Here is a 56,656-nt window from a genome sequence, read left to right on the forward strand (position 1 = left end):
TTCTGGGGAAAGCGAGGGAGACGGGAGAAAAGGGAGAAGAGGGGGGGGGGGTGGAGAGTGGGGGGGGGGCTTCCCCCCCCCCTGCAGGGGGTCTCCCCCCCCTCCGCCGCGTGCTCTTACAACGGCGTGAGGTGCCCGGGGCCGGTCGCCGGCCGGGGCAGCAGCGCCGGTTCGGCCGAGGCCGTCTCCGGCCTCAGGGCCAGCACCGCCGCCACCGGATGGTCCTCGTCGTCCACGGCCACGGGGTGCGGTGCGGCCCGCGACAGCAGTACCACGCCCCGTCCCGCGAGCCCCGCCCCCGCCAGGGCGAGGAGCATGCCGGCGGGCCCGCCCTGGAGCCGTTCGCCCAGGAGCGCGAGGCCGATCGCGGCGGCGGCCACCGGGTTGGCCAGGGTCACCATCGCCAGCGGGGCGCCGAGGCCGCCGCGGTAGGCGGTCTGCGACAGCAGCAGTCCGCCCGTCGCGAAGGCGGCGACCAGCAGCGCCACGCCCACGACCTGCACGCTGAGCAGGGGACCCGAACGGTCCGTCGCGGCCACGGTCACCGTCTGGGTGAGCGCCGAGGCGACTCCCGAGGCGAAACCGGACGCGGTCGCGTGCCGCAGCCCGGGCCGGGCGCCGGGCCGGGCCAGCAGCCCGATCAGCGCCGCCGTCGCCCCGGCGACCGCGACGGCCTCCGGCCCGCTCAGGATGTCCTCGGGGGCCGGCCCCGACGCCGTGACCAGGATCGCGGCCAGGCCGGCCAGGGTGAGGGCAGTACCCCGCCACTCGGCGGCGCTGACCGTGCGACCGGCCACCCGCGCGCCCATCGGCACCGCCGCGACCAGGGTGAGCGCGCCGAGCGGCTGCACCACGGTGAGCGGGCCGTACTTCAGGGCGACGACGTGCAGCAGAGCGGCGGAGGCGTTCAGTCCCACCGACCACCACCAGGCCCCGTTGCCGAGCAGCCGCAGCAGGCCGGTGCCGGGGTGCCGGGAGGCCAGCCGCTCCTGGGCGACGGCGGCCGCGGCGTAGGCGACGGCGGAGAACAGGGACAGGACGACGGCGACCAGGGTGGCGTTCATCGGCCCGCTCCGACCAGGACCGGTGGTTCCCCGGCCGGGACGAGGGCGCCCGCACCGCGTCCCGACGCCGTGGCCGAGCGCCGGGGTGCGGGGATCACCGCGAGTGCGAGGCCGAGCAGGGCTCCCGCCACGATCGCGTCGAGCCAGTAGTGGTTCGCCGTGCCCACGATCACGAGCAGGGTCACCAGCGGATGCAACAGCCACAGCGGACGCCACCGCGACCGGGTGGCGACGATCAGCCCGATCGCGACCATCAGGGCCCAGCCGAAGTGCAGCGAGGGCATCGCCGCGAACTGGTTGGACAGATGGTCCGTCCGCGGCGGGCCGTACACCGAGGGCCCGTACACCCGTGCGGTGTCGACCAGCCCCGTCACCGCCTGCATCCGCGGCGGGGCCAGCGGAAACGCCAGGTGCAGCACCAGGGCGGCGGCGGTCACCGCCGCCAGCACCCGGCGCGCCCAGACGTAGTGCGCCGGGCGCCGCAGGTACAGCCAGACCAGGAATGCCAGCGTGGCGGGGAAGTGCACGGTCGCGTAGTAGGTGTTCGCGACCTCGACCAGACCGTCGCCGTGCAGCAGCAGGGACTGCACCGAACCCTCGTCGGGCAGCCGCAGCCACCGTTCGAGGCGCCACACGTCGTCGGCGTTGCGAAAGGCTTCGCCGGTGTGGCCCGAGGCCAGCTGCCGGCCGAACTTGTAGACGAGGAAGAGCCCTGCGACAAGCAGGAGCTCGCGGACTACGGGCGGCCGCGCCGGTGTGGCCGGCTCCGCTTCTACAGGCTCGGTGCGGGCATTCATCCCCCGGCCCCTTCGCTGACGGTGGTGCGTGTGAGGTGGTGCGACGCGCTCGCGATGAGTGCATGCACCATCGATACGATGTCGTACCGATACGCCAGTGTACCGATACGGCCGCGTACCGGTACACTGTCGTATCGATTGATGTGCGCCACACTGGTCACGAACACGGCGCAGGCGCTGGAGACGGGTCCCGCGTGGGGCCCGGCGCACAAGCCGCAGCGGAAACGAAGGAGAGGGGAAGAGAAGATGACGTCGCAGGCCGCGGACGGACCCGAGTCGGTCGCCGCCACGCGCCGCTCCAAGATCACGCCCGAGCGTGAGCAGGAGTTCTTCGACGCCGTCCTCGACCAGGTCCGTGAGTGCGGCTACGAAGCCGTCACCATGGAGGGCATCGCCGCCAGCACCCGCTGCAGCAAGTCCACCCTCTACCGGCAGTGGAAGACCAAGCCCCAGTTCGTGGTGGCCGCCCTGCGCTCGCGCCGCCGGGCCCGGCTCGCCGGCATCGACACCGGCTCGCTCGCCGAGGACCTGCGCGAGGCGGCGCGGGCCACCGGCCGCTGGTCGACCAACGACACCAAGCTGATGCAGGCGCTCGGCCATGCCGTCACCGGCGACGAGGAACTCGCGAAGGCGCTGCGGGAGGCGCTCATCGACCCCGAGATCGCCGCGCTGCGGGAGATCCTGCGGCGCGGGGTCGAGCGCGGTGAGGTCCGTCGCGACCATCCGGCGCTCGAGTACGTCCCGGCGCAGATGTTCGGTGTGATCAGGGCCCGTCCCGTCGTCGACGGGCAGTACGCCGACCAGGAGTACCTGCTGCGCTTCGTGGAGGCCGCCGTGCTGCCGGCGCTCGGTCTCACCCGGCCGCCGACCTGACTCAGGCCGCCGTCCACGGGATGACCGGACGGCGACCTGTCTCGCGCCGCACCGTGGGGACGGGGGCGGCGCGCACCCCCCGGCCGGGTGGGGTTCCCCTTGAGCGGAGGGGCGCCCCACCCGGCCGCCCGTGTTCCCGGGCCCGGCTCAGACGTCCTGTCCGCTGCCGCCGCCCGTCGACACCTTGATGCCCTTCGTGATCGTGTCGATCACGGACACGCTCTGGTCGGCGTCGATGCCGAAGCGCAGCACCACCAGTCGCTTGGTGTCCGCGGGGGCCGGGAACGCCAGCGACTCGACGTAGCCGTCCGCGCCCTTGCTCGTGACCGCCTTCCAGCGCACCAGATAGCCCTTCTGCCCGGCCACCGTCACCGCCTTCGAGGCGAGCACCTGGTGCGAGGTGATCGCACCGTAGGTCGTGCCGCCGTAGGAGTCCTCGGCGTTGGCCGCGATGTCCGCCTTCGCCACCTCCTCGGCGGTGTCGCCCTTGGTCTTCAGGAGTTCGGCGGGCGCCGAGTACATGCCCCCCTTGGTGCACGTCTTGGAGGTGTCGCCGGGGCATTTGTAGGAGGAGTCGGAGGATATCTGCGCGCCCGCGTTCATCTGCTGGCCGGTCCAGCCGTCCGGGATGGGGATGCTGATCCCGTTGAGCGCGTCGGTCACCGAACCGCTCCTGATCTTCGGCGGCCCGGACTCGCCGGGCGAGGGCGAGGCGCCGTCCGGACCGCCGGACCCGCCGGACCCGCCCGAGCCGCCGAACGGGTCGTCCTTGCCGCCGCTGCCGCCGTCCTGTCCGCCCGCCCCGCCGGGCCCGCCCGGCCCCTGGGCCGTGCCGCCGCCGCCCGAGCCGCCGTCCTGCGCCAGGGCGTACACGCCGAACCCGATGCTGGTCAGGACCGCGACGGCCGCCGCCACGGCTATGCCCGTGCGCAGTCCGCGCCGCCCGCCCGGGCCCGGCGGCGCCGCGGGATATCCGGCGTACCCGGGATGCCCCGGATACGCCGGATACGCACCGGCGGCCGGGGTCTGCGCCGGCGGACCCCATACGGCGGCCGAGCCCGCGGGGCGGGTCTGGTCCGTCCATGCCTTGCCGTCCCACCAGCGCTCGGCGGCGGGACCGTCATTCGTCTGCCCCGGGTCGGGATACCACCCGGGAGGAGTCACCTGCGTCATACCCCCACCGTATGAGGCGTCGGTGAAAGCCGGATGAGAGGGCGGGCGTCGCGTCCGGATCCGGTCGAGGGGGCCCGCCGCCCGTATGGCGTGAATTCGACGTCAATTACGTGCGTGTCACTCGCTGTTGACGCCATGGGGGCACTTCCGCAGGCCCGCCGAGGCATGTCGGGCCCCGCGCGTCACCCGTCGAGGCGGGACCTGCCCGGACCACCCACCACACAGGCCTGCGGAGGGCTACGCTCGACGTCTGTACGTCGTTCGGGCGACTTGGGGAGGTAGCGGGATGACGGAGGTCAGGCCGGCGGCGGCCGCCTCGGCTTCCCTGTGGGAGCGCGACGAGGAACTCGCCGCCATCGCACAGGCGGTGGAGACGCTGTGCGCCGACCGGTCCTCCTCGGGTCACCTGCTGGTGCTCCGGGGCGAGGCGGGATTCGGCAAGACCGCGTTGCTGGCCGAGACGCGTCGCATAGCCGAGACCCGTGGCTGCATGGTGTGGTCGGCCCGCGGCGGCGAGACGCTGCGGTCCGTCCCCTTCAACGTGGTACGGCAGTTGCTGCAGCCCGCGCTGCTGTCCCTGCACCCGGAGGAGGCCCGCGAGTACCTCGGCGACTGGTACGACATCGCCGGCCCCGCCCTCGGCATCGCCGAGCCCGGCGAGGGCCACGCCGACCCGCAGGGCGTGTGCGACGGACTCGTCGCCGCCGTGACCCGGCTGGCCCGCCGGGACTACCCGCTCGTCCTGCTGATCGACGACGCGCACTGGGTCGACCAGGAGAGCCTGCGCTGGCTCGCCGCGTTCGTCGAACGCCTCGACGAGCTCTGCGTCCTGGTCGTCGTGGCCCGCAGGCCCGGCGAGATGAAGGGCGACGCCGCCCGCCTCCTCGACGTCGTCGGCGAGGCCGCCGGCCGCGCCGTCACCAGCCTCAGCGCCCTGACCCCGGCCGCGGTCGCCGGACTCACCCGCGCCACCCTCGGCGCGCACGCCGACGCCGCGTTCTGCCGCGAGGTCTGGGCGGTCACCGACGGCAACCCCTACGAGACCGTCGAACTCCTCGCCAAGGTCCGCGACAGGGAACTCGCGCCCAGCGAGTCCTCCGCCACCGAACTGCGTCCCCTCAACCGCGCGGCCCGCGGCGGCGGACTCGTCGACCGCCTGGAGAAACTGGGCGTCGACGCCACCAAGTTCGCCATGGCGGCCGCGATCCTCGGCGCCGACATCTCCGTCACCCAGGCGGCCCGGCTCGCCGGCCTCGGCCGCGACGAAGCGGTGCGCTGCGCCGAACTGCTGCGCAACGCCCGCATCCTCACCGACCCCGACCCCGGCGCCGTCCCCGCGGACGACGGCGACCTGGAGTTCGTCCACCCGCTCATCGCCACCGCCGTCTACGACTCCATCCCCGGCGGTCTGCGCACCGCGATGCACGGCATCGCCGCCCAGGTCGTCACCGACGCCGGCAAGGGGCTCGCGGCCGCCTCCCGGCATCTGCTCCAGGTGCACGCCGAGGGCGACGAGGAACTCGTCGAGCAGCTGCGCGAAGCCGCCCGCGAACACCTGGCCGTCGGCGCCCCCGACGCGGCCCGCCGCTGCCTGGAACGGGCCCTGCGGGAACCGCCCGTGCCCGACGTCCACGCGCACGTGCTCTACGAACTGGGCTGCGCCACCCTCCTGACCGCGCCCGCCAGGACCATCGACCACCTGCGCACGGCACTGTCCCTGCCGGGCCTCGACGGCGACGAGCGCGTCGACGCCGTCTTCCGCCTCTCCCAGGCACTGCTGCACAACGACCAGCTGGAGGAGGCCGTCCACACGGTCGAGGCGGAGGCCGCCCGGCTCGCCCCGGGACGCGCGCGGCTGCGGCTGCAGGCCGTGCAGTTCATGTGGGAGGGCGTGCACGCCGGCGAGCCGCTCTCGTCGCACGGCTCGGAGAAGCTCGCCTCGCTCGTCGCCGGCTGCACCGGCCGGGACAACGCGGAGCGCGCCCTGCTCATCCTGCGCGGCTTCGACGCCATGACCCACGGCGAGAACGCCGAGGAGGTCGTCGAGTTCTGCGACCGCGCCCTGGTCAACGGCCGTCTCGCCCCCGGGCTCGGCTGGACCGACCAGGAGTGGGGCATCGAACTGCTGATGATGCTGGCCAGCTCCTACGCCTACACCGACCGGCTCGACCGCGCCGACGCCCTCTTCAACGAGGCCCTGCGCTCCTATGTCTCCGCCGGCTGGAGCGGCGGACACCTCGCCCTGGCCCACGCCTACCTCGGACTGGGCCTGCGCCGCCGGGGCCGTCTGAAGGAGGCGGAGGAGTCGCTCAGGGAGTCCCTGCGGCTCGCCGAACGCGTCGGCCGCGGCCTGCCCCTGTACTGGTCGGCGACCTGCAACCTCGTCGACACGCTGCTGGTCCGCGGCCATGTCGCCGAGGCCTGGGAGGTCGCCGAGCAGTACGGCTTCGCCCCGCCCTACCCCTCGACGATCGTGCTGCCCGACCCCCGCACGGTGCGGGGACGGCTGCTGCTGGCCGTCGGCCGCTTCAAGGAGGGCGTCAACGAACTGGAGAAGGCCGAGAAGGCGGCCGCCGTACGCGGCCATCTCAACCCGGTGATGGTCCCCTGGGCCGTCGAGCTCGCCCGGGCCCTGGCCGTCGAGGATCCGGCCCGTGCGGCCCGGCTCGCCACCGAGGCGCGCCGCCAGGCCGAGCGGTTCGGCACCGACACCGCGATCGGGGAGGCCCTGCGCTGCGCCGCCGCCCTGGAGACCGGGCAGCGCGCGGTCCGGCTCGCCCAGCAGGCCGTCACCTATCTGGAGTCCTCGCCCTGCCAGTTCGAACACGCGGCCGCCCGCATCGAGTACGGCATCCTCTCCCGCTCGGTGTCCGAACTCGGCCGGGGCCTGACGCTGGCGCGTTCCTGCGGCGCGGACGGGCTGGCGGACAAGGCGCAGCAGGCGCTGCAGGGCCTGGGCGCGCCCCAGGTCGGCCTGGTGCCCGGGCAGACCCGCAGGTAACGCCCGGCGCCGACGGCGCGCGCTCCGGCGGCGTGGAGCGGTTCCCTCAATCGGCCCCCGGTGAGCCGTGCGGCCGAACGGCCCGCCCCCGGCAGGAGCGGACGTCGGCCGTGCGGCCGGGGCGGGGGTGTGCCGTCGCTTCCGCAATCGAATCGGACGTGGTGATGGCGGGAGCCCCGCCGGTGAAGGTCTCGCCGGGGCGGCCGGGGGGCTTGTGGTGACCGGGCCGGTGGTCTTGCCCGGTGCCCGCAGTACTACCCGGTCGAGACCAACGAGTTCCACGTGGCCCCGGGGGGTTCGCGGCGACCGGGCCGGCGGTCTCGCCCGGGCTGCCGAGGGGCTTCACGGCGACCGAGCCGGTGGTCCTACCCTGGGCGGCCCCCGTTGCTCGCGGTGACCCGGCCGGTGGTCTCGTCGTCGGCCACTCCGAAACGGGTTCCGCTCGCGCACCCGCGGGGGAGTACGTCGCCTCGTGCGTGCGCGCCGGTGCCGTCGGCATAGCGGCGCTTCCGGGCAGCCCGTCCCCCGACGCCTGGTGACCGGCCTGCCGGGAGCGCCGTCGGGGCCGTGAGGCCGTTGCGCCGACCCGCCGTGTGCGTCCCGGCCGTGGTCGTGCGGCCGGACTCCCTCAGTCGCTCCGGTTCTCCTCCGCCAGCACCCGCTGGGCCGTGGCGAACGCGGAGTTGGCGGCCGGTACGCCGCAGTAGACGGCCGTCTGGAGCAGGACGGCGCCGATCTCCTCCGGAGTCAGCCCGTTGCGCCGGGCCGCCCGGACGTGCATGGCCAACTCGTCGTAGTGGCCGCGCGCCACCAGCGCGGTCAGCGTGATCATGCTGCGTTCGCGGCGGCTGAGCGTCGGGTCGGTCCAGATCTCGCCCCAGGCGTAGCGGGAGATGAAGTCCTGGTAGCGCGCGGTGAACGCGTCCTGACGGGCCTGGGCCCGGTCCACGTGCGCGTCGCCCAGCACCTCGCGCCTGACCTCCATGCCCCGCCGCGCCACGCCGTCGAGATGGGCCCGCAGCAGGGTCAGCACGGCCTCGGGGCACTCGGCGGGCGCGAGATGCGAGGCCCCCGGGAGTTCGACCAGCGTGGCGCCCGGAACCTCGTCCGCGATCTCCCGCAGGTGCGCCGGCGGCGTCGCCGGATCCTGCCGTCCGGCGATCAACAGGGTCCGTACGCCGACCTCCGCCAGTCGCTCGCGCAGGTCGAACGCGGCCAGCGCGTCACAGCAGGCGGCGTACGCCCCCGGGTCGGCGTCACGATGGTCGGCGATCAGCCGCGGCACGGTGAACCCGGGCGTGAACCAGCGGGAGTCCGCGCTCTCGGCGAGTCCCGCCAGCCCTTCGCGACGCACCAGCGCGGCCCGCTCCTCCCACGGCTTCGACCCGTTGAAGTGGGCGGACGAGCAGATCATGGCCAGCGACGACACCCGCTGCGGGTGGTGCAGCGCCAGATGCAGCCCCACCGCGCCGCCCAGGGACACGCCCGCGTAGGCGAACCGCTCCAGGCCGAGGGAGTCGGCCAGCGCCAGCACCAGGCCGGCCAGGTCACCGACGGTGGCGCCGGGACCGATCAGGTCGGCGGCCGAGCCTCCGTGCCCCGGCAGGTCCCAGCGGACCACCCGGTGCGTGATGGACAGTTCGGGCGCGACCTTGTCCCACAGGGCGTACGAGGTGCCCAGCGAGGGGCCGAGCAGCAGCGGGGGCGCCGAAGCCGGCCCCTCGGTACGGTGGTTGAGCAGCTTCTCGGTCAACGTCGCTCCAGCGCACGGTCGGTGAGGGCTCCGGCGGAGCCGGTGTAGCGGGCGGGGTCGGTGAGTTCGCCCAGGTCGACGGTCTGCAGAAGGTCCTTCAGAGCGTCGCTCGCGTCAGCTTCCCCGGCGAGGAGCACGGCCAGTGGACGGTCCTCGGCATAGGCGCGCCGGGCCAGCGCCGTGAGCAGTTCCCTGGCCCGGCCCCGGCCGAGCAGGGCCGACAGTTCGGCGGACAGCCGCTCGGAGACGATCAGCCCGTGGGTGAGGCCGAGGTTCGAACGCATCGCGTCCGCGTTCACCCGCAGCCCCTCGGCCAGTTCCGCCGCGTCCCGGGCGGCCCCGCCGACCAGCCGCAGCAGATCCCTGAGCGGCTCCCACTCGGCGTGCCAGGCCCCGGCCGGCCGCTCGTCCTCCGCCGCCAGGGAGCCGTACAGCGTGGCCGCGAGCTGCGGGGCACGCCGCGCGGCCGCCGCGATCAGCGTCGAGCGCACCGGGTTCGCCTTGTGCGGCATGGCGGAGGAGCCGCCCCCGCTGCCCTCCGCCACCTCGGCGATCTCGGTGCGGGCGAGGGTGAGGACGTCCGCCGCGACCTTGCCCAGCGCCCCCGCGGTGAAGGCCAGACACGCGGCGAGGTCGGCGACGGGCGTGCGCAGCGTGTGCCAGGGCAACAGCGGTGCCGCCAGCCCGAGTTCACGGGCGTATGCGGCGGGCAGCGCGGTCGCGTCGGTGGCGCCGTAGGAGGCGAAGGCCGCCAACGTTCCGGCGGCGCCGCCGAGTTGGGCGGGCAGCGAGGCGCGTACCGCCGTCACCCGGTCCCGCGCGTCCAGCACCAGCGACCGCCAGCCGGCCGCCTTCAGGCCGAACGTCGTCGGCACGGCGTGCTGGGTGAGGGTCCGTCCGGGCATCGGCGTGTCCCGGTGTTCGGCGGCGAGCCGGGCCAGCGCCAGCTGGGTGCGGTCGAGGTCGGCCAGCACGGGGACGAGGGTCCGTGCCGCGACCAGCATGGTCGCCGTGTCCATGATGTCCTGGCTGGTCGCGCCCCGGTGGACGTACGGCCCGAACTCGGCGTCGACCGCCTCGGTGAGATCGGCGACCAGCGGGATCACCGGGTTTCCGCCGCCGCGGGCGCGTTCGGCGAGGGACCGCACGTCGAAGTCGCCGCAGGCGGCCGCGGTGACGGCCGCCCCGGCTCCCTCGGGTGCCTGCCCCAGCGCCTCCTGGGCGCGGGTCAACGCGGCCTCCGCGTCCAGCAGAGCCCGCAGGTACGCGCGGTCGCCGGTCGCTTCGGCGGCGGGGGAGCCGGTCCACCCCGGGGAGAGCAGACCGGACTCGGGCTGAGCAGCTGTCACTGGAACTCCAGGAAGACCGTCTCGCCTTCGCCCTGAAGGCGGATGTCGAAACGGTAGGTCCCCGACCGGTCGCGGGTCGCGATCAGCGTGTCGCGCCGCGCGGGGTCCACCCGCTGCAGCAGCGGGTCGGCGGCGAGCGCCGCGTCGTCGCCGGGCAGGTAGATCCGGGTGAACAGGTGCACGAGCAGTCCGCGGGCGAACACGCAGACGCTCAGGTACGGGGCGCTGTGCCCGCGCGCGCCGGGCCGCAGCGTCCGCGCGGACCAGTGCCCGTTCGCGTCGGTCTGGATCCGCCCCCAGCCGGTGAACTCCACGCCGTTGCGGCCCAGGAAGCCGCCGGACGCCGCGTCGCGCCGCATCGAGCCGTCGACCTGCGGCAGGTTGCCCTCGGGGTCCGCGCCCCACAGCTCCAGGAACGCGTCCGGCAGCGGGTTGCCCTCGCCGTCGTACACGTACCCCTGCAGGGCGATCGTGTCCGGGTGTCCGAGCGGGGCGATGTCGCCGCCGCCGGGGAACGGCAGGGCGTGGCCGTAGAAGGGGCCGACCGTGTGCGACGGGGTGGGCAGGACGGTCTCCGGACGGCTGGTGTCGATCTTCGTCATGGCTGCTCAGCGTCCTTCTTCGATCCAGGTGGCCTGCGGCCCGTCGAGCACGATGTCCCAGTGGTAGCCCATGGAGAACTCGGGCACGGACAGGCTGTGGTCGTAGGTCGCGACCAGCCGCTGCCGGGCCGCGTCGTCCGTGACCGACTGGATGATCGGGTCGTACGGGAACAGCGGGTCGCTCGGGAAGTACATCTGGGTCACGAGCCGCTGGGTGAACGCCGTGCCGAACAGCGAGAAGTGGATGTGGGCGGGCCGCCAGGCGTTGAGGTGCTGGCGCCACGGGTAGGGGCCCGGCTGGACGGTGGTGAACCGGTAGAAGCCGCTGTCGTCGGTCAGCGTGCGGCCGACGCCGGTGAAGTTCGGGTCCAGGGGCGCGTCGTGCTGCTCGCGCTGGTGGGCGTAGCGGCCGGCCGAGTTGGCCTGCCAGATCTCGACCAGCTGACCGCGGAGGGGACGCCCGCCGCGGTCCAGCAGCCGGCCGGAGACGGTGATCCGTTCGCCGATCGGCTCGCCGTTGTGCTGCCGGGTGAGGTCGTTGTCGGTCTCGGTGACGTCCCGTTCGCCGAAGGCGGGGGAGGACAGCTCCACCAGCTCGGGGTCCTGGGCGACGTCGATGGCGATCGGCGGCTGCTTCGGGTGGCGCAGGACGGAGGAGCGGTACGGCGCGTAGTCGCGGCGAGGCTGGTGCTCGACGGGTGCGCCGTCGGCGAGCCGCTTGTCGTAGGCGGCGCGTTCGGCCGCGATCTCCTGGTCGATGTCGGCTTGCGTGAGAGTCATGGGGTGTTCCCGGGTTTCCTATCGTTCGAGGACGAGGGCGAGGCCCTGGCCCACGCCGATGCAGAGGGTGGCGACCCCGACGCCGCCGCCCCGGCGGGCGAGCTGGTGGGCGACGGTTCCGGCGAGACGGGCGCCGGAGGCGCCGAGCGGGTGGCCGAGGGCGATCGCGCCGCCCTGCGGGTTGAGGACCGCCGGGTCGAACTCGGGCCATTCGGCGACGCAGCCCAGCACCTGCGCGGCGAAGGCCTCGTTGAGTTCGAGCACCGACAGGTCGTCGAAGCCCCTGTCCGCCTTGGCGAGTGCGCGGTTGACGGCCTCGACCGGGGCGAGCCCGAAGTAGTGCGGGTCGATCGCGGACACCCCGGTCGCGGACACCCGGGCGAGCGGCTCGCGGCCGCTCGCCCGCAGTCCCTCCTCGTCCACGAGCAGCAGGGCCGCGGCTCCGTCGTTCAGCGGCGACGCGTTGCCCGCCGTCACCGTGCCGTCCTGCGTCCGGAAGGACGGCACGAGCTTCGCCATCGCCTCCGGCGAGGCGTCCGGCCGGACGCATTCGTCCGCGTCGAAGACGACCGGGTCGCCCTTGCGGCGCGGCACCGACACGGGCGCGAGCTCGGCGTCGAACAGGCCCGCCCGCTGGGCGGCGGCGGCCTTGCGGTGGCTGTTCAGCGCGAACTCGTCCTGCTGGGCACGGCTGATCCTGTGCTTGTCGGCGATGAGCTCGGCCGACTCGCCCAGCGGAACGGTCCACTGCGGATCCATCCGCGGGTTGACCATCCGCCAGCCCAGCGTGGTCGAGTACAGCTCCGCGTGCCCGGCGGGGAAGGCCCGGTCCGACTTCGGCAGCACGTACGGCGCGCGGGTCATCGACTCCACGCCGCCCGCGACGGCGATGGAGGCGTCGCCCACCGCGATGGCGCGGGCGGCCTGGATCACCGCCTCCAGGCCGGAGGCGCACAGCCGGTTGACGGTGACGCCCGGCACGGAGGTGGGCAGGCCCGCGAGCAGCGCGCCCATGCGGCCGACGTTGCGGTTCTCCTCGCCGGCGCCGTTGGCGTTGCCGAAGTAGACGTCCTCGATCCGCTCGGCGTCCAACGCAGGCGTGCGGGCGAGGAGTTCGCGGATGGCGTGCGCGGCGAGGTCGTCCGGGCGCACGGAGGCCAGAGCGCCGTTGTACCGGCCGATCGGGGTACGGACGGCGTCGACGACGTAGACGGTCCTGAGGCCGCCGCTCATGACTGGACCTCCTCGGCGACACGCACCTTCGCGGCGGTCTTCGCCACGATCTCCTCGACGGTGACGCCGGGCGCGGTCTCCACCAGCACCAGGCCCTCCTCGGTGACGTCGAGGACGCCGAGGTCGGTGATGATCCGGTTCACGCAGCGCTTCCCGGTCAGCGGCAGCGCGCAGTCGGCCAGGATCTTGGGGCTGCCGTCCTTGGCGGTGTGCGTCATGACGACGATGACCGTACGGGCCCCGTGCACCAGGTCCATCGCCCCGCCGATGCCGGTGATCATCTTGCCGGGGACGGCCCAGTTCGCCAGGTCGCCGTGCTCGGAGACCTGCATCGCGCCGAGGACGGCGACGTCGATGTGACCGCCGCGGATCATGCCGAAGGACAGCGCCGAGTCGAAGAAGGACGCCCCCGGCAGGACCGTGACGGTCTCCTTGCCGGCGTTGATCAGATCCGGGTCGACGGCGTCCTCGGTGGGGTAGGGGCCGGTGCCCAGGATGCCGTTCTCGCTCTCCAGCACCACCTCGACGTCGGCCGGGAGGTAGTTGGGGATGAGCGTCGGCAGTCCGATGCCGAGGTTGACGTACTGGCCGTCCGCGAGCTCGCGCGCGGCCCGGGCGGCCATCTCCTCACGTGTCCAGGCCATCAGCTGCTCACCGTCCGCTGCTCGATCTTCTTGTCGCGGGCCTGCTCCGGGGTCAGCGCGACCACGCGCTGCACGAAGATGCCCGGCAGGTGCACCGCGTCCGGGTCGATGTCGCCGGGCTCCACGAGTTCCTCGACCTCGGCGATCGTGATGCGTCCGGCCATCGCGGACAGGGGGTTGAAGTTGCGGGAGGACTTGTTGAAGACCAGGTTGCCGTGCCGGTCGCCCTTCGCGGCCCGGACCAGCGCGAAGTCGGTGCGGATGCCGTGCTCCAGCACGTACTCGGTGCCGTCGAACTCCCGGACCTCCTTCGGCGGCGAGGCCAGCGCGACGCCGCCCGAACCGTCGTAGCGCCACGGCAGTCCGCCCTCGGCGACCTGTGTGCCCACGCCGGCGGGGGTGTAGAAGGCGGGGATGCCGGCGCCGCCGGCCCGCAGCCGCTCGGCCAGTGTGCCCTGCGGGATCAGCTCGACCTCGAGCTCCCCGGCGAGGTACTGGCGGGCGAACTCCTTGTTCGCGCCGATGTAGGAGCCGGTCACGCGGGCGATCCGCCCGGCGGCGAGCAGGACCGCGAGGCCCGACTCCATCGCCCCGCAGTTGTTGGAGACGACCGACAGGCCCGTGACGCCGCGCTCGTACAGGGCCTCGATGAGGACGCCCGGTACGCCGCTCAGCCCGAAACCGCCCACTGCCAGCGACGCGCCGTCCAGCACGTCGGCCACCGCCTCCAGGGCTGTGGCGACCACCTTGTCCATCCGTGAAGCCCCATCTCTTGCGTGCGACCCGGCCCAGTTAATCAGGGCACTGAGTATTTCCCCGAGATGGCCAACACGCTGCCACTGGCGGGCAGCCCAGTCAAGACCCCAGGCGGGAGCCGTGGCGCACGTCGACTGGACCCATGACGCGATCGGGAGCCAGGCGGTATCGTTCAGTGCACCGACGAAATCCAGCTGAGGAGCGCACATGGCCGCGGTGGATCTCACCAGCCACCCCGGGCACCTGGCCCGGCGGCTGCAGCAGGCGCACTACCTGCTGTGGAACACGATGGTCTCCGAGGAGATCACCTCGCCGCAGTTCGCGGTCCTCAACGCGCTCGTGGCCGAGCCGGGCCTCGACCAGCGCACGGTGGGGGAGCGGGTGGGGCTCGACCGCTCCACCGTCGCCGAGGTGATCAGCCGGCTCACCCGGCGCGGGTTGCTCGACAAGGTCCGAGACCCGCAGGACGGACGCCGCTTCCTCCTGCGGCTCACCGAGGACGGGCTGCGCACCCACCGCAAGCTGACCGTGCGCACGGCCCGGATGAACCAGGTCTTCCTCTCGCCGCTCTCGGCCGCGGAACAGACCGTGTTCCTCGAACTCATCCAGCGTGTCTCGGACGCGGCCGAGGGGCTGCGCAACCCGGCGGAACCCCTCGTCGCCCAGGACTGAACCTTCCGCTGACCGGTGCCGCCAGCCCGTGGGCCGGTGCCGACCGCCCGTGGCCCGGTGCCGCCCGGGCTGTGGGTCGATGCTGACCGGTGGTGGGCCGGGCCGGTACTGGCCGGTGGTGGGCCGGTGCCGGCTGGGCGACGGTCACGGCGCCTGCGCGAACACCACCCAGACCTGCCCCTCGGCGAACGCGACCGGTTCGCCGTCGAAGGTGGTGAACTCCGTGCCGTCCTGGGCCGTCGCCCGCTTCCAGTTGACGTCGTGCACCCGACCGTCGCGCAGCACCTCCGCCCTCCCCGAGCCCACCGTCTCGGTGTAGGGCGTGTTGTTGCCGAGGAAGTCGTGGAAGCGCGAGGCGCGCACCCGGACGTACTGCACGACCACCGTGGCCGGGGCCACCCGCCGGCCGCCGGTCGTCACGGTGGGTGTGCCGTCCGTCGAGACCAGCCAGCGGGCCAGGTCCCCGGACCAGGTGAAGGTGAACCGGGCCGCCGGGTAGCGCACGGTGTGCGAGGCCTCGACCCTGCCGCCGGAGGGCGCCGGACCGTGGCGGAAGCCATCGGTCAGCGCGGCCGCGCCCGGCGCCGCCGGCAGCAGACGGCTCGGCCGCACGTACAGGTTGTGCGGGGCGGCCCGGTCGGCGCCCCGGAAGTAGGCGCCCGACTTCTCCCCCGGCGTCACGGCGTCCAGCGGCGCCCGGTCGATCAGCGGCAGCAGCTTGCCCTGCGCCCCGGAGAACGCCAGCACCGGCCGCTCGAACTGGCGCAGCAGCTCCAGGTCGGACTCGCGGGCGCTGCGCACCGGACCGACGGCTTCGGGCAGCCTGGTCGCGTACACCGCCATCAGGCGGCTCAGCCCGCCCTCGACCTGCTCGACGTAGACGACGTCCGCCGAGTCGAGGCCGGTCTGCGGCCGGGCGGCGGGCGCGTTGTCGATCTTCACGGCGAGCAGCGGGCCGGCGACCGCGCCGGTGCCGCTCGGAGAAGGGCTCTGCGACGCGCTCCGTCCGTCGTCGGGCGACTCGCGCGAGGTGCAGCCCGCGGCGAGGGAGACCGCCAGGGCGGCGGCCAGTGCCGCCACCGCCGACGCCCATGGGGCCGGGCGCGGGGCGCGCGCCGCGCGCGCCCCGCGTCTCGAACGACTCGTGTCCGTCATGACGATCCCCGTTCCGTGTCTTGATTGTGCGCTCGTCCGTTCGAGAGTGGCCAGCCGTGGCCGTGGCCGGGGTCCCCGGAGGTTCGGGGCCGGACGCCCGGGTACCCGGGCCGCAGTCAGGCCCGGGACCCCCGGACCCGCCGGGGAAGGACCGGACGGCGGAGGGAGCGCGGCACGATGAAGGCAGTGACCTGGCAGGGCAAGCGGGACGTGCGGGTGGAGACCGTGCCCGACCCGACGATCCAGGAACCGACGGACGCCGTCATCCGCATCACGTCCAGCGGACTGTGCGGCTCCGACCTGCACCTGTACGAGGTGCTCACCCCGTTCATGACCCCGGGCGACATCCTCGGTCACGAGCCCATGGGCATCGTCGAGGAGGTCGGCGCCGCGGTCCCCGACCTCAAGGCCGGCGACCGGGTCGTGGTGCCCTTCCAGATCGCCTGCGGCAACTGCTGGATGTGCCTGAACGCGCTGCCCACCCAGTGCGAGACCACGCAGGTCACCGGCGAGGGGATGGGCGCCGCCCTGTTCGGCTACACCCGCCTGTACGGTGCGGTGCCCGGCGCGCAGGCCGAGTACCTTCGGGTGCCGCAGGCCCAGTTCGGCCCCATCAAGGTGCCCGAGGGCCCGCCCGACGACCGTTTCGTCTACCTCTCCGACGTCCTGCCCACCGCCTGGCAGGCGGTCGCCTACGCCGACGTCCCCGAGGGCGGCAGCGTCGCGGTGCTCGGTCTCGGCCCCATCGGCGACATGGCCTGCCGGATCGCCCAGGTGCGCGGCGCGGGCCGGGTCTTCGGCGTGGACCTCGTGGGCGACCGGCTGCGCCGGGCCCGCGCGCGGGGCGTGGAGACGTACGACCTCAGGAGCTTCGACAGCGAGAAGGAGCTCGTCGCCGCGATCCGCGACGAGACCGACGGCCGCGGCCCCGACGCCGTGATCGACGCCGTCGGCACCGAGGCGCACGGCAGCGCCACCGCCCGCATGATCCAGAACGCGTCGGCGCTGCTGCCGAGGAAGCTGAGCGGCCCGCTCGCGGAACGCTTCAGCGTCGACCGGCTCGCCGCCCTGCACACCGCCATCGAGCTGGTGCGCCGCGGCGGCACCCTCTCCCTGGTCGGCGTCTACGGCGGCATGGCCGACCCGCTGCCGATGCTCACCATGTTCGACAAGCAGCTCCAGATCCGCATGGGGCAGGCCAACGTGCGTCGCTGGAGCGACGAGATCCTGCCCTACCTCACCGACGAGGACCCGCTCGGCGTCGACGACTTCGCCACCCACCGCCTGCCGCTCACGGACGCCCCGCACGCCTACGAGATGTTCCAGCGCAAGCAGGACGGCGCGGTCAAGGTCCTCATGACGCCGTGAGAGACCCCGGCGGCGCCGTGGGCCGGGCCGGTTCAGCTCTCGGGCGGCGCCCCCAGGATCTCCGCCAGGTCGTAGCGCACCGGCTCCTCCAGCTGCGCGTACGTGCAGCTGAGCGGGGTGCGGTCCGGACGCCAGCGGCGGAAGCGGGCCGTGTGCCGGAAACGCGCCCCGTTCTCCATGTGGTCGTACGCCACCTCGGCGACGCGCTCGGGCCGCAGCGGCACCCAGGACAGGTCCTTCTTGCCCGACCAGCGGCTCGGCGCCCCCGGCAGCCGGGCCCTCTCATGGGCGGCCTCCTCGGACCAGGCCGCCCACGGATGTCCGGCCGCGTCCGCCATCCGCAGCGGTTCCAGCTCCTCGACCAGCTCCGCGCGCCGCTTCATGGCGAACGCGGCGGACACCCCGACGTGCTGCAGGACGCCCCGGTCGTCGTACAGGCCCAGCAGCAGTGAGCCGACCACCGGTCCGCTCTTGTGGAAGCGGTAACCGGCCACGACGACGTCCGCGGTGCGCTCGTGCTTGACCTTGAACATGGCGCGCTCGTCCTGGAGGTAGCGCAGGGTGAGCGGCTTGGCGATCACACCGTCCAGGCCCGCGCCCTCGTACTCCTCGAACCACTGCCGGGCCACCTCGACGTCGGTCGTCGCCGGTGCCACGTGCACGGGCGCCGTCACCCCGGCGAGCGCCGCGGTCAGCAGCTCCCGCCGGTCGCTCAGCGGCACGTTCAGCAGCGACTCGTCGGACAGCGCCAGAAGGTCGAAGGCCACGAACGAGGCCGGGGTCCGCTCGGCGAGCGTGCGCACCCGGGAGGCCGCCGGATGGATCCGCTCGGTGAGGGCGTCGAAGTCGAGCCGCCCCTCCCGGGCGATCACGATCTCGCCGTCCAGTACGCACCGCTCGGGCACCCGTTCCCGCAACGCCTCCACCAGTTCGGGGAAATACCTGGTCAGCGGCTTTCCGGTGCGGCTGCCCAGCTCGACCTCGTCCCCGTCGCGGAACACGATCGCCCGAAAGCCGTCCCACTTCGCCTCGTACTGCATGCCCGGCGGAATCGCCGTCACCGACTTGGCGAGCATCGGCTTCACGGGCGGCATCACCGGGAGATCCATGCTCCGATTCTGCGCGAGGTTCGCACCGATCGCCCGGCATGCCATTCCCTGTGTGCTGATGCGAGCTTTCAGCGGTATGTCTACCGTGGCTCGCATGGGCGATGCGGTGGAACTGGAAGTGGCCGGCCGGACGGTACGGCTGTCCAGCCCGGACAAGGTCTTCTTCCCGGAGCGCGGCTTCACCAAGCTGGACCTCGCGCGCTACTACCAGGCGGTCGCCCCCGGCATCCTGCGCGCCCTGCGCGACCGCCCCACCACCCTGGAGCGCTACCCCGACGGAGTGACCGGCGAGTCCTTCTTCCAGAAACGGGCGCCGAAGAACATGCCCGACTGGATCCCGACCGCCCACATCACGTTCCCCAGCGGACGCAGCGCCGACGAGATGTGCCCCACGGAGGAGGCGGCCGTCCTGTGGGCCGCCCAGTACGGCACCCTCACCTTCCACCCCTGGCCGGTGCGCCGCACCGACGTCGACCGGCCCGACGAACTGCGCATCGACCTCGACCCGCAGCCCGGCACCGACTTCGACGACGCCGTCCGCGCCGCCCACGAACTGCGCGCCGTCCTCGAGGAGTTCGGCGGTCTGCGCGGCTGGCCGAAGACCTCCGGCGGCCGTGGCCTGCACGTCTTCGTACCGATCGAACCCCGCTGGACCTTCACCCAGGTCAGGCGCGCCGCCATCGCGGTCGGCCGGGAGATGGAGCGCCGGATGCCGCAGAAGGTGACGATCAAGTGGTGGAAGGAGGAGCGCGGAGAGCGCATCTTCCTCGACTACAACCAGACCGCCCGCGACCGCACCATCGCCTCCGCCTACTCCGTGCGCCCCCGACCGCACGCACCCGTCTCGGCGCCGCTGCGCTGGGAGGAGGTCGGCGACGCACAGCCCCGCGACTTCGACATCGCGTCCATGCCGGCCCGCTACGCCGAACTCGGCGACGTGCACGCCGACATGGACGACCACGCCTTCTCCCTGGAGGCGCTTCTCGAACTCGCCCGCCGCGACGAGCACGAGCACGGGCTGGGCGATCTGCCGTATCCGCCGGAGTACCCGAAGATGCCCGGGGAGCCCAAGCGGGTGCAGCCGAGCCGGGCACGGCACGAGAACGCCCCGGGCGGCCCCGAGGCGCCCTAGACCGCCCCAAGCCCGGGTGTGCGCGGCCAGGAGGTCGGCGAGCCGGGGCCCTTCGGGCCGTCATGCCGTGAGCCCTGACGGGGCGTCCGCCCGCGCAGGCCTGTCCTCGGGCGGCCCGGAGGCGCCCTGGAACGACAGCGGGCCCGGGTGTGCGCGGCCAGGAGGTCGGCGGCCCGTCAGCCTTTCGGGCCGTCATGCCGTGACCCCTCCCGGGGCGTCCGCCCGCGCAGGCCTGTTCCCGGCGGCGAGAGCGCTCTCACCGCGCGCGTGCGCCGGGGCTATCCTGATCCGCAGCCGGCCAGGAGGTGCCCCGAAGTGACGGAGACAGCGTCGCGACCCACGCTGGAGGCCGTGGCCGCCCGGGCCGGGGTCTCCCGGGCGACCGTGTCGCGGGTCGTCAACGGCGGCGACGGCGTACGGGAGCCGCTCGTCGCACGGGTCCGGCGGGCCGTGGAGGAGCTCGGGTACGTTCCCAACCAGGCCGCGCGCAGCCTCGTCACCAAGCGGCAAGACGCCGTCGCCGTCGTCATCGCCGAACCGGAGACCCGGGTCTTCGCCGACCCCTTCTTCGCCCTTCAGCTGCGCGGCATCAGCAAGGAACTCACGGCCCACGACAACCAGTTGGTGCTGCTGCTCACCGAGGGCCGCGAGGACCACGCCCGCGTCGCCCGGTACCTCGCCGGCGGTCATGTCGACGGGGCGCTGGTGTTCTCGCTGCACCTCGACGACCCGCTGCCCGGCCTGATCCAGGGCGCCGGCGTGCCGACCGTGTTCGGCGGGCGGCCCGGCTGGAGCGACGGCACCCGGGACGTGGTCTACGTCGACAGCGACAACCGCGGCGGGGCCCGCGAGGCCGTGCGCCTCCTGACCGGTCTCGGCCGCACCCGTGTCGCCCACATCAGCGGCCCCCTCGACCAGACCTCGGCGGCGGACCGACTCGACGGCTACCGGGAGGTCGTCGGCGACACCGAGCCGCGGCTCGTCGTCGAGAGCGACTTCACCCCCGGCGGCGGCGAACGGGCCATGCGCGAACTCCTCGACCGCAGCCCCGACGTCGACGCGGTGTTCGCCGCCAACGACCTCACCGCTTCGGGCGTCCTGCGCGTCCTGCGCGAACGCGGACGGCGGGTGCCCGAGGACGTCGCCGTGGTCGGCTTCGACGACATGCTGGCCGTCGCCGAACAGACCGACCCACCGCTGACGACGGTCCGTCAGGACATCGAGGAGATGGGCCGGATCATGGCCCGCCTCCTGCTGCGCCGCCTCGACCCGCACACCGCCGACGAGGAACCCGCCGGCGGCGTGGTGCTGCCGACCACCTTGGTGCGCCGGGCCTCGGCCTGAGCCGGCGGGCGCTGCACCCAGGGCCGTCGCGGGGCCCTCACGCGACGCCTCACGGCTCCCGGGGCACGCTTCTGATCACCGCGAACCTGGCCCCGTAGGGATCGGCGAGCTTGGCGATGCGGCCGACGCCCTCGACGTCCGTGGCGGGCATCCGCACCGTGCCGCCCAGATCCTCGGCCCCGGCGGCCACCGCGTCCACGTCGGTGACCTCGAAGTACGGCAGCCAGTACGGCCCCGACGCGGCTTCCGTGGGATCGTCGGCCAGCGGGACGATCCCGCCGAACATCGCGTCCTCCCCGCCGCCGGCCGGGTTGACGCAGGTGTACGTGCCGCCGGGGAAGGGGACCGCGGAGGTCTCCAGGCCCAGCGTCGCGTGGTAGAAGGCGGCCGCCGCGGCGATGTCCGGCGTGTACAGCTCGACCCAGCACAGCGATCCGGGCTCGTTCGCCACGTCCACGCCCTTGGTCTGCGCCGGCTGCCACAGACCGAACGGCACGCCCGCCTGGTCGGCGAGGATCGCCATCGTGCCCTGGCCCATCACGTCCATCGGCGCGAGGAACACCCTGCCGTGCGCCTGCTCCGCGGCCTTCGCCGTGGCCTGCGCGTCCCCCGTCCGGAAGTACACCGTCCACGACGGCGGGCCCTGCTCGGGCGTGGTCTGCATGCCGCCCGCGACGATCTTCCCGTCCAACTCGAAGAAGCCGTAACCGCCGGCGTCCGGCCCCGCCGACCGGAACCGCCAGCCGAAGAGCGTGCCGTAGAACGAGGTGGCGCCGTCGATGTCGGAGGTGCCGACGTCGATCCAGTTCGGAGCGCCGTTGACGAAACGGGTCGTGAGCATCATCGCCCTCCTCGAAGGGGTCCCGTCCTGTGCACTGCCGAGTCTTGCACCGACCACTGACAACCGCTGCCGGAGCGCGCCCACGGGCCCGAGCGTCCGCCCGGCCGCCGTCGGGCCGGGCGCGCCGTCCCGCGCGCCGCCGTGCGCCGCAGGGGTGCCAGGGCCATCCTCGGGAGGGGCCGAGGCCCTGCGGGGCCCGTGTATATCCGGCGTTGATCGAACGTTTTGCGCCGCCGGGCACCATCCTGGCCATGTACACCGACACGATTGCCACACCGGATCTCACCTGGCAGCGGGAGGCGCTCTGCGCGCAGACCGGCGCGGACTTCTTCTTTCCCGAGCCCGGCAGCTCGGTGCGGGAGGCCAAGCGCATCTGCGGCATGTGCGAGATGCGCTCCGCCTGCCTGGACTACGCGCTGGCCCACGACGAGCGGTTCGGCGTCTGGGGCGGCCTGTCCGAGAAGGAGCGTCTGCAGATCAGACGCACGGCCCACTGAGCCGTACGGCGGCACGTCACGGACGCGCGTGCGTCCCGGAATTCGAACGACCGCGTCGCGGGGGTGCGGTTAGGATCCGGGGGCGTGTTCGGACGTAGCGCAGAGGCAGGCGCACGCCCTGCACAGGCGGATCACGCCGGTTCGAATCCGGCCGTCCGGGCGCGTGCGCGGTCCCGTGGAGCAGAGGCAGACTCGCCACCTTCTCAGGGTGGATACGCCGGTTCGAATCCGGTCGGGACCACGGCACGGAGCACAGGGGCCGGCGGGCGCGGGGCTGGGACGGGGACGGATGGGCGAGCAGTACACGGGGGCGGACGACCTGCCCGTCACCGAGGCCGAGCTGGCCGCCTTCCACGACGTCGTGGGCAGGTTGCGGGCGCTGCCGGTCGACGATCCCGTACGGCTGCGCGCCGAACAGGTCGCCGCCTCCTTCGCACGCGACGGACGCCTGCGGCGGCGCAAGGCCCGAGGCGCCGAGGTGTCGGCCGCCGACGCGGCCGCGATGGCCGCGACGGCCACCGGCGCCCTGGACCGGCGCGAGGACGCGCCGCTGGCGGACCCCGGCACGGGCGGCGTCTTCCGCCGGCCGCGCACCTGCTACGTCTGCAAGTCGCCCTATCGGGACGTCGACACCTTCTACCACCGTCTCTGCCCCGACTGCGCCGCCGACAACGCCGCCCGCCGCGCCCTGAGCACCGACCTGACAGGGCGCCGTGTCCTGCTCACCGGCGGCCGGGTGAAGATCGGCTTCCAACTCGCGCTGATGATGCTGCGGGACGGCGCCGAACTCGTGGTCACCTCGCGCTTCCCGCACGACGCCGTCCGCCGCTTCGGCGCCGAGCCGGGCAGCGAGCGGTGGCTGCACCGCCTCACGGTCCTCGCCGTCGACCTGCGCGACCCCCGCCAGGTGCTGGGCCTGTGCGAGGAACTGCGCCAGGAGGGCGAGCCGTTCGACATCCTCGTCAACAACGCGGCGCAGACCGTGCGCCGCCCGCCCGAGTCGTACGCCCTGCTGGCCGCCGGCGAGCAGGACGCGCTGCCCGAGGGCGCTCGCCGGGCGCCCGGCTTCACCCCGATGCGGATGCTGCAAGGGCTCGGCGGCACGGTGTCGGCGCTCCCGGCCGCGCTGCGCGAGGCCGACGAGGCCGGGCTGCTGCCCGATCCCTCCCCGGAGAACTCCTGGTCGGCCCGTCTCGGCGCGCTCGACCCGGCCGAGGTCCTGGAGACCCAACTGGTCAACGCCCTCGCCCCCGCGCTGCTGTGCGACCGGCTGCTGCCGCTGCTGCTGGCCTCCCCGCACCCGCGCCGTTACGTGGTCAACGTGACCGCCGTGGAAGGCCGGTTCGCGGTGCGCAACAAGATGCCCGGGCATCCGCACACCAACATGGCCAAGGCGGCCCTCAACATGCTCACCCGCACCAGCGCCGCCGCGCTCGCCGAACAGGGCGTGCACATGTGCGCCGTCGACACGGGCTGGATCACCGACGAGAACCCCGCGCCCAAGAAGGCCCGCATGGCCGGCGCGGGCTTCCGCACCCCGCTGGACATCGTGGACGGCGCCGCACGCGTGTACGACCCGATCGTGCGCGGTGAGGCAGGGCACCCGGTCTCGGGGGTGTTCCTCAAGGACTACCGGGAGGCGGAGTGGTGAGCGACGCCGCCGCGACCCGCCGCAGGCCGCACCGACGCGCCCCGATCCGAACCGGTCCCGCCGGACCGACGGGCTGGGCCGGGTTCACCGCGCCGCCGCCCGACGTGGCGACCGCGCGCCGCGCACGCCCGTCGCGGGGCGCGCCCGCCTCGTCGGCCGATCCGGCTCAGGTGTGGCACTGAGCCCGCCGGTGCGTGCCGGGTTCGCCGCCGTGACGTCCGAAGGGGCGGCCGTGTGCCGCGTCCACCGCGCGCTGCCGCCCGCCGCGCCGGACGGTCCGGCGAGGACCGGCGTCGGCGTCCCTCGGCCCGTCGTCGGTGACGTTCAGCGCCGCATCCCCGTGAACACGCCCATCCAGAACTTCTGCTGCTTCTCCGAGGCGCCGACCAGGTACGTCGCCCGGAGCTTCGCCGGCAGATGCGCCACCAGCCGGGTCACCACGGCGTGGTGCCTGCGCAGTTGGGACAGCTCAGCGTTGGCGAGGATCTGGTGGACGACGTCACTGTCGTCCCCGCCCTCGTCGGACCGGGCGGCGGCGCGGCGCAGCCGTGCCTCCCACACGTCCGCGTCGCGCACCAGCTCGCGCAGCCCCGTGACGGGACGGCCCCCGAGACGGTCGATCAGGGCGGTCAGCGACACCGGCGCGTACTCGCCGTCGCCGAGGTAGACCGTCGCCATCTCCAGCGGCAGCCCGCGCCGGTGCAGCTTGATCAGCCGCTCCAGGGTGCGCTTGGTGATCCAGGCGCGGCCCTCCTCGTCGATGTCGTGCTTCCACCACTCCAGGACCGTCTCGGCGTCCGCCCCGTACCGCGCCAGCAGCCACTCGTTGGCCGGGATGTCCTCCGGCGCGACCTCCAGCGAGGCGGTGAACCGGGTCGCCTGGGCGATGTTGTTGCGGGACACCAGCAGCTTGCGGCCCAGGTGGTACGGCGGGTTCTGCACGGCGATCTGGGCCCGCAGGTTCTCGATCCGCCGCCCGGCCAGCGACCACTCCTGGGTGATCTCCATGAGCTTGGCGAACGCGGCCTTGTCCTTGGGCCGGTTGTACTCGTCCCACACGACGGCCTTGGGCTCGGGCCCGGTGAACTTCGCCGCCAGCAGGTTGTCCAGCGTGCCGTCCGGCGACGGGACGGGCGCGCACAGGTCCTCGACGTTGGTCACCGGCAGCGAGAAGTACAGCGCGTCCCGCCCCAGCCCCGCGCGCACGGTCTCGCGCACCAGCTCCGTCTTGCCGCACCCGGGCGGCCCCTGCAGCAGTACCGTCCAGCGGTTGCGCAGGGCCGCCAGGACCACCTGCCGGACGGGGTCGGGGACCGTGGCCGGGTTGGGCACGCCCAGCGCCTGTGCGAGGCGGTCGAGGATCTCGGCCGTGCGGTTCTGCCCGGGCCGGCCGTCCGGTCCCGGCTCCGTCAGCCGCAGCCGCTCGCCGTCCACCAGGGGAAGCCCCCAGCGCAGCGGGAACCCCTCACGGGCGTTGGCCAGGACATGGTCGAGGGTGCGCGGGGAGAGCAGCTCGCGCAGCGCGGGGGAGAGCGACGCCCACAGGGCGAACACCGGACGCAGGTCCCAGGGGCGGTACTTGGCGGCGAGGTGCCGGCGCCACGACGTGTCGTTCGCCGTGATCCGCATCGTGACCATGCGGTCCAGCAGCGCCAGATCGCTGCGCCGGGCCGAGGTCTCCGCGAGCGACTCGTTGTCGGTGAGGAAGACGCCGACGCAGCCGAGGGCACGCAGATCGTGCTCGCCGAGCGTCCAGTCGCAGGCGATCTGCATCAGCTGCGACTGGACGGTGTGGCCCGCCTGCAGCGAGTCGTCGATGAGCAGCACGAACGGCCGGCCCGGCTTCAACTGGCTCATGACCAGCTGGCGCAGCACCAGTTCGCCCGAGTGCGGGTCGCGCACGGGCGCGTTGACGAGCAGGTCGTCCGGGGTCAGGTTGGCCGCCGGCACGTACACCAGCTCGACGCCGGGGTGGGCGCGCGCGATGTGCGCGAAGAACGTCGCCGTCTTGCCGATGCCGTGCTCGCCGAAGACCTGCCCGGTCTGCCCGAGGTCGATCATCGCGTCGATGAAGCCCTCGAGGCGTGAGACCTCGGGGCGTCCGACCTCGGGGCGTGAGACCTCGGGGCGTGCGGAGGGGCCGTCGGCGTCGGCCGGGTGCTGTGTGCGCGTGCTCATCTATCGCGATCCCGTGGTCACGCGATGGCAGGCCATCGCAGGTGTGTGCGTCTCGGGCCACTCGGCCCCGTGCTCGGTGATGAGCCAGATCCATCGCTCGGGCTCGGCCGGGGTGATGGGCGGCGCGTGGCCGTCGGTGAGGACGACGACCGCGTCCGGACGCTCGTCGAAGCGGCGGCCGCCGACCTCGGTGCGTCCCTCCACGTAGTCCGCGACCGCCTGGAAGCTCGTGCCGCCCCCGCCGTGGACGCGCTCGCCCGGGGCGAAGGGCATCACCACGGAGTCGAAGGACAGCCAGTGCGCCTCGACGCCGTCGATCCGGCCGACCAGGTCGGTGAGCCAGCGCACGACGTGGTCCGGCATCGATCCGGACGTGTCGTAGGCGATCACCAGGACCTTGTCGCGGACCGGTCCGCGACGCGCCAGCATCGGATCGTGGCCGAGGGCGGCGAGCAGGGCGCCCCGCTTCTTCGGGTACACCAGCCGCTCGCCGTCGCGCAGCTTCGAGCCGAGGACGTCGACCAGCCAGCGCTGCCACCAGTGGACCGTGCGCGTCCGCGTGGTGCCGCCGCGCAGGGCGCCCGCGCCGAGCCTGCCCCACAGACGGGCGGCGCGCGGCGAGTCGTGCTCCGTGCGGCCCATGAGGTCCAGCAGCTCCCGCTCCGCGCCCGCGTGCCCGCGCCGCGCCGCCAGCAGGGAATTGAGCAGGGCCGAGGACGTCACCGCGTCGACGGTCTCCTGGTCCGCGGGGACCGCGCCGGCCACCTGGTGCGGGCACAGCCGCTGTTCCACGGGCGGGTGGTGCATGCGCTTCAGTTCGCCGTACACGCGCAGGTCGGTCTGCGTGAACGTCTCGTACGACACCGGCTCCAGGCCGTGCGCCGTCAGATCCTCGACGTACAGACCGTGCACCTGCCTGGGGTCGACGCCGACCGGGCGGCCGTGCAGCAGGGGCAGACCGGAGCGGCCCAGCCGCACCAGGGCCACATGGTTCACGGACACCTCGGCGGCCAGCGCGAACACCGGGTCCGCGCGCAGCTCGGGCTCGGCGAGCAGATGCCGGTGCACGAGGTGCCGGGCCTCGTGGAACAGCACGAACTTGACGCCGTCCAGGCCCAGTGCGACGAAGAAGTCCGGGTTGTACAGCAGCAGGCAGACGCCGTCCCCGGAGGCGACCACGGCCGCCGTGTCGACCGCGGTGGTGGGGATCTGGTGGTGGCACTTGGTGTACAGCCAGGACGCCACCGCCGACTCGGTCAGCCCGAAGTCCAGCAGCGCGGCCTCCTTCAGCCGCCGTGCCTCGGCGACCGCCCCGGGCGCCGCCGGCCGGTACGCCTCCAGCGCCCTGCGGTCGGCCAGGTCGATCACCGGCGGACGCCGCCCCCGCTCCCCGTACGTCATGCCGAGCCCCCGTGCCCTGTTCGCCGCGCTTTCCCCGTGCCTCATTGGTAGCAGGCCCCTCCGACATCGGGCCAAGGCATTACGCTGCGGGGCAAGGGCGGGGCCGTAGCGCAGAGGCAGCCGCATCGGTCTCCAAAACCGGATCACGCTGGTTCGAATCCAGCCGCCCCGCCCCCTCGCACGGTCCGCGCTCAGGCGATGGCGCCGGCCGTCGTCACCAGCTCCGGAGCCGTCCCGTGGAAGGTGTCCATGAGCTGCGCCAGCACGGCCCAGGCCTCCTCGCGCTCGCCCAGGCAGTCCCGCACGAGCGGGCGCAGCAGGTCCTCGGCCTCGTGGACGCGCGCCGGGAACAGCACATGTCCCAGGGACAGCACCTCCAGGACCCGCGACGCCGGGCGGTGCTCCGTGACGTACTGGGCGGGGCCGTCGAGCACGCCCGCCTGCCGCACCCGATGGGTGAACTTGGCATGCGAGCCGAACCGGGCGCGCAGGGCGGGCGGGCAGTCCGGGCGGATCGACAGCACCCAGCGGGCGTAACCGGGCAGGGGGCGTTCGCCGTCCGCCGCGCCGACCGTCCGCCAGTCGTCCTCGGTGAGCACCATGGACCCGGCCGCGCGGGCGGCGGGCATCGACGTCGCCTCGCGCAGGGCGCCGACCAGACCGTGGCGGACGTAGCTCTCGGGGACGTCGGGTTCGTCCTGCCGGTGGGCCGACCGCAGCGGCGGACGCTCCCCGCGCCCGGGGCCGAACCGCACTCCGCGCGCGAGGGCCCGGCGCAGGCCGTCGTCGCCGACGAAGCGCCACACGAGGGCGTTGAGCCCGGGGTCGTCCTGCTCCATGACCCACAGCAGCACGGAGACGGGCACGGCGGACCACGTCCGCGGGCTGTTCATCCTGCGCTCGACCGCGGCCCGCTTCCCGGGCCGGGCCGCGGGCAGACCGATGCGCGCGCGTACCCGCTCGGCGGTGTCCTCGCCGGTCAGGCCGAGCAGGAAGCCGACCGCGTGCCGGACCGTGTCGCTGTGGTGCATGGCGGCATGATGCCGCAGACGGCGAACGGCCCGCACCGGAAAATCGATTCCCTGTGCGAGCCGTGCGGGGTGCGGGGCGTGCGGTCAGCCGGCGGCGCGGGCCGCCATGCGGGCCTTGCGCGCGGCGAGCTTCTCGTCGAACTTCAGCGCCTCGGCGTCCAGGCCGCCCATGTACAGGCCGAGCTCCTCCTGCGCCTGCCGCCCCTCCGGACCGAGACCGTCGATCTCCATGACCTTCAGGAAGCGCAGCACGGGCTGGATGACGTCGTCGTGGTGGATGCGCAGGTTGTAGATCTCGCCGATCGCCATCTGCGCGGCGGCGCGCTCGAAGCCGGGCATGCCGTGGCCGGGCATGCGGAAGTTGACGATGACGTCGCGCACGGCCTGCATGGTGAGGTCGGGAGCGAGCTCGAAGGCGGCCTTGAGCAGGTTGCGGTAGAAGACCATGTGCAGGTTCTCGTCGGTCGCGATGCGCGCCAGCATGCGGTCGCAGACCGGGTCGCCGGACTGGTGGCCGGTGTTGCGGTGCGACACGCGGGTCGCGAGCTCCTGGAAGGACACGTACGCGACCGAGTGCAGCATCGAGTGGCGGTTGTCCGACTCGAAGCCCTCGCTCATGTGGGCCATCCGGAACTGCTCCAGCGTGTCCGGGTCCACCGCGCGCGAGGCGAGCAGGTAGTCGCGCATGACGATGCCGTGGCGGCCCTCCTCGGCCGTCCAGCGGTGCACCCAGGTGCCCCAGGCGCCGTCCCGGCCGAAGAGCGAGGCGATCTCGTGGTGGTAGCTGGGCAGGTTGTCCTCGGTGAGCAGGTTCACGACCAGCGCGATCCGGCCGATCTCGGTGACCTTGGACTGCTCCTTGTCCCAGGCCTCGCCGTCCTCGAAGAACCCGGGGAAGTTGCGGCCGTCGCTCCACGGCACATACTCGTGCGGCATCCAGTCCTTGGTGACCTTCAGGTGCCGGTTGAGTTCGGTCTCGACCACTTCCTCCAGCGCGTACAACAGCTTGGCGTCGGTCCAGACGGCGGGGCTGCCGAGGTGAGGGGAGGCGATCGTCACGAGAACTCCAGGGGACGTAAAGCGGAGTGGAACAATCCGGCGAGCGGGGCCGGAACTTACGGGATCGTAGGCTACGAATCCGTAGGTTACGAAGCCGTGGATTAAGTTCTGCGTAAAGAGCGCTGATCAGCAGGGTCACGCCGAACAATTCGGGGCATGACAAACAGCCCCGGGAACCGCAGGTCCCAGGGCCGAAGAGGTGTATGTTCACCCGGTCAGGCGTACAGCTCCCGCAGGCGCACCGAGAGACATGTCACACAGCCCTCGAGCTTCTCGAACTCGCTGATGTCGACCACGACGGGCTCGTGACCGAGCTCGGCGAGCAGGTCCGCCGTCTTCGGCGCGCTCGCCGCCATGAGCACGTGCGGGCCGCCGAGGAGCACCACGTGCGAGCCGGCCTCCTCGGGCACCGACAGGAAGCGCGGGAACAGCGACGGCCGGTCCACCTTGGGGATGTGGCCGATCACCGTGCCGTCCGGCAGCGCCGTGACCGCCGACTTCAGATGCAGCACCTTGCTCACCGGAACGGCCACGACCCGCGCCCCCAGCGGTTCGAAGGCGGCCCGCACCTGCTGGACGCCGGCCGCGTTGGTCCGCCCGCCCCGCCCGACGTAGATGGTGTCGCCGATCTTGAGGACGTCGCCGCCGTCCAGGGTGCCCGGCTCCCAGATCCAGTTCACCGAGCAGCCCAGGCGCGCCACCGCCTCCTCGACGCCGACGGTCTCCTCGCGCCGGGACTCGGCTCCCGAGCGCGCGATCAGGGCGACGTTCTTGTACATCACCACCGTGTCCTCGACGAACACGGAGTCCGGGCAGTCGTCGGCCGGGTCGACCTCGACGGTGTCCCAGCCGTGCGTCCGCAGGGCCTCGGCGTAGGCCTCCCACTGTTCCAGGGCGAGCTCCACGTCGACCTTCTCCCGCTCGACATGCGTCACCAGGCCTTCGGCGAGGCGCGGGCTGGGGCGGCGGATGAGGGCCTTCTTGCTGGGCACGTCCAGGTCTCCGAATCGGGTGGCACAACCGGCGCCTCGGACGCGGCGCCGGTCAGCCATCATGCAGCGCGGAACCACCAGGACAAAACCCCGCAGTAACAATGTGGCCCTCCTGAGACCCGCGCGGGCGGCGAAGGCCCTACGCCGGGTCCGCCACCTCCTGCGCCGTCGTCTCCCGCAACTCCCCGTCCAGCAGCAGCCAGCGGGTGATGCCGACGGACTCCAGGAACGCCAGGTCGTGACTGGCCACGATCAGCGCCCCCTCGTACGACTCCAGGGCCGTGGTGAGCTGACGCACGCTGGCCATGTCGAGGTTGTTGGTCGGCTCGTCCAGCATCAGCAGCTGCGGTGCGGGCTCGGCCAGCATCAGGGCCGCCAGGGTCGCCCGGAAGCGCTCCCCGCCGGACAGCGTCGCGGCCTTCTGGTCGGCGCGGCCGCCCCGGAACAGGAAGCGGGCCAGCCGCGCCCGGATCCGGTTGGCGGTCGCGCCCGGCGCGAACCGGGCCACGTTCTCGAACACGGTGAGGTCGCCGTCGAGGACGTCGAGGCGCTGGGGCAGGAAACGCAGCGGCACGTGCGCGTGCGCCTCGCCCGCCTCCGGCGCGAGCTCCCCGGCGATCGTGCGCAGCAGCGTCGTCTTGCCCGCGCCGTTGCGCCCGACGAGCGCCACGCGCTCGGGGCCGCGCAGATCGAAACCGCCGTCCACGCGCGCCCCGTACGCGAGCCGCAGGTCCATCAGGGTGAGGACGTCGCGGCCCGGCGGCACCGCCGTGAACGGCAGGTCGACGCGGATCTCGTCGTCGTCCCGCACGGCCTCCACCGCCTCGTCGAGCCGGCCCCTGGCCTCGGCGAGCTTCTCCTCGTGCATGATCCGGTGCTTGCCCGCCGATTCCTGCGCCGCGCGCTTGCGGGCCCCCATGACGATCTTCGGCTCGCGCTTCTGGTCGAACATCTTCTGCCCGTACCGCTTGCGGCGGGCCAGTTTGACCTGGGCGTCGGCCAGTTCGCGCTTCTGTTTGCGCAGGTCGGCCTCCGCGACCCGGACCATGCGCTCGGCGGCCTCCTGTTCTGCGGCCAGGGCCTCCTCGTAGGCGGAGAAGTTGCCCCCGTACCAGGTGATCTCCCCGGCGCGCAGGTCGGCGATCTGGTCGACGAGGTCGAGCAGCTCCCGGTCGTGACTGACCACGACCAGCACGCCGGGCCAGGCCGAGACGGCCGCGTACAGCCGCCGCCGGGCGTACAGGTCCAGGTTGTTGGTCGGCTCGTCCAGCAGCAGGACGTCCGGCCGGCGCAGCAGCAGGGCGGCCAGCCGCAGCAGGACGGACTCGCCGCCGGAGACCTCGCCGATGGTGCGGTCGAGGCCGACGTGCCCGAGCCCGAGCTCGCCGAGGGTGGCCAGGGCGCGCTCCTCGACGTCCCAGTCGTCGCCTACGGTCTCGAAGTGCTCCTCGCCGACGTCGCCGGCCTCGATGGCGTGCAGGGCGGCCCGCCGGGCGGCGATGCCGAGCGCCTCGTCGACCCTGAGGGCCGTGTCCAGGGTGACGTTCTGGGGGAGGTGGCCGACCTCGCCCGCGACGCGTACGGAGCCGTCGGCGGGGCGCAGTTCTCCGGCGATCAGCTTCAGCAGGGTCGACTTGCCGGAGCCGTTCGCGCCGACGAGTCCGGTCCGGCCGGAGCCGAAGGCGACGTCCAGTCCCTCGAGGACGGCAGTGCCGTCGGGCCAGGAGAAGGTGAGGGAGGTACAGGTGATGGAATGAGTCAAAACGGGCCTCGCGGTTGCGTGTGCGGTCAGGGCAACGCGTGTCGAGACACCGGAGAGCGGCGACCACCGCCGTGGCGGGGGAGCGCGGAGACAGCAGGAAGGCCCCGCTCCGCAGGGACGGCTCGCAGGCCGAGGTCGCACGCGGCGCACACACTTCAGACGTGTGGCGCGGTGTCTCAGGACCTCAGACGAGCAACGTCCTTCTCCAATCGGCGGCAACAGAACCGTTTCACACCGTAGAAGGGGCCGGGAGGGCTGTCAAAGGATTTACGAAGGGGTCAGCAGGCGTCCCGCATCAGCTCCGCCAGGTCGTGGTCGAGGTCGAGCTGACGGTGTTCCGTGCCGGCGGGCACCAGTTCGCCGGAGGCCTGCAGGAAGCGGCGGATGTCCGCCGAGTGGACGTGCACGACGGCGGTGCCCTCGGGCGCGTGGAACTCCAGGACCGTGCGGTCGTAGCCGTAGGGGCGCACCCGGACGTCGCCGTGGCCCTCGGCGTCGTGCAGGCCCGCCGAGAGCAGCTCACGGGCGAAGGTCCAGCACACCTCGACGCCCTCCAGGGTGGCCGGAGCGGGGAACGTCATGCGGACGGCGAAGGGATCCTGGCGGTCGTAGTGCAGTGTGGCGGGGATGCTCTGCATCCGCGGCGCGGCGGCGACCAGACGGGCCTCGACGGGCTGCTCGATGACGGTGGACAACGCCTTGCTCCCTCGTGACGGCGGGACGAACTTCCGGGCGGTGCGTCCGGACACTGGAAGAGACGCCGGAACCGGCCGATCCGTGCACACGCATTCCTAGTGACCTCGGTCACCGCCTTTCATGCACGGGAGTGACGCACCTTTCCTCCCGTGCCCCACAAGGCGGTTGAGGCGTACGCGGCATCTGGACGCCACCGAAACCCGTGGGCTAGCTTCGCCCGCCATGAGGCGCTTGGGGAAGACGCGACGCACGACACGGACAGCACGCACGAGCGGCCGGGCGGCGGCCGCGCTCTGCGGGGCGGCGCTAGCGGTCCTGACCGCGCTGCCGGCCCAGGCGGACACCAAGGTCCCCGCGGCGCCGCACTGGGACCTCAAGGACACCGGCGCGGGCGCGGTGCGGTTCCGCGGGCTCGCGGCGGTCGACCGCGACACCGCCTGGGTGGCCGGCACCCGGGGCACCGTCCTGCGCACCGTCGACGGCGGCGCGAGCTGGCGCGACGTGTCGCCGCCCGGCGCCGCCGACCTGCAGTTCCGCGACGTCGAGGCGTTCGACGCGCGCCGCGCGGTGGTGCTGGCCATCGGAGAGGGCGAGGCGTCGCGGATCTACCGCACGCAGGACGGCGGAAAGACCTGGACGGAGTCCTTCCGCAACGCCGACGCGCGCGCGTTCTACGACTGCATGACGTTCTTCGACCGCCGCCACGGCCTCGCCGTGAGCGACCCCGTGGACGGGAGGTTCCGCGTCCTGTCGACGAGCGACGGCGGCCGCTCCTGGAAGGTGCTGCCCGACGAGGGGATGCCGGCCGCCCTGGACGGCGAGGCGGGCTTCGCCGCGAGCGGCCAGTGCCTGGTCGCCTCCGGGCCCGAGGACGTCTGGCTGGCGACCGGCGGGGCGGCACGCGCGCGGGTGCTGCACTCCTCCGACCGCGGGCTGACGTGGAAGGCCGCGGACGCCCCGATCCCGGCGGGAGACCCCGCGCGCGGGGTGTTCGCCGTCGCCTTCCGCGACCGCGCCCACGGCCTCGCCGTCGGCGGCGACTACCGGCCCGACCAGACGTCCCCGCGGGCCGGCGCGAGGACCGGGGACGGCGGCCGCGCCTGGCGGCCCGCCGCCACGCCCCCGCCTGCCTACCGCTCCGGTGTCGCCTGGCTCCCGCACAGCCGCAGCGCCGCGCTCGCCGTCGGGCCCACCGGCACGGACCTGACCACCGACGCGGGCCGCTCCTGGCGCACCCTCGACACCGGCTCGTACGACACCGTGGACTGCACCGCCGACCTCGGCTGCTGGGCCGCGGGCGAACAGGGGCGCGTGGCACGTCTGGAGGGCTGAACCTTCTTCCGGGTACCCGACGGGCGCGAACGCGAGAGGAGTGAGCTGCCCTGCCGCGCGGTTCCAGCCCCAAGCGGGAGCGCCAGTACGAACACATCAAGGAGAGTGCGCAGGACCGGGGTGAGAGCGCCGGCCGCGCGAAGGAGATCGCCGCCCGCACGGTCAACAAGCAGCGCGCCCGCGCGGGCGAGTCCAAGACCGCCGGCCGCACGTCCACGCAGGACATGCCGTCCGGCAGGCGGGGCGGTCAGCGGTCCGGGAAGGGCTCCCAGGGGCCCACGTACGACCCGCTGTACGAGGAGGCCGAGCGGCGGGGCGTCAAGGGCCGTTCGGACATGGACAAGAGCCGGCTGCAGCGGGCGCTGGACCGCGAGAGCTGAAGCGCCCGCCCCAAAATCACGATCGCGGGTCCGTGCGCGGGGGCCGTAGGCTCGTCCCACCATGACGACCGTAAGCATTCCCGCGGGCTGGCCCGCGACCGAGGAAGAGGCCCGCGCCGTCCAGGACGAGCTGCGGGCACGGGTGGTGCTCGACGAGCCGGGTCCGCCGCCCGGAACGGGACACGTGACGGGGGTCGACGTCGCCTACGACGACGAACGGGACGTCGTCGCGGCGGCCGCCGTCGTGCTGGACGCGGCGAGCCTGGACGTCGTCGCCGAGGCCACGGCCGTCGGACGGATCTCCTTCCCGTACGTGCCCGGACTGCTCGCCTTCCGTGAGATCCCCACCGTGCTCGCCGCCCTGGACGCGCTGCCGTGTGCGCCCGGTCTGGTCGTCTGCGACGGCTACGGCCTCGCGCACCCGCGCCGGTTCGGTCTCGCGAGCCACCTCGGCGTCCTCACCGGACTGCCCACGATCGGCGTCGCCAAGAACCCGTTCGTCTTCGTCCACGACGAGCCGGACGCGCCGCGCGGATCCTCGTCGCCCCTGCTGGCGGGCGACGAGGAGGTGGGCCGTGCGCTGCGCACCCGCGCGGGCGTGAAGCCGGTCTTCGTGTCCGTCGGCCACCGCGTCACCCTGGACCGGGCCTGTGCCCACACCCTCGCCCTGACCGCCGGGTTCCGGCTCCCGGAGACCACCCGCCGGGCGGACTCACTGTGCCGCAAGGCCCTCCGGGAGGCGACGATCCGCCACTGACCCACCTGCTGGTGCGCGCAGCCGGCGACGGGATCGGCGGACGCCTCAGCGGCGGGCCGCGACGCGGAACCGGACACCCGCCCGGGTCAGCCGCCCGGTCAGCGCGTCGCCCATCGCCACCGCCGTGGTGACCTGCCCCGCCGTCGGCGGGAGCGCGTCGAGGACGAGGGCCATCGCCGCCTCGGCGAACATCTTCGCCGTCTCGTCGTAGCCGGGATCGCCGCCCGCGACCTCGGTGTACACCCGTCGGCCGCCGCCCTCGCCGACGAACCGGACGGAGAACCAGCTCCGCGCCCGCTTCTGCGCGCTCGGCCCCTCGCCGGGCTTGAGCCGGTCCGACAGCCAGCGCCGGGCGGGCGGCACCTGGGCCGCCGCGGCCAGCGTCCCGACCGCCGCGACGCCGCCCACCGCGACGGGCAGCCGCCGTACGGCCGCGAAGTGGCGGTAGCGGAAGTCGGGCCCGTAGCGCTGCAGAGCCCGCGCCGACCGGAGGACGATCTGCGGGTCGATGGTCGGCAGCGGCAGGGCCCAGGCGCCGACCTCGGGGGCGAACCGGGGCGCGCCCACCGGTGCCGTGGCCCGGCGGCCCATCAGCCGCGGTTCGTGCCGGCGTCGCTCCCGCGCGGCGGCCGCCATCTGCCGCCCGCGGGCGAACTGGCCCAGCGCGGAGGCGAAGGTGCCGCCGGAGAAGGCGGCGTCGGCGGTCACGAAGCCGTCCACGGTCAGCGGCACGCCCTCGGGCAGCTGCCGGACGGTGAAGTACACGCCCAGGTCGTGCGGGACGGAGTCGAAGCCGCACGCGTGGATCAGCCGCGCACCCGTCTCCCGGGCGCGGGCGTCGTGCCGGACGTACATCAGGTCCACGAACTCGGGTTCGCCGGTGAGGTCGAGGTAGTCGGCGCCGGTGTCCGCGCAGGCGGCGACCAGTTCCTCGCCGTACCGCACGTAGGGGCCCACCGTGGTGGCCACCACGCGCGCGTGCTCCGCGAGGGCGCGCAGCGAGGCCGGGTCCGCGACGTCGGCCCGCACCACCCCCACGTCCACGCCGAGCCGTGCGCGCAGCCGCTCCAGCTTCGCCGCGTCGCGGCCGGCGATCGCCCAGCGCAGCTCGGCGGGCGCGTGCGCGGCGAGGTACTCCGCGGTGAGCGTCCCGACGAAGCCGGTGGCCCCGAAGAGCACGATGTCGTACGGACGGTCCGACCTTTTCAGCCTGCTCATGACATCCCTTCGCCGTGCAGCCCGCGCCGCTGTCGGTGGCTGAGGCTAGCGTGAGGAGTGCGGAGCCCGACGACGAGCCCGGAGGCAGCCGGTGGCGGTACCCGAACAGGCCCTGAGGAAGTGGGAGAAAGTGCACGCGTTCGCCCTGCGGCTGCCGGGGGCCGGCGAGGAGTTCCCGTGGGGCGAGTCGGTGGCCAAGGTGGGCGGGAAGGTGTTCGTGTTCCTGGGCGTCCGGGACGGAAGTCATCCGCTCGGCGTCACGGTCAAGCTCAAGGACGAGACCGTGCACGCCCACGCGCTGGCCTCCCCGGGCGCCGAACCCGCCGGATACGGCCTGGGCAGGGCCGGATGGGTGAGCCTCCCGCTGGAGGAAAAGGGCGCGCCCGCGGTCGAGCTGCTGTGCGACTGGGTGGAGGAGAGCTACCGCGCGATCGCGCCGAAGCGGCTGACCGCAGAGCTGGACGCCCGCTGAGGGCTGGCGGACGACGCCGGACCGGCGCACCCTAAAGTGGCTAAGCGCTTGCTCGCTCAGCACTTGTGCCCACTCGACCACGTTCATAACATCACTGGTGTTACATCGGTTGTGTCACAGCAAGGGGGCTGGATGACGACGGGACGGACGGCCGGGCAGGGCCCGCTGACCGGCGTACGCGTGGTGGAGCTCGCCGGGATCGGCCCCGGGCCCTTCGCGGGCATGCTCCTGGCCGACCTCGGCGCCGACGTCGTCCGTGTGGACCGCCCCGGCGGCTCCCCCCTCTCCATCGACCCCTCCCACGACGTCACCAACCGCAACAAGCGCTCGGTGATCGTCGACCTGAAGGCGCCGGACGGCCCCGCGCGCGTGCTCGACCTCGCCGCCCGCGCCGACGTGCTCATCGAGGGCAACCGGCCGGGCGTGGCCGAGCGCCTGGGCGTCGGCCCCGAGGACTGCCACGCCCGCAACCCCCGTCTGGTCTACGGCCGGATGACCGGCTGGGGTCAGCACGGCCCCCTCGCCCCCCGCGCGGGCCACGACGTGGCCTACATCGCCGTCACCGGGGCCCTCGGCATGATCGGCGCCCCCGACCGGCCGCCGCCGGCCCCCGCCAACCTGCTCGGCGACTACGCGGGCGGCTCCCTGTACCTCGTGGTCGGCGTCCTCGCGGCCCTGCATCACGCGCGCGTGAGCGGCGTCGGCCAGGTCGTGGACGCGGCCATCGTCGACGGCGCCGCCCACCTCTCCGCGATGATCCACGGCATGCTCGCCGCCGGCGGCTGGCAGGACCGGCGGGGCGCCAACCTGCTCGACGGCGGCTGCCCGTACTACGGGACGTACGAGACCGCCGACGGCGGTCACATGGCCGTCGGCGCGCTGGAGCCGCAGTTCTACGACGAGTTCGTGGGCCTCCTGGGCCTCGGCGACTTCCATGACGCCCGCAAGGACTGGACGCGCTGGGGAGAGCTGCGGGAGGCCGTCGCCGTCCGCTTCAGGTCCCGCACCCGCGACGAGTGGACGGCGGTCTTCGAGGGCTCCGACGCGTGCGTGGCGCCCGTGCTGTCACTGCGCGAGGCCCCGCACCACCCGCACCTCGCGGCCCGCGGCACCTTCACCGACCACGGCGGCATCACCCAGCCCGCCCCCGCGCCCCGCTTCTCGGCCACGCCCACAGCCGTCCGCACGGGACCGGCCGTGCCCGGCGCCGACACGCGCGAGGTGGCCCGTGACTGGGACGTACCGCATCTCGTGACGGACCGTGAGCAGTCCTCCCCCGAACACTCCGCCCCAGGGCGGCTGACCCCGCCCGCCTCGGCCCACCTTCCCGAAAGGCCTGTCCAGTGAGCACCGAAGCGTACGTGTACGACGCGATCCGCACCCCGCGCGGGCGTGGCAAGGCCAACGGCGCCCTGCACGGAACGAAGCCCATCGACCTCGTCGTCGGCCTCATCCACGAACTCCGCGACCGATTCCCCGGCCTCGACCCGGCCGCCGTCGACGACATCGTGCTCGGCGTCGTCGGCCCGGTGGGCGACCAGGGCTCCGACATCGCACGCATCGCCGCCCTCGCGGCAGGTCTGCCGGACACCGTGGCGGGCGTGCAGGAGAACCGCTTCTGCGCCTCGGGTCTGGAGGCCGTCAACCTGGCCGCCATGAAGGTCCGTTCCGGCTGGGAGGACCTCGTCCTCGCGGGCGGCGTGGAATCGATGTCGCGGGTGCCGATGGCCTCCGACGGAGGCGCCTGGTTCAACGACCCGATGACCAACCTGGCCGTCAACTTCGTCCCGCAGGGCATCGGCGCGGACCTCATCGCCACCATCGAGGGCTTCTCCCGGCGTGACGTCGACGAGTACGCGGCGCTGTCGCAGGAGCGGGCGGCGACGGCCTGGAAGGAGGGGCGCTTCGACCGCTCCGTCGTCCCGGTGAAGGACCGGGCCGGCCTGGTCGTCCTCGACCACGACGAGCACCCCCGCCCCGGCACCACCGCCGACTCCCTCGCCGCGCTGAAGCCGTCCTTCGCCGACATCGGCGAGCTGGGCGGATTCGACGCGGTGGTCCTGCAGAAGTACCACTGGGTGGAGAAGATCGACCACGTCCACCACGCGGGCAACTCCTCCGGCATCGTGGACGGCGCCTCCCTGGTCGCGATCGGCACCAAGGAGGTCGGCGAGCGCTACGGACTCACCCCCCGCGCGCGGATCGTCTCCGCGGCGGTCTCCGGCTCCGAGCCGACGATCATGCTCACCGGCCCCGCCCCCGCCACCCGCAAGGCCCTCGCCAAGGCCGGCCTGACCATCGACGACATCGACCTCGTCGAGATCAACGAGGCGTTCGCGGCGGTCGTCCTGCGCTTCGTCAAGGACATGGGCCTGTCCCTGGACAAGGTCAACGTCAACGGCGGCGCGATCGCCCTCGGTCACCCGCTCGGCGCCACCGGCGCGATGATCCTCGGCTCGCTCGTCGACGAACTGGAGCGCCAGGACAAGCGCTACGGCCTCGCCACCCTGTGCGTCGGCGGCGGCATGGGCATCGCCACCGTCGTCGAGCGCGTCTGACCACCCCGGCGGAACCACAAGACTTCTACGGAGACCCCGTCATGACACAGAGCACCACGATCCGCTGGGAACAGGACCGCACCGGCCTCGTCACCCTCGTCCTCGACGATCCCGACCAGTCCGCGAACACCATGAACGCGGCGTTCCGCGCCTCCCTCGCCGCGGTCGTCGACCGTCTGGAGGCCGAGAAGGACTCCATCCGAGGCATCGTCCTCACCTCCGCCAAGAAGACCTTCTTCGCCGGCGGCGACCTGCGCGACCTCATCCGCGTCACCCCCCGGACGGCCCAGGAGCTCTTCGAGGGCGGACTGGAGATCAAGCGCAACCTCCGCCGCATCGAGACCCTCGGCAAGCCCGTCGTCGCCGCCCTCAACGGCGCGGCCCTCGGCGGCGGCTACGAACTCGCCCTCGCCTGCCACCACCGCGTCGCCCTCGACGCGCCCGGCTCCAAGATCGGCTGCCCCGAGGTCACCCTCGGCCTGCTCCCCGGAGGCGGCGGCGTCGTGCGCACCGTGCGCCTGCTGGGCATCACCGACGCCCTCCTCAAGGTCCTCCTCAAGGGCACCCAGTACAGCCCCCAACAGGCCTTGGAGCAGGGACTGATCCACGAGGTCGCCGCCACGCCCGAGGAACTGCTCGCCAAGGCCCGCGCCTTCATCGACGCCCACCCCGAGTCGCGGCAGCCCTGGGACGAGCCGGGCTACCGCATCCCCGGCGGCACCCCGTCCAACCCCAGGTTCGCCGCCAACCTGCCGGCCTTCCCGGCCAGCCTGCGCAAGGAGACCAACGGCGCCCCCTACCCGGCGCCGCGCAACATCCTCGCCGCGGCCGTCGAGGGCGCCCAGGTCGACTTCGAGACCGCGCAGGTCATCGAGGCCCGCTACTTCGTCGAACTGGCCGCGGGCCAGACGTCGAAGAACATGATCCAGGCGTTCTTCTTCGACCTCCAGGCCGTCAACTCCGGCGTCAGCCGCCCCAAGGGCGTCGAGCCGCGCCCCGTCCGCCGGGCCGCCGTCCTGGGCGCCGGGATGATGGGCGCGGGCATCGCCTACGCGTGCGCCCGCGCGGGCATCGACGTCGTCCTGAAGGACGTCTCCCTCGAGGCAGCCGTCAAGGGCAAGGGCTACTCCGAGAAGCTGTGCGCCAAGGCCGTCTCCCGGGGCCGCACCACGCAGGAGAAGGCGGACGCGCTCCTCGCCCGCATCACGCCCACCGCGGACCCCGCCGACCTGGCCGGCTGCGACGCCGTCATCGAGGCCGTCTTCGAGGACACCGCCCTCAAGCACAAGGTCTTCCAGGAGATCGAGCAGGTCGTCGCCCCCGACGCGCTGCTGTGCTCCAACACCTCCACCCTGCCCATCACCGCCCTCGCCGAGGGCGTCGAGCGCCAGGACGACTTCATCGGGCTGCACTTCTTCTCGCCCGTCGACAAGATGCCGCTCGTCGAGATCATCAAGGGCGAGCGCACCGGCGACGAGGCGCTCGCGCGCGCCTTCGACCTGGTCCGGCAGATCAAGAAGACGCCGATCGTCGTCAACGACTCGCGCGGTTTCTTCACCTCCCGGGTGATCGGCCACTTCATCAACGAGGGCGTCGCCATGGTCGGCGAGGGCATCGACCCCGCCTCCGTGGAGCAGGCGGCCGCCCAGGCCGGCTACCCGGCCAAGGTGCTCTCCCTGATGGACGAGCTGACGCTCACCCTTCCGCGCAAGATCCGCAACGAGTCGAAGCGGGCCGTCGAGGAGGCCGGCGGCACCTGGCCCGGACACCCCGCCGAGGCCGTCATCGACCGCATGGTCGACGAGTTCGGCCGCACCGGCCGCAGCGGGGGAGCGGGCTTCTACGAGTACGGCGAGGACGGCAGGCGCACCGGACTGTGGCCCGGACTGCGCGAGCACTTCACCCGCCCCGGCGCCGAGATCCCCTTCGAGGACATGCAGGAGCGCATGCTCTTCTCCGAGGCCCTCGACACCGTCAAGCTCCTGGAGGAGGGCGTCCTGACCTCCGTCGCCGACGCCAACATCGGCTCCCTCTTCGGCATCGGCTTCCCCGGCTGGACCGGCGGGGTCCTCCAGTACATCAACGGCTACGAGGGCGGCCTGCCCGGATTCGTGGCACGCGCGCGTGAGCTCGCCGAGCGCTACGGCGACCGCTTCACGCCGCCCGCCCTGCTGGTGGCGAAGGCGGAGAACGGGGAGACGTTCACGGACGCCCGCTGAGCGCCCGGCCCGTCACGGGGAGCCGTCGGACGGCGGCTCCCCGAGCCACTCCCGCAGCTCCTCGGTGAGCGAACGCTGGAACGCCGTGAGCAGGGCCTGCACGACCAGGGGCTGCATGTGCGCCGACAGGGACCGCACCGCCTGCGCGTCACGCTCCGGCACCTCCTCGCGCAGCAGCCGCGACAGCTCGTGGGCCGCGGCGCGCGCGTGGTCGAGCAGGACGGTGCGCGCCGCACGGATCGACTCCGGCGACAGCGGCACGTCCAGCAGCCGCACGCCCAGCCGCAGCAGGCCGAGGTCGACGCCGAACCCGTCCTGCTCGCGCCGTACGACGTTCATCGCGACGAGCCGGTCCAGGTCCTCCTCGTCGAGCGGCCGCCCCGCCCGCCGGCCCAGCTCCTCCCGCGTCATGGTCTCCACGGCGTCCGGCGACCAGGAGGCCACCACCGCCCGGTGCACGGCGAGGTCGTGGGCGTCGAGCCCGGGCGGCAGCCGGTCCAGGTAGCGCTCGATCGCCGCCAGCGTCAGGCCCTGCCCGCGCAGCTCCTCGATCAACGCGAGACGTGCGAGGTGGGCGGGACCGTAGTGGCCCACCCGGCGCGCACCGATCACGGGCGGCGGCAGGAGCCCCTTGGTGGAGTAGAAGCGCACGGTCCGCACCGTGACCCCCGCCCGGGCGGCCAGCTCGTCGACCGTGAGGGCCGGCTCCTCGGTCTCGATCGTCATGCGCAGCAGTATCGCTGTCACACCGGTGCTGTGAAACCCGGGGCGGGGGAGTGAGGAGCTGCCGTGAGGGCCGTGTGAGAAGCGACGCCGTGTGACGCCGACCACCGCATGGTCACCCTCCGCCTGGGAAGGTGCTGCCTTGGTCTGTGCCCCTACCAGGGAGCCGCGGGCCACGACCGTACGGACACCCGGGCGCACAAGGCCCGGGCGCACCAGAGAGTGGAACCACCCGTGAGCAAGGACACCGTGCACACGGCCGACGTCGCCGCCCACCCCCGGGCGACCGCGACACCCGCGGACGCGGGCGACGCCGGCTACAGCAAGGACCTCAAGCACCGCCACGTCAACATGATCGCCATCGGCGGCGCCATCGGCACCGGCCTCTTCCTGGGAGCGGGAGGGCGCCTGCACAACGCGGGCCCGGCCCTCGCGCTCGCCTACCTCGTCTGCGGGGTCTTCGCCTTCTTCGTGGTCCGCGCCCTCGGCGAACTGGTCCTGTACCGGCCCTCCTCCGGCTCCTTCGTGTCGTACGCGCGCGAGTTCCTCGGCGAGAAGGGCGCCTATGTCGCCGGCTGGATGTACTTCCTGAACTGGTCGACGACCGGAATCGCCGACATCACCGCGATCGCGCTGTACACGCACTACTGGAGCATGTTCACGAGCATTCCCCAGTGGGTGCTCGCGCTCGTCGCCCTCACGGTGGTGCTGGCCGTGAACCTGATCTCGGTGAAGATCTTCGGCGAGATGGAGTTCTGGTTCGCGATCGTCAAGGTCGCCACCCTCGTCGCCTTCATGTGCGTCGGCATCTTCCTGCTCGCCACCCGGCACGAGGTGGGCGGCCAGACGCCCGGCCCGAGCGTGATCACGGACCACGGCGGCCTCCTGCCGCACGGCATGATGCCCGTCGTCCTCGTCATGCAGGGCGTGATCTTCGCGTACGCCGCGCTGGAGCTGGTGGGCGTGGCCGCGGGCGAGACCGCCGAGCCGGAGAAGGTCGTCCCGCGCGCGGTGAACTCGATCATGTGGCGCGTGGGTCTCTTCTACGTCGGCTCGGTCGTCCTGCTCGCCCTCCTCCTGCCCGGCTCGGTCTACTCGGCCGACGAGAGCCCCTTCGTCACCGTGCTGTCGAAGATCGGCGTCTCGGGCGCCGGCGACGTGATGAACCTGGTGGTCCTCACGGCCGCCATGTCCTCCCTGAACTCCGGCCTGTACTCCACCGGCCGCATCCTGCGCTCCATGGCCATGGCGGGCTCGGCCCCGAGGTTCACCGCCCGGATGAACCGCAGCCAGGTCCCCTACGGCGGCATCCTGCTGACCTGCGGGGTCTGCGTCCTCGGCGTCGGCCTGAACTTCCTCATGCCCAGCCAGGCCTTCGAGATCGTGCTGAACATCGCCTCCCTCGGCATCATCAGCACCTGGGTGATCATCATGGTCTGCCACCTGGTCTTCGTGCGCCGCGCCCGGGCGGGCCTGGTGGAGCGGCCCTCCTTCCGGCTCCCCGGCAGCCCGGTCACGGAGATCGTCACGATCGCGTTCCTGATCGCCGTCCTCGGCCTGATGTGGAACGACCCCGAGGTCGGCCGCAAGACCCTCCTGCTGATCCCGGTGATCGGGGCCGCCCTCGTCGGCGGCTGGTACGCGGTCCGCAGCAGGGTGTCCAGGGCGGCCGACTCGGAGCTGTCGCAGCTCACGAAGTAGCGGTTCGCAGCCGCCGTGGGCGGCACCGCCCACGGCGGCGCCCTGCCGGCCGAGCCTCCCGCCGTACACCTGCGGCGGGAGGGGCCGTCCACCCGGGCGACGGCCCGCCGCGGATAGGCTTGCGGCTCGGCCGGGGCGAGGGGCCCCGTGCCGGCCGCTCACCGCTGGGGGCCGGCACGGCGGGGCGTCCCGGGGGCGGTGTACGACCACGGGGAGGGGCGACGCACATGCGCACGGAGACCGACACGGACATCCGCCGGGACATCGACGTCCTGGTCCTGGGCGGGGCCGGTGTGGACACCATCGTGTACGTGCCGGAGCTGCCGCTCCCGTACGCCGACAGCTACATGATCGACAGCGGGATCCGCGCCCGCGCCGGGCAGACCGGCGACTTCGTCGCCCTGGGCCTCGCCGCCCTCGGCCTGCGCACCCACCACCTGGACTTCCTCGGCGACGACCCCGAGGGCGACCTCGTCCGCGCCCTGCACCGGGACCGGGGCATCGCCCTCACCGGGATCCCACAGCCCGCCGGCACCAAGCGCGCGGTCAACCTGGTCGGCCCGGACGGGCGGCGGCTCTCGCTCTACGACAACAGCCGCGGCCGCCCCGACGACCGCTTCCCCGAGGACACGCTGCGCACCCTGGCCGCGGCGAGCCGTCACGCGCACGTGTCCATCACGCACCCCTGCGCCCAGGCCCTGCCCGCACTCCGCGCGGCGGGCGTCGGCATCTCCACCGACCTGCACAACTGGGACGGCGAGAACCCCTACCACGAGGCGTTCGCGTACCAGGCGGACGTCGTGTTCGTCTCCGCGACCGCGCTGACAGACCCGCGGGCGACCATGCGCCGCATCGCCGAACGCGGCCGGGCCGAGGCGGTCGTCGCCACGGCCGGCGCCGAAGGGGCGTACCTGCTGTCCGAGGGCGAGCTGACGCACGTTCCGGCCGTCGTCCCTCCCGCCCCGGTGGTCGACTCCAACGGCGCGGGCGACGCCTTCGCGTCCGCCTTCCTCTTCGGCTGGCTCGCCGGCGAGCCGGCCCGCCGGTGCGCCGAGTACGGCGCACTGGCGGGGGCGTACGCGTGCACGGTGCCGTCCACGCAGAGCGCCGCCCTGTCGCGCGCCGAGCTGCTGGCCGCGGCGGCCGCCTCCGCGGCCGTCACGGCTCACCCGGCCGGCGCCCACGAGGGCGGCGCCTGACCCGCGTCCGACGGGCCGGCGACGTCAGTTCTGCTTGCGTCTCGCGGCGGTGAGGCCGATCACCCCGACGAGGGCGACGACCGCGCCCAACAGGGTCAGCAGCGGCACACCGCCGATCAGACCGACGGCCATGACCACCGCCCCGACGAGCGGCAGTACCCTCCACACGCCCAGACCCTCGTTGCCGTTCCGCGCAGCTGCCATGGCCCTCTCCCCGCTCTCTCCACGATGCCTGCACGGCTTGCTACCCAAAGCCGCGCCACCTCAGACGGCGGTCAGCGGAGTTCCGTCCGTGCCGGGCGCCCGGCGAGCGGTCAGTGACCGTGCACGTCGTTCGTCGCCGCGATCTTCTTCCACGACCTCGGCGCGACGGGTGCGGCCGCCTTCCCGGAGATCGAAGCGGTCCGGGCCGCGGGCGCCGCCGGCTTCGCCGGCTGGAAGAGCCAGGTGTCGAACAGCGCCCCCAGCGGCTTCCCCGAGACCTGCTCGGCGTACTGCCGGAAGTCGGCGACCTCGGCGTTGCCGTAGGCGTGCTGCTGCGGCCAGCCCTTGAGGACGGTGAAGAAGGCGTCGTCGCCGATCTCGTTGCGCAGTGCCTGAACCGCCAGCGCACCCCGGTCGTAGACGGCGATGTCGAACTGGTTCGCCGGGCCCGGGTCGCCCGGCTTCACCGTCCAGAACGCGTCGTCGGCCGGGTGCGAGGCGTACACGTAGTCCGCGAGCTCCTGCGCCGTGCCCTCGTCCTCGTGCTCGGACCACAGCCACTGCGCGTACCGCGCGAAGCCCTCGTTGAGCCAGATGTCCTTCCAGCCGGCGACGGACACGAAGTCGCCGTACCACTGGTGGGCCAGCTCGTGCACGACCACGGAGGTGTTCGAGCCGGCCGCGAACTGCCGCGGGCTGTAGTAGGGCCGGGTCTGCGTCTCCAGCGCGTACCCCGTGGTCGTGTTCGGCACGTACCCGCCGAGCGCGTCGTAGGGGTACGGCCCGAAGTACCCGCTCAGCCAGTCGGCGATCTCCCCGGTCCGCTCGATGCTCGCCCGCGCCGCGCCGGCGTTGTCGCCCAGGTCCTTGCTGTAGGCGTTGAGGACCGGAATGCCGCTCTCGGACGTGCCGGTCGTGATGTCGAACCTCCCGACGGCGAGCGTGGCGAGATAGGTCGCCTGCGGCTTGTTCGACCGCCAGTTGTAGCGGGTCCAGCCGGCCCGTGAAGTCGTGGACCGGAGCGTGCCGTTGGAGATGGCCTGGGTGCCGTCGGGCACCTGGACCGACACGTCGTAGGTGGCCTTGTCGAGCGGGTGGTCGTTGCTGGGGAACCACCACCAGGCCGCCTCGGGCTCGTTCGCGCCGACCCCGCCGTCGGGAGTGCGGTGCCAGCTGGTGAAGCCGTACGCCTGCTTCGACGACGGGACGCCGCTGTAGCGCACCACGATCGTGACCGCCGAACCCTTGGGCAGCGCCTTCTTCGGCGTGATCTCCAGCTCGTGCTCGCCGGTGGCCGCGAACGCGGCCCGGGCGCCGTCGACCCGCACCTCGCTGACGTCCAGCAGGAAGTCCAGGTCGAACCGCGACAGGTCCTGCGTGGTCGTCGCGAGGATCGTCGCCGTCCCCTCCAACTCGTCCGTGGCCGGCTGGTACTTCAACCGCAGGTCGTAGTGGGAGACGTCGTATCCGCCGTTGCCGTAGGCCGGGTAGTAGGGGTCGCCGATGCCCGGGGCGCCGGGGGAGAGGCTCGCGGCCGATGCCGGGATCGCCAGCAGGACGGACGCGGCCGCGAGCGCGCCCGGCGCGAGGATTCTGCGGTGCACGAAAGCTCCAAGTCGTAGAGGCATGAGGTCTGTTCCGAGCCTATGGACTCCTTGTGTCCCAGGACCTGCCCACCGCCACCCCTGTCACACGATCGCCATTCGGCCGTCATGAGCGAACCACTCGCACGGTCGTGTTCCGGCCACCGCCGCCCCACACCGGCCATCCGGGGTCCGCCGCCCGGCCATCCGGGGTCCGCCGCCCGGCCATCCGGGGTCCGCTCCGGGTCCATCCCGGGTCCGACCCTCCTGACCATCCGGGGTCCGCTCCGGGTCCATCCCGGGTCCGACCCTCCGGACCATCCCGGGTCCGACCCCCGGTCCAGCCCCATCTGCCCTCTTCTGCACAGGAGTTGACCGGGGTACCGTCCCGCGCATGCCGACACGCATGCGCTTCACGACCTGGAGACCGCTCGCGACCGCCGTCATCACACTCCTGGTGGCCGCCTTCCTCACCCCCGCGGCGGCTCACGGCGCCCCCCGCGAGAGCCGACCCGTCCACTCCTACGAGAACGCCGTCCGCGAGGCCGTCTGGGTCGACACCGGACTCGACGCCGACGGCGACGGCGGGACGGACCGCGTCGCCGTCGACATCGTCCGCCCCCGCGAACCCGCCGCGCAGGGCCGCAAGGTGCCCGTCATCATGGACGCCAGCCCCTACTACTCCTGCTGCGGACGCGGCAACGAGGGGCAGCGCAAGACGTACGACGCGGCCGGAAACGTCGTCCAGATGCCGCTGTTCTACGACAACTACTTCGTCCCGCGCGGCTACGCGGTCGTCGGCGTCGACCTGGCCGGCACCAACCGCTCCGACGGCTGCGAGGACGTCGGCGGCCGATCCGAGGTCCAGTCCGCCAAGGCCGTCGTCGACTGGCTCAACGGTCGCGCCAGGGCCTACACCACCCGCACCGGCTCCACCGTCGCCACGGCGGGCTGGAGCAACGGCAGGACCGGCATGATCGGCAAGAGCTGGGACGGCACCATAGCCAACGCCGTCGCCGCCACCGGCGTACGGGGCCTGAGGACGATCGTCCCGATCGCCGCCATCTCCTCCTGGTACGACTACTACTTCGCCCAGGGCGCCCCCCTCTACGACTCCGGCCCCGACGCCCTCGCCGACTACGTCGACAGCCCCGACGCGCACGCCAAGTGCGCCGCCGTCCAGCGCCGGCTCGTCGACGAGGCCCCGCGCACCGGCGACTGGACGTCGCTGTGGACCGAGCGCGACTACGTCAGGAACGCGCACAAGGTGAAGGCCAGCGTCTTCCTCGTCCACGGTCTGCAGGACCTCAACGTCCGCACCAAGCACCTCGGCCAGTGGTGGGACGCCCTCGCGAAGAACGGCGTGAAGCGCAAGATCTGGCTCTCCCAGACCGGCCACGTCGACCCCTTCGACTTCCGCCGCGCCGACTGGGTCGACACCCTGCACCGCTGGTTCGACCACGAACTCCTGGGCTACGACAACGGCGTCGACCGCGAGCCCATGGCCGACATCGAGCGCCACCCCGGCCAGTGGGTCACCTCCAAGGTCTGGCCGCCGCGCGGCACGCAGTCCGCGACCCTGCGCCCGTCCGCCGGCGCGCGTCCCGGCGTCGGGACCCTCGGCCTGCGCGGGGGCGCCGGCACCGCGACCTTCACCGACGACCCGCAGCGCAGCGAGACCGACTGGGCCGCCCACGTCGACGCGCCGACCCCGGACAAGGCCGGCTTCGTCACCGGCGCCCTCACCCGCGACCTGCGCCTGTCCGGCTCCTCGAAGGTCACCGTGACCGCCACGCCCACCACGGCGACGGCCCACCTGAGCGCGGTCCTGGTCGACCTCGGCCCCGACACGATCCGCGACTACGCGGCGAGCGGCGAGGGCGTCACCACTCTCGCCGACCGCACCTGCTGGGGCGCGAGCACGGCAGGCGACAGCGCCTGCTTCAAGGAGACCGAGGCCGACACGGTCGACGTCGGCGCCACGGTCGTCAGCCGGGGCTGGGCCGACCTCGGCACCTACGCCCACCCCGGCCGGGGCGTCCCGCTCACGCCGGGCAGGGCGTACACGATCACCCTCGACCTCGCGGCCACCGACCACGTCGTGCCGGCCGGGCACCGACTGGCGCTGATCGTGGCGGGCACCGACAAGGACCTCATCGACCCGCCCGCCGACCGGCCCACCCTCACCCTGGACCTGTCCCGCACCTCGGCCCGGGTCCCCCTCGTCGGCGGCGCCAAGGCGTTCGCCGCCGCGACGGCGGGCTCGCCGGCGACCGCCCCCCACGCCGCCGCGACGGCCGGGGTGAGCGCACCGAGGAGCGCGTTCCGCATCCCGTGACCGGTCAGGAGGGGGCGGCGGGCGCGGCCGCCCCCTCCGCGCGTCCCCAGGCCACCGCCACCCCGCCCGGTCGCCGTGCCCGCAGCGGTGGGCCACCGGGCAGCGTGCCGCCGGCCGGCCGGCCGGCCGGCCGACCGGCCGCGGCGACCGGGCCGGACCCCCACTGCCCGGCCCTGGCGACCCGGGCTCCGCACGCCCACTAGGATCTACCGTCTGATGACTGCCACCCTCGTCGCCAAGAACCTCGCCGCCGGGCACGGCGACCGCTCCCTCTTCTCCGGGCTCGACCTCGTCGTCGCCCCCGGGGACGTGATCGGGCTGGTCGGAGCCAACGGCGCGGGCAAGTCCACCCTGCTGAAGCTGCTCGCCGGGCTCACCGCGCCGGAGCGGGGAGATCTCAGGCTCTCCCCGCCGACCGCGACCGTCGGCCACCTTCCCCAGGAACCTGAGAGGCGCCCGGGGGAGAGCGTGCGGGAGTTCCTGGCCCGCCGTACCGGTGTCGCCGAGGCGCAGCGCACGATGGACGAGGCCACCCAGGCTCTCGTCGACGGCGCGCCCGGCGCGGACGACGCCTACGCGACGAGCCTGGAGCGCTGGCTCGACCTCGGCGGTGCCGACCTCGACGAGCGCGCCGAGGAGATCGCCGACTCGCTGGGGCTCGGGGTGGACCTCGACCAGCAGATGACCTCCCTGTCCGGCGGCCAGGCCGCCCGCGCGGGGCTCGCCTCCCTCCTGCTGTCCCGCTACGACGTCTTTCTGCTCGACGAGCCGACCAACGACCTCGACCTGGACGGCCTGGAACGCCTCGAACGCTTCGTGAAGGGCCTGCGCGCCGGTACGGTCGTCGTCAGCCACGACCGCGAGTTCCTGACCCGCACGGTCACCAAGGTCCTCGAACTCGACCTCGCCCAGCAGCAGATCAACCTCTACGGCGGCGGCTACGACGCCTACCTGGAGGAGCGGGACGTGGCCCGTCGGCACGCTCGCGACGACTTCGAGGAGTACGCCGACAAGAAGGCCGCCCTCCAGGACCGGGCGCAGACACAGCGCTCCTGGATGGACAAGGGCGTCAAGAACGCGCGCCGCAAGGCGGGCAACGACAACGACAAGATCGGCCGCAAGTTCCGCAGCGAGGCCAGCGAGAAGCAGGCCGCGAAGGCCCGGCAGACCCAGCGCATGATCGAGCGCCTGGAGGTCGTCGAGGAGCCGCGCAAGGAGTGGGAGCTGCGCATGGAGATCGCGGCCGCCCCGCGCTCCGGCGCGGTGGTCGCCACCCTGCGGGACGCCGAGGTGCGGCGCGGCGGCTTCACCTTCGGACCGGTGTCCCTGCAGATCGACTGGGCCGACCGGGTCGCGGTCACCGGCGCGAACGGCGCGGGCAAGTCGACGCTGCTCGGCGCGCTGCTCGGCCGGATCCCGCTGGACGCCGGACGGGCCGCGCTCGGCTCGGGTGTCCTGGTCGGCGAGGTCGACCAGGCGCGGCAGCTGTTCCACGGATCGGAGTCGCTGCTGGACGCGTTCCGCGCGGCCGTCCCGGACACCGAGCCGGTCGAAGTGCGCACTCTGCTGGCCAAGTTCGGTCTGAAGTCGGAGCACGTCGTGCGTCCGGCGGCCACGCTGTCACCCGGCGAACGCACCCGCGCCGCCCTCGCGCTGCTCCAGGGCCGGGGCGTCAACCTTCTCGTCCTCGACGAGCCGACGAACCACCTCGACCTCCCGGCCATCGAACAGCTGGAGTCCGCCCTCGACGCCTACGAGGGCACGCTGCTGCTGGTCACCCACGACCGGCGGATGCTGGACGCCGTCCATGTCACGCGTCGGCTGGAGGTCGCGGACGGCAAGGTGACGGAGCGGTAGCCGCTACGCGAGTCCGCCCGCCCGGCGGGCCGCCCGCTCGACCCTCTCCCGATGCTTCGCCCACCAATCGGCGTCACCGGGCGCCGTGTTGGCGCCGCCCGGCCGCTGCCCGGTCGCCCCGTCGATCAGCTCCCGGACGATGTCGGCGTGCCCGGCGTGCCGCTGCGTCTCGGCGATCATGTGGGCGAGGCTGTGGTGCAGCGTGAGCTCGACGCCCGCGTCGCCGGGGAGCCGTCCGACCGCGTCGAGCGGCAGTGCCCTGATCGTGTCGTTCGCGTGCGCGCGGGCCCGCCGGTACAGCCCGGTGATCTCCTCGCGCGTCTCGTCGGCCCGCGCCCACAGATCCGCGTTCGGCTCGGCGTCGCCCGTGATCCACAGCGGTGCTCCGGCGAAGGGCCGGCCGAAGGCCGCCCCGAAGTAGAAGGCCTCGGCGCCGGCCAGGTGCTTGACCAGCCCCAGGAGATTCGTTCCGGTGGGTGTCACGGGCCGCCGCACGTCGTACTCGGACAGCCCGTCGAGCTTCCACAGCAGCACGTCACGCGCGTCCTGGAGATAGGTCAGCAGGTCGGCCTTGGGATCACGTCCGGTCACGGGTCAATTCTGCTGATCCGATGATCCCCGGCAACGGGATTTCACCCGACCCACCCGCCGGGGGCCCCGCACCAGGGGGCCGGCCGGGTCCGCTCGCCGGGGTCCCGCGCCGGGGGGCCGGCGGGGCCGGCTCCGCGGGCGGCCGCGCGCCGAGGGCCTGCCGGGGCCCGCCGACGGTCGGATGCCGACGGTGGCCCACCCGCCCCGGGCACCTGCCTGGTCCGCCCCGGAGGGGGCCAGGATCCCGCCGGGAGGGGGCTACCAGGCCCCATCCCGCCGGGAGGGGGCTACCAGGCCCCAGCGGGGAGAGGGCGGTCAGGCCGCAGCCCTGGAAGGGGGGCCTGACCCCACAGCCCGGGAGGCGGCGGCCAGGAGGTCCCACCGGCCTGAGGCAGCGACGCGTGCCCCCGTCGGCCTGGAGGGGCGATGTGTGCCCGCCGGCGTGGAGGAGCTACGAGCGCCCCGCCCCGGAGGAGTCATGAGCGCGCCGGCGACCCGGAGGAGCCACGAGCGCGCCGCCGGCCTGGAGGAGCCACGAGCACGCCGCCGGCCTGGAGGAGCCACGAGCGCTTGACGTCCGGAACGGGGCGGGGCCCTGGCCGCCCGGAGAGGGCGGGCAGGACCCCGCTGCACCGCTGCGTCAGTACCCGTCTCCGGGATCGCGGGGGCTCAGCGCCTGCCCTGCTTCGGGTCGGCCAGGCCCGCTCGGCGCAGGGCGTCGGCCATCGCGCTGTTGGCGGGCGGGGGAGCCTGACGGGAGCCTCCGCCGCCGCGCTGGCCGCCCTGCTGCTGCCGCTGCTGCGGCGGACGCCCGCCGCCCCGCTGAGGGCGCCCCCCGCCGGAGGACTGGCCCTGGCCCTGGCCGCCCTGCGGGGCCGCCTCGTCGTCCAGGCGGAGCGTCAGGGAGATCCGCTTGCGCGGGATGTCGACGTCGAGGACCTTCACCTTGACGATGTCACCGGGCTTCACGACGTCCCGCGGGTCCTTGACGAACGTCTTCGACAGCGCGGAGACGTGCGCCAGACCGTCCTGGTGGACGCCGACGTCGATGAACGCCCCGAAGGCCGCCACGTTCGTGACGACGCCCTCCAGGACCATCCCGGGAGCCAGGTCGGAGATCTTCTCCACGCCCTCCTTGAAGGTGGCCGTCTTGAAGGCGGGCCGAGGGTCGCGCCCGGGCTTCTCCAGCTCCTTGAGGATGTCGGTCACGGTCGGCAGACCGAACGTCTCGTCCACGAAGTCCGTCGGCCGCAGCGAGCGCAGCACCGACGTGTTGCCGACCAGCGAGGCCACCTCCTGACCGGAGGTCTTCACCATGCGCCGGACCACCGGGTAGGCCTCCGGGTGCACACTGGAGGCGTCCAGCGGGTCGGAGCCGCCGCGGATCCGCAGGAAGCCCGCGCACTGCTCGTAGGCCTTGGGGCCGAGCCGCGGCACCTTCTTCAGCTCCGTACGGGACGTGAACGGCCCGTTGGCGTCCCGGTGCGCCACGATGTTCTCGGCGAGCCCGGACGTGATGCCCGAGACCCGGGCGAGCAGCGGCGCCGAGGCCGTGTTGACGTCCACGCCCACGCCGTTCACGCAGTCCTCCACCACCGCGTCCAGCGAACGCGACAGCTTCACCTCGGACAGGTCGTGCTGGTACTGGCCGACGCCGATCGACTTCGGGTCGATCTTCACCAGCTCGGCGAGCGGGTCCTGCAGCCGGCGCGCGATGGAGACGGCGCCGCGCAGCGAGACGTCCATGTCCGGCAGCTCCTGCGAGGCGAACGCGGAGGCCGAGTACACGGAGGCGCCCGCCTCGGACACCATCACCTTGGTGAGCTGCAGCTCCGGATGCCGGGTGATGAGCTCGCCGGCGAGCTTGTCGGTCTCGCGCGACGCCGTGCCGTTGCCGATGGCGACCAGCTCGACCGCGTGCTCCTTCGCCAGCCGCGCCAGCTTGGCGATCGCCTCGTCCCACCTGTTGGCCGGGACGTGCGGGTGGATGACGTCGGTCGCGACGACCTTGCCGGTCGCGTCGACCACGGCGACCTTCACGCCCGTACGGAAGCCGGGGTCCAGGCCCAGCGTCGCGCGTGTGCCCGCCGGGGCGGCGAGCAGCAGGTCGCGCAGGTTGGCGGCGAAGACGTTCACGGCCTCGTCCTCGGCGGCCGTCCGCAGCCGCAGCCGCAGGTCGATGCCGAGGTGCACGAGGATGCGGGTGCGCCACGCCCAGCGGACCGTGTCCGTCAGCCACTTGTCGCCCGGCCGGCCGCGGTCGGCGATGCCGAACCGGCCGGCCACGATGCCCTCGTACGAGGACGGGCCGGACGCCTCGGAGGGCTCCTCCGGCTCCAGAACGAGGTCGAGGACCTCCTCCTTCTCGCCGCGCAGCATCGCCAGCACGCGGTGCGAGGGCAGCGCGGTGAACGGCTCGGCGAAGTCGAAGTAGTCGGCGAACTTCGCGCCCGCCTCCTCCTTGCCGTCGCGTACCTTGGCGGCGAGCCGGCCGCGCGCCCACATGCGCTCGCGCAGCTCGCCGATCAGGTCGGCGTCCTCCGAGAACCGCTCGGTCAGGATCGCCCGGGCGCCGTCCAGCGCGGCCTGCGGATCGGCGACGCCCTTGTCGGCGTCGACGAACGCGGCGGCCGCCGCGAGCGGGTCCACCGAAGGGTCCCCGAGCAGCCCCTCCGCGAGCGGTGCGAGCCCCGCCTCGCGCGCGATCTGCGCCTTGGTGCGCCGCTTGGGCTTGTACGGCAGGTAGACGTCCTCCAGGCGCGCCTTGGTCTCGGCGCCCCGGATCTGCGCCTCCAGCGCGTCGGTGAGCTTGCCCTGCTCGCGCACCGACTCCAGGATCGCCGCCCGCCGCTCCTCCAGTTCCCGCAGGTAGCGAAGCCGCTCCTCGAGCGTGCGCAGCTGCGCATCGTCGAGCATCTCGGTCGCTTCCTTGCGGTAGCGGGCGATGAAGGGAACCGTCGAGCCGCCGTCGAGCAGCTCCACGGCGGCCTTGACCTGCCGTTCCCGTACGCCGAGTTCTTCGGCGATCCTGCCTTCGATGGACCCTACTTCGATGGACCCGGGTGTCGTCACGATCCCGTACCGCCTTCTCCACTGAGGTTGCGCGGCAATTGTGGCAGGTGACACCGACACTCGGGGATCAGGGCGCGGTCATCAGGCCCTGCGGCTCCTGGTGGAGCCCGAGGCCCCGCCGAAGAGTCGGGCCAGCGCCCGGAAGGGCAGCGTCACGACGGTGGCGACGGCGCCGCCTATCTGCCGCAGCACGTCTGCGATCGCACGGAACACAAGATTCCCCTTTCCTCGTCCGGCCCGGGAGGACCGTGATCGTCGGGTACCTCGACCACAGCCGTCCATGCCGGAAATCCACGGCCGGGACGTGGAGGGGGAGAGGGCGCGGGCGCCCGCGCGGCTCCCGGAGCGGCTGCGGGCGCACGGCCGTCTCAGCCCGACGTGGACCAGGCGAAGCGCGGTTCCCTGCGCTCCAGGAACGCGGTGACGCCCTCCGCGGTGTCGCCGTTGCCGCGCGCCTGCGCGCTCCAGTGGGCGTCCCGGTCCGTGCGCCCGTTCACGAACTCCTTGGCGGCGGCCTGCGTCAGCTGCGAGCGGGACACCAGCACACGGGTGAACTCCCCGACCCGCTCGTCGAGTTCGTCGGCGGGCAGGACCTCGTCGACCAGCCCGGTGCGCAGCGCCCGCTCGGTGCCGATCAACTCGCCGGAGAACAGCAGATACTTGGCGGTGGCCGGGCCCACCAGCGACACCAGCCGCCGGGTCGCGGAGGACGGGTACACGATGCCGAGCTTCGCCGGCGTCACCCCGAACAGCGCCCCCTCCTCGGCGAACCGCAGGTCGCACGCCGCGGCGAGCTGGGCGCCGCCGCCCACGCAGTGTCCCCGGACCGCCGCCAGCGTCGGCTTGGGGAACGCCGCCAGGGCCTCCTCGGCGCGCACCGCCAGGGCCTGCGCTTCCTCCGGAGACCCCTGCAGCGTGGAGATGTCCGCGCCCGCGCAGAAGGTGCCCCCCGCGCCGGTGAGCACCAGCGCCCGCACGCCGGGGTCGGCGGCCAGGGTGTCCAGCAAGGGGGGCAGCGCGGCCCACATCGCGGCCGTCATGGCGTTGCGCTTCGCCGGATGGTGCAGGACGACGGTGGCGACCGCGTCGGTGACGCCGTGCAGCAGTTCGGGCTCCATGCCCGGATGCTAACCACCCGCCGGCCCGCGTGATCGAGGCGGTCGGCGCGGAGAGGGACGGCGCCGACGGCAAAGGGATCAAAAGGGAGGAGTGACGCCCTCGAACCCGTACAACCCGAAGAATGCGCGAAGGCGGCGCAGACACGACAGAAACGGCCCTGCAGTCGACCGGCTCCTCCTCGCGCGATCGGAAACGCTCATTAACTGCTGACTTCTGTTCAGTCATCAGGAGGGGAGGGTCTGGTTACCAACACTCGACGTGTGGTGACAATCGAGCGCGAGGGCGGCGACCGGACGATGGACGATCACGGGCGCGGGCCCGACCCACGCCCAGCGGGCGCACCGGGCACACCTCCCGAATCCCTTGCGGAAGCCGCGCCGCGGCCGCTGCCCTACGAAGGCGTCTGGCGGTTCACCGCGC

48 protein-coding genes and 3 tRNA genes (1 of these 51 cut by a window edge) are annotated in these 56,656 nt (G+C 73.3%); 23 read left to right on the forward strand and 28 right to left on the reverse strand.

Annotated elements, in window-relative coordinates:
- Window positions 1–116 precede the first annotated feature (116 nt).
- Together ACZ7DE_RS14440 and ACZ7DE_RS14445 are read right to left on the reverse strand one after the other, a co-directional pair.
- Window positions 117–1,064 (reverse strand): DMT family protein, encoded by a 948-nt coding sequence (locus ACZ7DE_RS14440; protein ID WP_470760925.1) that lies wholly within the window; start codon window positions 1,062–1,064, stop codon window positions 117–119.
- A complete protein-coding gene (locus tag ACZ7DE_RS14445; RefSeq protein ID WP_470760927.1) occupies window positions 1,061–1,861 on the reverse strand; it encodes a phosphatase PAP2 family protein in 801 nt (266 codons plus the stop codon). The genes ACZ7DE_RS14440 and ACZ7DE_RS14445 overlap by 4 nt, the downstream gene beginning before the upstream one ends.
- A 246-nt stretch (window positions 1,862–2,107) precedes the next feature.
- Between ACZ7DE_RS14445 and ACZ7DE_RS14450 the strand changes: the two genes are divergently transcribed.
- Complete coding sequence (locus ACZ7DE_RS14450) at window positions 2,108–2,734, forward strand: TetR/AcrR family transcriptional regulator (protein WP_470760929.1); 627 nt, start codon at window positions 2,108–2,110, stop codon at window positions 2,732–2,734.
- A 147-nt stretch (window positions 2,735–2,881) separates the two neighbouring features.
- Here the strand turns inward: ACZ7DE_RS14450 and ACZ7DE_RS14455 are convergent, their stop codons facing one another.
- The gene (locus ACZ7DE_RS14455) at window positions 2,882–3,907 is read right to left on the reverse strand and encodes a DUF2510 domain-containing protein (RefSeq protein WP_470760931.1); all 1,026 of its coding nucleotides are present in this window, start codon (window positions 3,905–3,907) and stop codon (window positions 2,882–2,884) included.
- 286 nt (window positions 3,908–4,193) lie between these two features.
- On the opposite strand from ACZ7DE_RS14455, the gene ACZ7DE_RS14460 reads away from it, so the two are divergent.
- Window positions 4,194–6,908 (forward strand): ATP-binding protein, encoded by a 2,715-nt coding sequence (locus tag ACZ7DE_RS14460; RefSeq protein WP_470760933.1) that lies wholly within the window; start codon window positions 4,194–4,196, stop codon window positions 6,906–6,908.
- 628 nt (window positions 6,909–7,536) lie between these two features.
- Here the strand turns inward: ACZ7DE_RS14460 and pcaDC are convergent.
- The 7 genes from pcaDC to ACZ7DE_RS14495 are packed head-to-tail and all read right to left on the reverse strand — an operon-like array spanning window position 7,537 to window position 14,024.
- Window positions 7,537–8,661, reverse strand: a complete 1,125-nt coding sequence (gene pcaDC / locus ACZ7DE_RS14465; protein ID WP_470760935.1) for a bifunctional 3-oxoadipate enol-lactonase/4-carboxymuconolactone decarboxylase PcaDC — start codon at window positions 8,659–8,661, stop codon at window positions 7,537–7,539.
- Window positions 8,658–10,010: a 3-carboxy-cis,cis-muconate cycloisomerase gene (pcaB, locus tag ACZ7DE_RS14470; RefSeq protein ID WP_470760937.1), complete on the reverse strand. Its 1,353-nt coding sequence runs from the start codon at window positions 10,008–10,010 to the stop codon at window positions 8,658–8,660. Before pcaB ends, pcaDC begins: the two co-directional genes overlap by 4 nt.
- Complete coding sequence (gene pcaG, locus ACZ7DE_RS14475) at window positions 10,007–10,612, reverse strand: protocatechuate 3,4-dioxygenase subunit alpha (RefSeq protein ID WP_470760939.1); 606 nt, start codon at window positions 10,610–10,612, stop codon at window positions 10,007–10,009. The genes pcaB and pcaG overlap by 4 nt, the downstream gene beginning before the upstream one ends.
- Before the next feature lie 6 nt (window positions 10,613–10,618).
- Window positions 10,619–11,392 (reverse strand): protocatechuate 3,4-dioxygenase subunit beta, encoded by a 774-nt coding sequence (gene pcaH / locus ACZ7DE_RS14480; protein WP_470760941.1) that lies wholly within the window; start codon window positions 11,390–11,392, stop codon window positions 10,619–10,621.
- Between the two features lie 18 nt (window positions 11,393–11,410).
- Window positions 11,411–12,625 carry a thiolase family protein gene (locus ACZ7DE_RS14485; RefSeq protein ID WP_470760943.1) on the reverse strand — a complete coding sequence of 405 codons (1,215 nt, stop codon included), beginning with the start codon at window positions 12,623–12,625 and terminating at the stop codon, window positions 11,411–11,413.
- Window positions 12,622–13,269 carry a CoA transferase subunit B gene (locus ACZ7DE_RS14490; protein WP_470760945.1) on the reverse strand — a complete coding sequence of 216 codons (648 nt, stop codon included), beginning with the start codon at window positions 13,267–13,269 and terminating at the stop codon, window positions 12,622–12,624. Before ACZ7DE_RS14490 ends, ACZ7DE_RS14485 begins: the two co-directional genes overlap by 4 nt.
- Window positions 13,269–14,024, reverse strand: coding sequence for a CoA transferase subunit A (locus tag ACZ7DE_RS14495; RefSeq protein ID WP_470760947.1), 756 nt, complete (start codon window positions 14,022–14,024; stop codon window positions 13,269–13,271). Before ACZ7DE_RS14495 ends, ACZ7DE_RS14490 begins: the two co-directional genes overlap by 1 nt.
- A gap of 208 nt (window positions 14,025–14,232) precedes the next feature.
- Here ACZ7DE_RS14495 and ACZ7DE_RS14500 point away from each other — a divergent pair, with 208 nt between their 5' ends.
- Window positions 14,233–14,697: a MarR family winged helix-turn-helix transcriptional regulator gene (locus ACZ7DE_RS14500; protein WP_470760949.1), complete on the forward strand. Its 465-nt coding sequence runs from the start codon at window positions 14,233–14,235 to the stop codon at window positions 14,695–14,697.
- 144 nt (window positions 14,698–14,841) lie between these two features.
- Here ACZ7DE_RS14500 and ACZ7DE_RS14505 read toward each other — a convergent pair whose 3' ends face one another.
- The gene (locus ACZ7DE_RS14505; RefSeq protein WP_470760951.1) at window positions 14,842–15,852 is read right to left on the reverse strand and encodes a DUF3048 domain-containing protein; all 1,011 of its coding nucleotides are present in this window, start codon (window positions 15,850–15,852) and stop codon (window positions 14,842–14,844) included.
- A 177-nt stretch (window positions 15,853–16,029) separates the two neighbouring features.
- Between ACZ7DE_RS14505 and ACZ7DE_RS14510 the strand changes: the two genes are divergently transcribed.
- Window positions 16,030–17,220 carry a zinc-dependent alcohol dehydrogenase gene (locus tag ACZ7DE_RS14510; RefSeq protein ID WP_470760953.1) on the forward strand — a complete coding sequence of 397 codons (1,191 nt, stop codon included), beginning with the start codon at window positions 16,030–16,032 and terminating at the stop codon, window positions 17,218–17,220.
- 32 nt (window positions 17,221–17,252) lie between these two features.
- Here ACZ7DE_RS14510 and ACZ7DE_RS14515 read toward each other — a convergent pair whose 3' ends face one another.
- The gene (locus ACZ7DE_RS14515) at window positions 17,253–18,329 is read right to left on the reverse strand and encodes an ATP-dependent DNA ligase (RefSeq protein WP_470760955.1); all 1,077 of its coding nucleotides are present in this window, start codon (window positions 18,327–18,329) and stop codon (window positions 17,253–17,255) included.
- Between the two features lie 94 nt (window positions 18,330–18,423).
- On the opposite strand from ACZ7DE_RS14515, the gene ligD reads away from it, so the two are divergent.
- Together ligD and ACZ7DE_RS14525 are read left to right on the forward strand one after the other, a co-directional pair.
- Window positions 18,424–19,461 (forward strand): non-homologous end-joining DNA ligase, encoded by a 1,038-nt coding sequence (ligD, locus tag ACZ7DE_RS14520; protein WP_470760957.1) that lies wholly within the window; start codon window positions 18,424–18,426, stop codon window positions 19,459–19,461.
- 315 nt (window positions 19,462–19,776) lie between these two features.
- Complete coding sequence (locus ACZ7DE_RS14525; RefSeq protein WP_470760959.1) at window positions 19,777–20,805, forward strand: LacI family DNA-binding transcriptional regulator; 1,029 nt, start codon at window positions 19,777–19,779, stop codon at window positions 20,803–20,805.
- Window positions 20,806–20,854: 49 nt separating this feature from the next.
- On the opposite strand, the gene ACZ7DE_RS14530 is transcribed toward ACZ7DE_RS14525, so the two are convergent.
- Window positions 20,855–21,646, reverse strand: coding sequence for a VOC family protein (locus ACZ7DE_RS14530; RefSeq protein ID WP_470760961.1), 792 nt, complete (start codon window positions 21,644–21,646; stop codon window positions 20,855–20,857).
- Between the two features lie 251 nt (window positions 21,647–21,897).
- On the opposite strand from ACZ7DE_RS14530, the gene ACZ7DE_RS14535 reads away from it, so the two are divergent.
- The 4 genes from ACZ7DE_RS14535 (at window position 21,898) to ACZ7DE_RS14550 (ending at window position 23,794) form a co-directional block, all read left to right on the forward strand.
- The gene (locus ACZ7DE_RS14535; RefSeq protein WP_470760963.1) at window positions 21,898–22,143 is read left to right on the forward strand and encodes a WhiB family transcriptional regulator; all 246 of its coding nucleotides are present in this window, start codon (window positions 21,898–21,900) and stop codon (window positions 22,141–22,143) included.
- 88 nt (window positions 22,144–22,231) lie between these two features.
- Window positions 22,232–22,303, forward strand: a tRNA-Cys gene (locus ACZ7DE_RS14540).
- Between the two features lie 9 nt (window positions 22,304–22,312).
- Window positions 22,313–22,384: transfer RNA gene (locus ACZ7DE_RS14545), tRNA-Glu, on the forward strand.
- Window positions 22,385–22,432: 48 nt separating this feature from the next.
- A complete protein-coding gene (locus ACZ7DE_RS14550) occupies window positions 22,433–23,794 on the forward strand; it encodes an SDR family oxidoreductase (protein ID WP_470760965.1) in 1,362 nt (453 codons plus the stop codon).
- A gap of 324 nt (window positions 23,795–24,118) precedes the next feature.
- Here the strand turns inward: ACZ7DE_RS14550 and ACZ7DE_RS14555 are convergent, their stop codons facing one another.
- Both ACZ7DE_RS14555 and ACZ7DE_RS14560 read right to left on the reverse strand, forming a co-directional pair.
- The gene (locus ACZ7DE_RS14555; RefSeq protein WP_470760967.1) at window positions 24,119–25,972 is read right to left on the reverse strand and encodes an ATP-binding protein; all 1,854 of its coding nucleotides are present in this window, start codon (window positions 25,970–25,972) and stop codon (window positions 24,119–24,121) included.
- Entirely contained in the window at window positions 25,973–27,373 is a 1,401-nt protein-coding gene (locus ACZ7DE_RS14560; protein WP_470760969.1) for a DUF2201 family putative metallopeptidase, read from the reverse strand.
- Between the two features lie 97 nt (window positions 27,374–27,470).
- On the opposite strand from ACZ7DE_RS14560, the gene ACZ7DE_RS14565 reads away from it, so the two are divergent.
- A tRNA-Trp gene (locus tag ACZ7DE_RS14565) sits at window positions 27,471–27,546 on the forward strand.
- Window positions 27,547–27,564: 18 nt separating this feature from the next.
- On the opposite strand, the gene ACZ7DE_RS14570 is transcribed toward ACZ7DE_RS14565, so the two are convergent.
- From ACZ7DE_RS14570 to ssgD, 5 genes are all read right to left on the reverse strand, one after another.
- A complete protein-coding gene (locus tag ACZ7DE_RS14570; protein ID WP_470760971.1) occupies window positions 27,565–28,404 on the reverse strand; it encodes a hypothetical protein in 840 nt (279 codons plus the stop codon).
- 84 nt (window positions 28,405–28,488) lie between these two features.
- Window positions 28,489–29,463, reverse strand: coding sequence for an acyl-ACP desaturase (locus ACZ7DE_RS14575; protein ID WP_470760974.1), 975 nt, complete (start codon window positions 29,461–29,463; stop codon window positions 28,489–28,491).
- A 215-nt stretch (window positions 29,464–29,678) separates the two neighbouring features.
- The gene (gene ddaH, locus ACZ7DE_RS14580; protein WP_470760976.1) at window positions 29,679–30,455 is read right to left on the reverse strand and encodes a dimethylargininase; all 777 of its coding nucleotides are present in this window, start codon (window positions 30,453–30,455) and stop codon (window positions 29,679–29,681) included.
- A 139-nt stretch (window positions 30,456–30,594) separates the two neighbouring features.
- Entirely contained in the window at window positions 30,595–32,217 is a 1,623-nt protein-coding gene (locus ACZ7DE_RS14585) for an ABC-F family ATP-binding cassette domain-containing protein (protein WP_470760978.1), read from the reverse strand.
- Window positions 32,218–32,495: 278 nt separating this feature from the next.
- Window positions 32,496–32,912 carry a spore wall synthesis regulator SsgD gene (gene ssgD / locus ACZ7DE_RS14590; RefSeq protein WP_470760980.1) on the reverse strand — a complete coding sequence of 139 codons (417 nt, stop codon included), beginning with the start codon at window positions 32,910–32,912 and terminating at the stop codon, window positions 32,496–32,498.
- Window positions 32,913–33,135: 223 nt separating this feature from the next.
- Between ssgD and ACZ7DE_RS14595 the strand changes: the two genes are divergently transcribed.
- From ACZ7DE_RS14595 to ACZ7DE_RS14605, 3 genes are all read left to right on the forward strand, one after another.
- Window positions 33,136–34,245: a WD40/YVTN/BNR-like repeat-containing protein gene (locus tag ACZ7DE_RS14595; protein ID WP_470760982.1), complete on the forward strand. Its 1,110-nt coding sequence runs from the start codon at window positions 33,136–33,138 to the stop codon at window positions 34,243–34,245.
- A 50-nt stretch (window positions 34,246–34,295) separates the two neighbouring features.
- Window positions 34,296–34,625 carry a plasmid stabilization protein gene (locus ACZ7DE_RS14600; RefSeq protein ID WP_470761109.1) on the forward strand — a complete coding sequence of 110 codons (330 nt, stop codon included), beginning with the start codon at window positions 34,296–34,298 and terminating at the stop codon, window positions 34,623–34,625.
- Between the two features lie 61 nt (window positions 34,626–34,686).
- Entirely contained in the window at window positions 34,687–35,382 is a 696-nt protein-coding gene (locus ACZ7DE_RS14605) for an endonuclease V (protein WP_470760984.1), read from the forward strand.
- A 45-nt stretch (window positions 35,383–35,427) separates the two neighbouring features.
- Here the strand turns inward: ACZ7DE_RS14605 and ACZ7DE_RS14610 are convergent, their stop codons facing one another.
- The gene (locus ACZ7DE_RS14610) at window positions 35,428–36,600 is read right to left on the reverse strand and encodes a saccharopine dehydrogenase family protein (protein WP_470760987.1); all 1,173 of its coding nucleotides are present in this window, start codon (window positions 36,598–36,600) and stop codon (window positions 35,428–35,430) included.
- A gap of 91 nt (window positions 36,601–36,691) precedes the next feature.
- On the opposite strand from ACZ7DE_RS14610, the gene ACZ7DE_RS14615 reads away from it, so the two are divergent.
- The 4 genes from ACZ7DE_RS14615 to ACZ7DE_RS14630 all read left to right on the forward strand — a co-directional run bounded on the left by ACZ7DE_RS14615 (window position 36,692) and on the right by ACZ7DE_RS14630 (window position 41,849).
- Entirely contained in the window at window positions 36,692–37,072 is a 381-nt protein-coding gene (locus tag ACZ7DE_RS14615) for an MmcQ/YjbR family DNA-binding protein (RefSeq protein ID WP_470760991.1), read from the forward strand.
- 132 nt (window positions 37,073–37,204) lie between these two features.
- Entirely contained in the window at window positions 37,205–38,419 is a 1,215-nt protein-coding gene (locus tag ACZ7DE_RS14620) for a CaiB/BaiF CoA transferase family protein (protein ID WP_470760993.1), read from the forward strand.
- Window positions 38,416–39,630 (forward strand): acetyl-CoA C-acetyltransferase, encoded by a 1,215-nt coding sequence (locus ACZ7DE_RS14625; protein WP_470760996.1) that lies wholly within the window; start codon window positions 38,416–38,418, stop codon window positions 39,628–39,630. Before ACZ7DE_RS14620 ends, ACZ7DE_RS14625 begins: the two co-directional genes overlap by 4 nt.
- Window positions 39,631–39,671: 41 nt before the next feature.
- A complete protein-coding gene (locus tag ACZ7DE_RS14630; protein ID WP_470760998.1) occupies window positions 39,672–41,849 on the forward strand; it encodes a 3-hydroxyacyl-CoA dehydrogenase NAD-binding domain-containing protein in 2,178 nt (725 codons plus the stop codon).
- 12 nt (window positions 41,850–41,861) lie between these two features.
- On the opposite strand, the gene ACZ7DE_RS14635 is transcribed toward ACZ7DE_RS14630, so the two are convergent.
- On the reverse strand, window positions 41,862–42,575 hold the full coding sequence (locus tag ACZ7DE_RS14635; RefSeq protein ID WP_470761000.1) for a MerR family transcriptional regulator: 714 nt from the start codon (window positions 42,573–42,575) through the stop codon (window positions 41,862–41,864).
- Window positions 42,576–42,806: 231 nt separating this feature from the next.
- On the opposite strand from ACZ7DE_RS14635, the gene ACZ7DE_RS14640 reads away from it, so the two are divergent.
- Both ACZ7DE_RS14640 and ACZ7DE_RS14645 read left to right on the forward strand, forming a co-directional pair.
- On the forward strand, window positions 42,807–44,273 hold the full coding sequence (locus tag ACZ7DE_RS14640; RefSeq protein ID WP_470761001.1) for an amino acid permease: 1,467 nt from the start codon (window positions 42,807–42,809) through the stop codon (window positions 44,271–44,273).
- Between the two features lie 227 nt (window positions 44,274–44,500).
- Entirely contained in the window at window positions 44,501–45,472 is a 972-nt protein-coding gene (locus ACZ7DE_RS14645) for an adenosine kinase (protein ID WP_470761003.1), read from the forward strand.
- A 24-nt stretch (window positions 45,473–45,496) separates the two neighbouring features.
- Here the strand turns inward: ACZ7DE_RS14645 and ACZ7DE_RS14650 are convergent, their stop codons facing one another.
- A complete protein-coding gene (locus ACZ7DE_RS14650; protein WP_470761005.1) occupies window positions 45,497–45,676 on the reverse strand; it encodes a hypothetical protein in 180 nt (59 codons plus the stop codon).
- Between the two features lie 110 nt (window positions 45,677–45,786).
- Window positions 45,787–47,280 carry a M1 family metallopeptidase gene (locus tag ACZ7DE_RS14655; protein ID WP_470761008.1) on the reverse strand — a complete coding sequence of 498 codons (1,494 nt, stop codon included), beginning with the start codon at window positions 47,278–47,280 and terminating at the stop codon, window positions 45,787–45,789.
- A 373-nt stretch (window positions 47,281–47,653) separates the two neighbouring features.
- Here ACZ7DE_RS14655 and ACZ7DE_RS14660 point away from each other — a divergent pair, with 373 nt between their 5' ends.
- Together ACZ7DE_RS14660 and ACZ7DE_RS14665 are read left to right on the forward strand one after the other, a co-directional pair.
- On the forward strand, window positions 47,654–49,597 hold the full coding sequence (locus ACZ7DE_RS14660) for a Xaa-Pro dipeptidyl-peptidase (RefSeq protein ID WP_470761010.1): 1,944 nt from the start codon (window positions 47,654–47,656) through the stop codon (window positions 49,595–49,597).
- Window positions 49,598–49,813: 216 nt separating this feature from the next.
- Window positions 49,814–51,454 (forward strand): ABC-F family ATP-binding cassette domain-containing protein, encoded by a 1,641-nt coding sequence (locus ACZ7DE_RS14665; protein ID WP_470761012.1) that lies wholly within the window; start codon window positions 49,814–49,816, stop codon window positions 51,452–51,454.
- Window positions 51,455–51,457: 3 nt separating this feature from the next.
- Here ACZ7DE_RS14665 and ACZ7DE_RS14670 read toward each other — a convergent pair whose 3' ends face one another.
- From ACZ7DE_RS14670 to ACZ7DE_RS14685, 4 genes are all read right to left on the reverse strand, one after another.
- The gene (locus ACZ7DE_RS14670; protein ID WP_470761014.1) at window positions 51,458–52,045 is read right to left on the reverse strand and encodes a DinB family protein; all 588 of its coding nucleotides are present in this window, start codon (window positions 52,043–52,045) and stop codon (window positions 51,458–51,460) included.
- Between the two features lie 669 nt (window positions 52,046–52,714).
- Window positions 52,715–55,117: a Tex family protein gene (locus ACZ7DE_RS14675; RefSeq protein WP_470761017.1), complete on the reverse strand. Its 2,403-nt coding sequence runs from the start codon at window positions 55,115–55,117 to the stop codon at window positions 52,715–52,717.
- 81 nt (window positions 55,118–55,198) lie between these two features.
- Entirely contained in the window at window positions 55,199–55,330 is a 132-nt protein-coding gene (locus ACZ7DE_RS14680) for an LPFR motif small protein (RefSeq protein ID WP_020129452.1), read from the reverse strand.
- A gap of 155 nt (window positions 55,331–55,485) precedes the next feature.
- Entirely contained in the window at window positions 55,486–56,235 is a 750-nt protein-coding gene (locus tag ACZ7DE_RS14685) for an enoyl-CoA hydratase/isomerase family protein (RefSeq protein ID WP_470761020.1), read from the reverse strand.
- A gap of 297 nt (window positions 56,236–56,532) precedes the next feature.
- Between ACZ7DE_RS14685 and ACZ7DE_RS14690 the strand changes: the two genes are divergently transcribed.
- Window positions 56,533–56,656 carry the beginning of an ATP-binding protein gene (locus ACZ7DE_RS14690; protein ID WP_470761111.1) on the forward strand. The gene runs 395 nt beyond the window's last position, so the window shows 124 of its 519 coding nt (coding positions 1–124); its start codon is at window positions 56,533–56,535; its stop codon lies beyond the right edge, outside the window.

It is taken from the genome of Streptomyces sp. NPDC037083, assembly GCF_055606485.1.

Coding starts and splice junctions, on each gene's coding strand:
- ACZ7DE_RS14550 (WP_470760965.1), top strand. CDS start 22,433: ATGGGCGAGCAGTACACGGGGGCGGACGACCTGCCCGTCACCGAGGCC.
- pcaH (WP_470760941.1), bottom strand. CDS start 11,392: ATGACTCTCACGCAAGCCGACATCGACCAGGAGATCGCGGCCGAACGC.
- ACZ7DE_RS14555 (WP_470760967.1), bottom strand. CDS start 25,972: ATGAGCACGCGCACACAGCACCCGGCCGACGCCGACGGCCCCTCCGCA.
- ACZ7DE_RS14620 (WP_470760993.1), top strand. CDS start 37,205: ATGACGACGGGACGGACGGCCGGGCAGGGCCCGCTGACCGGCGTACGC.
- ACZ7DE_RS14665 (WP_470761012.1), top strand. CDS start 49,814: ATGACTGCCACCCTCGTCGCCAAGAACCTCGCCGCCGGGCACGGCGAC.
- ACZ7DE_RS14630 (WP_470760998.1), top strand. CDS start 39,672: ATGACACAGAGCACCACGATCCGCTGGGAACAGGACCGCACCGGCCTC.
- ACZ7DE_RS14515 (WP_470760955.1), bottom strand. CDS start 18,329: ATGGATCTCCCGGTGATGCCGCCCGTGAAGCCGATGCTCGCCAAGTCG.
- ACZ7DE_RS14595 (WP_470760982.1), top strand. CDS start 33,136: ATGAGGCGCTTGGGGAAGACGCGACGCACGACACGGACAGCACGCACG.
- ACZ7DE_RS14570 (WP_470760971.1), bottom strand. CDS start 28,404: ATGCACCACAGCGACACGGTCCGGCACGCGGTCGGCTTCCTGCTCGGC.
- ACZ7DE_RS14440 (WP_470760925.1), bottom strand. CDS start 1,064: ATGAACGCCACCCTGGTCGCCGTCGTCCTGTCCCTGTTCTCCGCCGTC.
- pcaG (WP_470760939.1), bottom strand. CDS start 10,612: ATGACGAAGATCGACACCAGCCGTCCGGAGACCGTCCTGCCCACCCCG.
- ACZ7DE_RS14645 (WP_470761003.1), top strand. CDS start 44,501: ATGCGCACGGAGACCGACACGGACATCCGCCGGGACATCGACGTCCTG.
- ACZ7DE_RS14460 (WP_470760933.1), top strand. CDS start 4,194: ATGACGGAGGTCAGGCCGGCGGCGGCCGCCTCGGCTTCCCTGTGGGAG.
- ACZ7DE_RS14455 (WP_470760931.1), bottom strand. CDS start 3,907: ATGACGCAGGTGACTCCTCCCGGGTGGTATCCCGACCCGGGGCAGACG.
- ACZ7DE_RS14445 (WP_470760927.1), bottom strand. CDS start 1,861: ATGAATGCCCGCACCGAGCCTGTAGAAGCGGAGCCGGCCACACCGGCG.
- ACZ7DE_RS14535 (WP_470760963.1), top strand. CDS start 21,898: ATGTACACCGACACGATTGCCACACCGGATCTCACCTGGCAGCGGGAG.
- ACZ7DE_RS14485 (WP_470760943.1), bottom strand. CDS start 12,625: ATGAGCGGCGGCCTCAGGACCGTCTACGTCGTCGACGCCGTCCGTACC.
- ACZ7DE_RS14500 (WP_470760949.1), top strand. CDS start 14,233: ATGGCCGCGGTGGATCTCACCAGCCACCCCGGGCACCTGGCCCGGCGG.
- ACZ7DE_RS14495 (WP_470760947.1), bottom strand. CDS start 14,024: ATGGACAAGGTGGTCGCCACAGCCCTGGAGGCGGTGGCCGACGTGCTG.
- ACZ7DE_RS14560 (WP_470760969.1), bottom strand. CDS start 27,373: ATGACGTACGGGGAGCGGGGGCGGCGTCCGCCGGTGATCGACCTGGCC.
- ACZ7DE_RS14490 (WP_470760945.1), bottom strand. CDS start 13,269: ATGGCCTGGACACGTGAGGAGATGGCCGCCCGGGCCGCGCGCGAGCTC.
- ACZ7DE_RS14610 (WP_470760987.1), bottom strand. CDS start 36,600: ATGAGCAGGCTGAAAAGGTCGGACCGTCCGTACGACATCGTGCTCTTC.
- ligD (WP_470760957.1), top strand. CDS start 18,424: ATGGGCGATGCGGTGGAACTGGAAGTGGCCGGCCGGACGGTACGGCTG.
- ACZ7DE_RS14505 (WP_470760951.1), bottom strand. CDS start 15,852: ATGACGGACACGAGTCGTTCGAGACGCGGGGCGCGCGCGGCGCGCGCC.
- ACZ7DE_RS14660 (WP_470761010.1), top strand. CDS start 47,654: ATGCCGACACGCATGCGCTTCACGACCTGGAGACCGCTCGCGACCGCC.
- ACZ7DE_RS14530 (WP_470760961.1), bottom strand. CDS start 21,646: ATGCTCACGACCCGTTTCGTCAACGGCGCTCCGAACTGGATCGACGTC.
- ACZ7DE_RS14450 (WP_470760929.1), top strand. CDS start 2,108: ATGACGTCGCAGGCCGCGGACGGACCCGAGTCGGTCGCCGCCACGCGC.
- ACZ7DE_RS14605 (WP_470760984.1), top strand. CDS start 34,687: ATGACGACCGTAAGCATTCCCGCGGGCTGGCCCGCGACCGAGGAAGAG.
- ACZ7DE_RS14685 (WP_470761020.1), bottom strand. CDS start 56,235: ATGGAGCCCGAACTGCTGCACGGCGTCACCGACGCGGTCGCCACCGTC.
- ACZ7DE_RS14510 (WP_470760953.1), top strand. CDS start 16,030: ATGAAGGCAGTGACCTGGCAGGGCAAGCGGGACGTGCGGGTGGAGACC.
- ACZ7DE_RS14650 (WP_470761005.1), bottom strand. CDS start 45,676: ATGGCAGCTGCGCGGAACGGCAACGAGGGTCTGGGCGTGTGGAGGGTA.
- ACZ7DE_RS14635 (WP_470761000.1), bottom strand. CDS start 42,575: ATGACGATCGAGACCGAGGAGCCGGCCCTCACGGTCGACGAGCTGGCC.